This window comes from Nocardiopsis sp. MT53, from assembly GCF_019598965.1.
In the GTDB taxonomy this organism is placed as follows: Bacteria; Actinomycetota; Actinomycetes; order Streptosporangiales; family Streptosporangiaceae; genus Nocardiopsis; species Nocardiopsis changdeensis.
Genome location: NZ_CP080599.1, coordinates 2,233,563 through 2,289,951 on the forward strand (window position 1 = coordinate 2,233,563; position 56,389 = coordinate 2,289,951).

Annotated in this window: 51 protein-coding genes, 1 tRNA gene and 2 rRNA genes (2 of these 54 only partly in view); 35 read left to right on the forward strand and 19 right to left on the reverse strand. The window is 71.9% G+C overall.

Annotated elements, in window-relative coordinates; translation table 11 throughout:
- Nucleotides 1–190, reverse strand: partial view of a hypothetical protein gene (locus K1J57_RS09710; RefSeq protein WP_220564106.1) — the 5' end (the start) only. 464 nt of this gene lie to the left of the window's left edge; the window shows 190 of its 654 coding nt (coding positions 1–190); its start codon is at nucleotides 188–190; the stop codon falls past the left edge of the window.
- 2 nt (nucleotides 191–192) lie between these two features.
- The gene (locus K1J57_RS09715; protein WP_220564107.1) at nucleotides 193–726 is read right to left on the reverse strand and encodes a hypothetical protein; all 534 of its coding nucleotides are present in this window, start codon (nucleotides 724–726) and stop codon (nucleotides 193–195) included.
- Nucleotides 727–1,362: 636 nt separating this feature from the next.
- Here K1J57_RS09715 and K1J57_RS09720 point away from each other — a divergent pair.
- Together K1J57_RS09720 and K1J57_RS09725 are read left to right on the forward strand one after the other, a co-directional pair.
- Nucleotides 1,363–1,527: a hypothetical protein gene (locus K1J57_RS09720; protein ID WP_220564108.1), complete on the forward strand. Its 165-nt coding sequence runs from the start codon at nucleotides 1,363–1,365 to the stop codon at nucleotides 1,525–1,527.
- 130 nt (nucleotides 1,528–1,657) lie between these two features.
- Nucleotides 1,658–4,639, forward strand: a complete 2,982-nt coding sequence (locus tag K1J57_RS09725; protein ID WP_255646935.1) for a BTAD domain-containing putative transcriptional regulator — start codon at nucleotides 1,658–1,660, stop codon at nucleotides 4,637–4,639.
- Here K1J57_RS09725 and K1J57_RS09730 read toward each other — a convergent pair.
- Nucleotides 4,572–5,420 (reverse strand): oxygenase MpaB family protein, encoded by an 849-nt coding sequence (locus K1J57_RS09730; protein ID WP_220564109.1) that lies wholly within the window; start codon nucleotides 5,418–5,420, stop codon nucleotides 4,572–4,574. The two genes, K1J57_RS09725 and K1J57_RS09730, sit on opposite strands and share 68 nt — an antisense overlap.
- A gap of 72 nt (nucleotides 5,421–5,492) precedes the next feature.
- Between K1J57_RS09730 and K1J57_RS09735 the strand changes: the two genes are divergently transcribed.
- From K1J57_RS09735 to K1J57_RS09760, 6 genes are all read left to right on the forward strand, one after another.
- On the forward strand, nucleotides 5,493–6,008 hold the full coding sequence (locus K1J57_RS09735; RefSeq protein WP_220564110.1) for a hypothetical protein: 516 nt from the start codon (nucleotides 5,493–5,495) through the stop codon (nucleotides 6,006–6,008).
- Nucleotides 6,009–6,547: 539 nt separating this feature from the next.
- A complete protein-coding gene (locus tag K1J57_RS09740) occupies nucleotides 6,548–7,093 on the forward strand; it encodes a lytic polysaccharide monooxygenase auxiliary activity family 9 protein (protein ID WP_220565436.1) in 546 nt (181 codons plus the stop codon).
- Nucleotides 7,094–7,252: 159 nt separating this feature from the next.
- Complete coding sequence (locus K1J57_RS09745) at nucleotides 7,253–8,047, forward strand: ABC transporter ATP-binding protein (protein WP_220564111.1); 795 nt, start codon at nucleotides 7,253–7,255, stop codon at nucleotides 8,045–8,047.
- Nucleotides 8,047–8,778, forward strand: coding sequence for an ABC transporter permease (locus K1J57_RS09750; RefSeq protein WP_220564112.1), 732 nt, complete (start codon nucleotides 8,047–8,049; stop codon nucleotides 8,776–8,778). The genes K1J57_RS09745 and K1J57_RS09750 overlap by 1 nt, the downstream gene beginning before the upstream one ends.
- An 86-nt stretch (nucleotides 8,779–8,864) precedes the next feature.
- Nucleotides 8,865–9,212 (forward strand): ribosomal protein L7/L12, encoded by a 348-nt coding sequence (locus tag K1J57_RS09755; protein ID WP_220564113.1) that lies wholly within the window; start codon nucleotides 8,865–8,867, stop codon nucleotides 9,210–9,212.
- A gap of 1 nt (nucleotide 9,213) precedes the next feature.
- Entirely contained in the window at nucleotides 9,214–10,170 is a 957-nt protein-coding gene (locus K1J57_RS09760; RefSeq protein ID WP_220564114.1) for an Lrp/AsnC family transcriptional regulator, read from the forward strand.
- Nucleotides 10,171–10,247: 77 nt separating this feature from the next.
- Here K1J57_RS09760 and K1J57_RS09765 read toward each other — a convergent pair whose 3' ends face one another.
- Nucleotides 10,248–11,693, reverse strand: coding sequence for an amidase family protein (locus K1J57_RS09765; RefSeq protein WP_220564115.1), 1,446 nt, complete (start codon nucleotides 11,691–11,693; stop codon nucleotides 10,248–10,250).
- 241 nt (nucleotides 11,694–11,934) lie between these two features.
- Between K1J57_RS09765 and K1J57_RS09770 the strand changes: the two genes are divergently transcribed.
- From K1J57_RS09770 to K1J57_RS09780, 3 genes are read left to right on the forward strand one after another with little or no spacing between them, the layout of a single operon-like run.
- Nucleotides 11,935–12,723: a DUF5058 family protein gene (locus tag K1J57_RS09770; RefSeq protein WP_220564116.1), complete on the forward strand. Its 789-nt coding sequence runs from the start codon at nucleotides 11,935–11,937 to the stop codon at nucleotides 12,721–12,723.
- 28 nt (nucleotides 12,724–12,751) lie between these two features.
- Nucleotides 12,752–13,507 (forward strand): hypothetical protein, encoded by a 756-nt coding sequence (locus K1J57_RS09775; protein ID WP_220564117.1) that lies wholly within the window; start codon nucleotides 12,752–12,754, stop codon nucleotides 13,505–13,507.
- Entirely contained in the window at nucleotides 13,504–14,718 is a 1,215-nt protein-coding gene (locus tag K1J57_RS09780; protein WP_220564118.1) for an amidohydrolase, read from the forward strand. The genes K1J57_RS09775 and K1J57_RS09780 overlap by 4 nt, the downstream gene beginning before the upstream one ends.
- Before the next feature lie 104 nt (nucleotides 14,719–14,822).
- Here the strand turns inward: K1J57_RS09780 and K1J57_RS09785 are convergent, their stop codons facing one another.
- Complete coding sequence (locus K1J57_RS09785; protein ID WP_220564119.1) at nucleotides 14,823–15,302, reverse strand: hypothetical protein; 480 nt, start codon at nucleotides 15,300–15,302, stop codon at nucleotides 14,823–14,825.
- Between the two features lie 300 nt (nucleotides 15,303–15,602).
- Between K1J57_RS09785 and K1J57_RS09790 the strand changes: the two genes are divergently transcribed.
- Entirely contained in the window at nucleotides 15,603–15,809 is a 207-nt protein-coding gene (locus K1J57_RS09790) for a hypothetical protein (RefSeq protein ID WP_220564120.1), read from the forward strand.
- A gap of 83 nt (nucleotides 15,810–15,892) precedes the next feature.
- On the opposite strand, the gene K1J57_RS09795 is transcribed toward K1J57_RS09790, so the two are convergent.
- Nucleotides 15,893–15,966 (reverse strand) — tRNA-Pro (locus K1J57_RS09795).
- A 74-nt stretch (nucleotides 15,967–16,040) separates the two neighbouring features.
- Entirely contained in the window at nucleotides 16,041–16,970 is a 930-nt protein-coding gene (locus tag K1J57_RS09800; protein ID WP_220564121.1) for a metallophosphoesterase, read from the reverse strand.
- A gap of 159 nt (nucleotides 16,971–17,129) precedes the next feature.
- On the opposite strand from K1J57_RS09800, the gene K1J57_RS09805 reads away from it, so the two are divergent.
- A complete protein-coding gene (locus tag K1J57_RS09805) occupies nucleotides 17,130–17,585 on the forward strand; it encodes a GatB/YqeY domain-containing protein (protein WP_220564122.1) in 456 nt (151 codons plus the stop codon).
- 72 nt (nucleotides 17,586–17,657) lie between these two features.
- Here the strand turns inward: K1J57_RS09805 and K1J57_RS09810 are convergent, their stop codons facing one another.
- Complete coding sequence (locus K1J57_RS09810; protein WP_220564123.1) at nucleotides 17,658–20,042, reverse strand: penicillin-binding protein; 2,385 nt, start codon at nucleotides 20,040–20,042, stop codon at nucleotides 17,658–17,660.
- A 431-nt stretch (nucleotides 20,043–20,473) separates the two neighbouring features.
- On the opposite strand from K1J57_RS09810, the gene K1J57_RS09815 reads away from it, so the two are divergent.
- The gene (locus K1J57_RS09815) at nucleotides 20,474–20,833 is read left to right on the forward strand and encodes a WhiB family transcriptional regulator (RefSeq protein ID WP_220564124.1); all 360 of its coding nucleotides are present in this window, start codon (nucleotides 20,474–20,476) and stop codon (nucleotides 20,831–20,833) included.
- Nucleotides 20,834–21,091: 258 nt separating this feature from the next.
- Here the strand turns inward: K1J57_RS09815 and K1J57_RS09820 are convergent, their stop codons facing one another.
- Both K1J57_RS09820 and K1J57_RS09825 read right to left on the reverse strand, forming a co-directional pair.
- Complete coding sequence (locus K1J57_RS09820; protein WP_220564125.1) at nucleotides 21,092–22,222, reverse strand: ArsA family ATPase; 1,131 nt, start codon at nucleotides 22,220–22,222, stop codon at nucleotides 21,092–21,094.
- Complete coding sequence (locus K1J57_RS09825; RefSeq protein ID WP_220564126.1) at nucleotides 22,219–23,256, reverse strand: ArsA-related P-loop ATPase; 1,038 nt, start codon at nucleotides 23,254–23,256, stop codon at nucleotides 22,219–22,221. The genes K1J57_RS09820 and K1J57_RS09825 overlap by 4 nt, the downstream gene beginning before the upstream one ends.
- Nucleotides 23,257–23,370: 114 nt before the next feature.
- On the opposite strand from K1J57_RS09825, the gene K1J57_RS09830 reads away from it, so the two are divergent.
- Genes K1J57_RS09830 through K1J57_RS09845 form a run of 4 tightly spaced genes read left to right on the forward strand, consistent with a single transcriptional unit; the run spans nucleotide 23,371 to nucleotide 25,639 of the window.
- Nucleotides 23,371–23,544: a DUF4177 domain-containing protein gene (locus K1J57_RS09830; RefSeq protein WP_013156298.1), complete on the forward strand. Its 174-nt coding sequence runs from the start codon at nucleotides 23,371–23,373 to the stop codon at nucleotides 23,542–23,544.
- Between the two features lie 2 nt (nucleotides 23,545–23,546).
- Nucleotides 23,547–24,008, forward strand: coding sequence for a RidA family protein (locus tag K1J57_RS09835; RefSeq protein ID WP_220564127.1), 462 nt, complete (start codon nucleotides 23,547–23,549; stop codon nucleotides 24,006–24,008).
- A 14-nt stretch (nucleotides 24,009–24,022) separates the two neighbouring features.
- Nucleotides 24,023–24,826, forward strand: coding sequence for an NUDIX domain-containing protein (locus K1J57_RS09840; RefSeq protein ID WP_220564128.1), 804 nt, complete (start codon nucleotides 24,023–24,025; stop codon nucleotides 24,824–24,826).
- A 6-nt stretch (nucleotides 24,827–24,832) separates the two neighbouring features.
- Entirely contained in the window at nucleotides 24,833–25,639 is an 807-nt protein-coding gene (locus K1J57_RS09845) for an MBL fold metallo-hydrolase (RefSeq protein WP_220564129.1), read from the forward strand.
- A gap of 253 nt (nucleotides 25,640–25,892) precedes the next feature.
- Here K1J57_RS09845 and K1J57_RS09850 read toward each other — a convergent pair whose 3' ends face one another.
- A complete protein-coding gene (locus K1J57_RS09850) occupies nucleotides 25,893–26,567 on the reverse strand; it encodes a Crp/Fnr family transcriptional regulator (RefSeq protein ID WP_218619586.1) in 675 nt (224 codons plus the stop codon).
- Nucleotides 26,568–26,857: 290 nt separating this feature from the next.
- Here K1J57_RS09850 and nth point away from each other — a divergent pair, with 290 nt between their 5' ends.
- The 3 genes from nth to K1J57_RS09865 all read left to right on the forward strand — a co-directional run bounded on the left by nth (nucleotide 26,858) and on the right by K1J57_RS09865 (nucleotide 29,722).
- Nucleotides 26,858–27,601, forward strand: a complete 744-nt coding sequence (nth, locus tag K1J57_RS09855; RefSeq protein ID WP_220564130.1) for an endonuclease III — start codon at nucleotides 26,858–26,860, stop codon at nucleotides 27,599–27,601.
- Between the two features lie 234 nt (nucleotides 27,602–27,835).
- The gene (locus K1J57_RS09860; RefSeq protein ID WP_220564131.1) at nucleotides 27,836–28,489 is read left to right on the forward strand and encodes a CoA pyrophosphatase; all 654 of its coding nucleotides are present in this window, start codon (nucleotides 27,836–27,838) and stop codon (nucleotides 28,487–28,489) included.
- Between the two features lie 54 nt (nucleotides 28,490–28,543).
- Nucleotides 28,544–29,722: a MarP family serine protease gene (locus K1J57_RS09865; RefSeq protein WP_220564132.1), complete on the forward strand. Its 1,179-nt coding sequence runs from the start codon at nucleotides 28,544–28,546 to the stop codon at nucleotides 29,720–29,722.
- A gap of 78 nt (nucleotides 29,723–29,800) precedes the next feature.
- Here K1J57_RS09865 and K1J57_RS09870 read toward each other — a convergent pair whose 3' ends face one another.
- Nucleotides 29,801–30,343: an ATP-binding protein gene (locus K1J57_RS09870; protein WP_220564133.1), complete on the reverse strand. Its 543-nt coding sequence runs from the start codon at nucleotides 30,341–30,343 to the stop codon at nucleotides 29,801–29,803.
- Between the two features lie 13 nt (nucleotides 30,344–30,356).
- Nucleotides 30,357–30,704 (reverse strand): STAS domain-containing protein, encoded by a 348-nt coding sequence (locus tag K1J57_RS09875; protein WP_073381848.1) that lies wholly within the window; start codon nucleotides 30,702–30,704, stop codon nucleotides 30,357–30,359.
- Nucleotides 30,705–30,874: 170 nt separating this feature from the next.
- Between K1J57_RS09875 and K1J57_RS09880 the strand changes: the two genes are divergently transcribed.
- Nucleotides 30,875–33,142 carry a DEAD/DEAH box helicase gene (locus K1J57_RS09880; protein WP_220564134.1) on the forward strand — a complete coding sequence of 756 codons (2,268 nt, stop codon included), beginning with the start codon at nucleotides 30,875–30,877 and terminating at the stop codon, nucleotides 33,140–33,142.
- 5 nt (nucleotides 33,143–33,147) lie between these two features.
- Here the strand turns inward: K1J57_RS09880 and K1J57_RS09885 are convergent, their stop codons facing one another.
- A complete protein-coding gene (locus K1J57_RS09885) occupies nucleotides 33,148–33,663 on the reverse strand; it encodes a hypothetical protein (RefSeq protein ID WP_220564135.1) in 516 nt (171 codons plus the stop codon).
- A 219-nt stretch (nucleotides 33,664–33,882) separates the two neighbouring features.
- On the opposite strand from K1J57_RS09885, the gene K1J57_RS09890 reads away from it, so the two are divergent.
- From K1J57_RS09890 to K1J57_RS09910, 5 genes are all read left to right on the forward strand, one after another.
- Nucleotides 33,883–34,107, forward strand: a complete 225-nt coding sequence (locus tag K1J57_RS09890) for a DUF4244 domain-containing protein (RefSeq protein WP_255646939.1) — start codon at nucleotides 33,883–33,885, stop codon at nucleotides 34,105–34,107.
- Nucleotides 34,085–34,447 (forward strand): TadE family type IV pilus minor pilin, encoded by a 363-nt coding sequence (locus tag K1J57_RS09895; RefSeq protein ID WP_220564136.1) that lies wholly within the window; start codon nucleotides 34,085–34,087, stop codon nucleotides 34,445–34,447. The genes K1J57_RS09890 and K1J57_RS09895 overlap by 23 nt, the downstream gene beginning before the upstream one ends.
- Before the next feature lie 170 nt (nucleotides 34,448–34,617).
- Nucleotides 34,618–34,932 (forward strand): Rv3654c family TadE-like protein, encoded by a 315-nt coding sequence (locus K1J57_RS33425; RefSeq protein ID WP_255646940.1) that lies wholly within the window; start codon nucleotides 34,618–34,620, stop codon nucleotides 34,930–34,932.
- A complete protein-coding gene (locus K1J57_RS33965; protein WP_277615497.1) occupies nucleotides 34,929–35,555 on the forward strand; it encodes a hypothetical protein in 627 nt (208 codons plus the stop codon). The genes K1J57_RS33425 and K1J57_RS33965 overlap by 4 nt, the downstream gene beginning before the upstream one ends.
- Before the next feature lie 940 nt (nucleotides 35,556–36,495).
- Nucleotides 36,496–36,933, forward strand: coding sequence for a hypothetical protein (locus tag K1J57_RS09910; protein WP_220564138.1), 438 nt, complete (start codon nucleotides 36,496–36,498; stop codon nucleotides 36,931–36,933).
- 89 nt (nucleotides 36,934–37,022) lie between these two features.
- On the opposite strand, the gene K1J57_RS09915 is transcribed toward K1J57_RS09910, so the two are convergent.
- From K1J57_RS09915 to K1J57_RS09935, 5 genes are all read right to left on the reverse strand, one after another.
- Complete coding sequence (locus K1J57_RS09915) at nucleotides 37,023–37,676, reverse strand: type II secretion system F family protein (RefSeq protein ID WP_220565439.1); 654 nt, start codon at nucleotides 37,674–37,676, stop codon at nucleotides 37,023–37,025.
- A 469-nt stretch (nucleotides 37,677–38,145) separates the two neighbouring features.
- Nucleotides 38,146–38,835, reverse strand: a complete 690-nt coding sequence (locus K1J57_RS09920) for a type II secretion system F family protein (RefSeq protein ID WP_255646941.1) — start codon at nucleotides 38,833–38,835, stop codon at nucleotides 38,146–38,148.
- A gap of 168 nt (nucleotides 38,836–39,003) precedes the next feature.
- Nucleotides 39,004–40,146 carry a TadA family conjugal transfer-associated ATPase gene (locus tag K1J57_RS09925; protein WP_220565441.1) on the reverse strand — a complete coding sequence of 381 codons (1,143 nt, stop codon included), beginning with the start codon at nucleotides 40,144–40,146 and terminating at the stop codon, nucleotides 39,004–39,006.
- 104 nt (nucleotides 40,147–40,250) lie between these two features.
- On the reverse strand, nucleotides 40,251–41,339 hold the full coding sequence (gene ssd / locus K1J57_RS09930) for a septum site-determining protein Ssd (protein WP_220564139.1): 1,089 nt from the start codon (nucleotides 41,337–41,339) through the stop codon (nucleotides 40,251–40,253).
- A 978-nt stretch (nucleotides 41,340–42,317) separates the two neighbouring features.
- Nucleotides 42,318–43,142 carry an oxidoreductase gene (locus K1J57_RS09935; protein ID WP_220564140.1) on the reverse strand — a complete coding sequence of 275 codons (825 nt, stop codon included), beginning with the start codon at nucleotides 43,140–43,142 and terminating at the stop codon, nucleotides 42,318–42,320.
- 213 nt (nucleotides 43,143–43,355) lie between these two features.
- Here K1J57_RS09935 and acs point away from each other — a divergent pair, with 213 nt between their 5' ends.
- From acs to K1J57_RS09975, 8 genes are all read left to right on the forward strand, one after another.
- Nucleotides 43,356–45,326, forward strand: coding sequence for an acetate--CoA ligase (gene acs, locus K1J57_RS09940; RefSeq protein ID WP_220564141.1), 1,971 nt, complete (start codon nucleotides 43,356–43,358; stop codon nucleotides 45,324–45,326).
- A gap of 201 nt (nucleotides 45,327–45,527) precedes the next feature.
- Nucleotides 45,528–46,013, forward strand: a complete 486-nt coding sequence (locus K1J57_RS09945; RefSeq protein WP_220564142.1) for a phage holin family protein — start codon at nucleotides 45,528–45,530, stop codon at nucleotides 46,011–46,013.
- Nucleotides 46,014–46,023: 10 nt separating this feature from the next.
- Entirely contained in the window at nucleotides 46,024–46,929 is a 906-nt protein-coding gene (locus K1J57_RS09950; RefSeq protein ID WP_220564143.1) for an alpha/beta fold hydrolase, read from the forward strand.
- A gap of 8 nt (nucleotides 46,930–46,937) precedes the next feature.
- A complete protein-coding gene (locus tag K1J57_RS09955; protein WP_220564144.1) occupies nucleotides 46,938–47,432 on the forward strand; it encodes a DUF309 domain-containing protein in 495 nt (164 codons plus the stop codon).
- A 398-nt stretch (nucleotides 47,433–47,830) separates the two neighbouring features.
- On the forward strand, nucleotides 47,831–50,257 hold the full coding sequence (locus K1J57_RS09960) for a sodium-translocating pyrophosphatase (RefSeq protein WP_220564145.1): 2,427 nt from the start codon (nucleotides 47,831–47,833) through the stop codon (nucleotides 50,255–50,257).
- 167 nt (nucleotides 50,258–50,424) lie between these two features.
- The gene (locus K1J57_RS09965) at nucleotides 50,425–50,901 is read left to right on the forward strand and encodes a histidine phosphatase family protein (protein ID WP_220564146.1); all 477 of its coding nucleotides are present in this window, start codon (nucleotides 50,425–50,427) and stop codon (nucleotides 50,899–50,901) included.
- A gap of 622 nt (nucleotides 50,902–51,523) precedes the next feature.
- Nucleotides 51,524–53,055 (forward strand): 16S ribosomal RNA (locus K1J57_RS09970).
- Nucleotides 53,056–53,438: 383 nt separating this feature from the next.
- Nucleotides 53,439–56,389: ribosomal RNA gene (locus K1J57_RS09975) — 23S ribosomal RNA — on the forward strand; it runs 140 nt beyond the window's last position.
- Together the 16S and 23S rRNA genes form the textbook arrangement of a ribosomal RNA operon.

Genomic DNA, 56,389 nt, shown 5'->3' on the forward strand with positions numbered 1-56,389 from the left:
CGGACACCTCGGCCTCGAACGCGCGGCTGGACACCACCGACCCCTGTGCCCCCGCGGTCGCGACGGGTTCCACCAGCGCGTCGTTGGCGACGATGAAGCGCTGGACGAAGAAGATCGCGGCGATCAGGCCGAGGCACAGCACGAGGTTCAGGGCGCGGCGCCCGAAGCCGGGGCGGGACTGCGGGGACACGGTCAGCCCTCCCCGATCGGCAGGTCGACCGTTCCGACGCTGGAACCGGCGATCGGGGACCAGAAGAACCCGCCGCCGCCCGTCGTGACGAGCTTCTCCGCCTGGCGCACCGTGATCCGGACCGTGTCCACCTCGTCGGGGGAGACGCCGTCCGGCAGGGGCCAGCTGAGCAGGGCCTCCTCGCGCATGTGCGGCTGCAGCCGGGTGGTGACGCCCTGGGGATAGCGGGTCAGGGTCAGGTCGGGGTGCTTCACCCGGTGGTCGCCGGGGAACAGCCGCACGTCCATGGTCGAGCCGATGTCGAACATCGGCACCGGCAGGTCGGAGCCGTGCAGCTCCACGTCCACGAGGACCTGGACGACGGCGCCCTCCACCTCGTCGGAGGCCGGCGCCGCCTCGTGCGGGGTGATCTCGTACAGGACGTTGCGCAGCCGGGTGCCGGGCGGCTCCGGGGTGGGAGTGGCCGTTTCGAGTCCGCCGAACAGGTACAGGCCCAGCACGGCGACCGCCACGACGGCCGCCCCGACGGAGATCACCGCGGCACGCTGAACACGGTCGCCGGGGAGGAGGGGGTTGGGGCGACCGGGGGTTTCGTCCAGATGGGCGTGATGGGCCACGCGCCGCAGTGTAGGCGCAAACCCTCCTGACTCGCCGTAAACGGCCGGAAGAGGTCACACCGTCACCTGGGTCCACTCCCCGCGCGGGGGCGGCACCGGGTACCCCGCCCACTGAGCCCGAATCCCGCGGGGGAGGGGGGAACGGGGCCGTGAATGGCGATCGGATTCCTGTTTGCCCGGTGTCCGCCCGGGTATCGGAAAAGGCGAATGTGTCACCCCGGGTGCACGTCCATTCCACACTGCGTCGTTTCCCGAGCCCCCGGCTCCGGCCCCTTTCAGGGCTGTAAGTGGACTGAAAGCGGCCTGGAAGAGGATCTCTCTAGTGTCGAAGGCGTTCGGCACGACCGGTCGCCGCGAGAGGACGGCTCGCGAACCTCCCGACCGGATCGTCGTTCGTTGGACACATGCCACCCGTGGCGTTCCCTGAGGCGGAGTCCGCCACGGGTGGCCCGTCCGCCCCGAAGGGCGGTGAAGTCCGTGATGGTTCGCAGGCGACGTAGGGCCACCTTGCGGCTCTACACGAGTGCGGTGAGACGAGGAGTGCGAGTCCCCCAGATGCTGACTCTCGATGACCGCTTCGAGGAGATCGTGGCCGACGCGATGCCCGAGGCCAAGATGCAGCCCTACCGGGAGCCCGAGCCGGAGCCGGTGAAGCCGGTGCCCGCCGAACGCCCCGATGAGGGCGTGCCCGCCGAGGAGAAGCCCGCCGAGGAGAAGTAACAGCCCGGCGTAGCCAAAAGGTCACTCCGAGTATCTTTGACAGAGGGGGAGATACTCGGAGCTTTTGGCTTGCCCGGATTCCGCTTTTCCAGAATTCCGCTTGCTAGGGTTGCTCCTTGTGGAATTCGGTGTGCTCGGCCCCATCGCCGTCTGGTCCGACGGCCGACCGGTTGCGATCGGCGGACCACGCCAGCGCTGTGTGCTCGGCGCGCTCCTGGTGAACCTCGGCCGAGAGGTCACCGTGGACCGGCTCATCACCTACCTGTGGAGCGACGACCCGCCGCGCACCGCCCGTTCGGTCATCCAGGTCCAGGTCTCCCACCTGCGCAGATCGATTCCCGGAAGTATCTCCACCACGGCCGGCGGCTACATCTTCGACGCCGATCCCGACTCCGTCGACCTGTACCGCTTCCGGCGGCTGCGGGACGAGGCCGCCCGGGCGGCCCCCGAAGAAGCGCTGGAACTCCTCGACCGCGCCCTCTCCTGCTGGCGCGGCGTCCCCTTCTCCGGGGTCGGCTCCGAGGCACTGGAGCACACGGTGGTCGGCCCCCTCCGGGAGGAGCGCTGGTCGGCCGTCATCGCCTGGGCGACGTGCGCCCTGGGCCTGGGGCGGCACTCCGAGGTCGTCTCCCGCCTCACCCCGCTGGCCCGCGAGGAGCCGTTCCGGGAACGCCTACAGCACCTGCTCATCACGGCGCTCTGGCACGACAACGAGAAGGCCCGCGCCCTGGCCGCCTACGAGGACTTCCGGGTCCGGCTGGCCGACGAGCTCGGCGTCGACCCCGGCCCCGAACTGGCGGCCCTGCACGCGCGCATCCTCCGGGAGGACGCCGACCAGGGGCGCCGGACCGCAACGGAACCAACGGAATCCGAGACGGTCTACCGCGTCCGCAACGACCTGCCCCGGGACCTGCCGGACTTCACCGGCCGCGTGGACGTCCTGCGCAGCCTCGAAAAGATCTCCCTCGCGGACGAGGAGGGGGCCGAGGTCTGCGTCCTCACGGCCGCCGGCGGCGGGGGCAAGACCACCACGGCCGTGCATTTCGGTTACGAATCCGCCAAACGTTATCCCGACGGGCAGCTCTTCATCGACCTGTACGGGTACACGGCCGGCAAGGAGCCCCTGGACCCGTCTTCCGCGCTCGGGTCCCTCCTGCGCGCGGTGGGCGTCCCGCCCGAAACGATTCCCGAGTCCCTGGAAGAGCGGTCCGCCCTGTGGCGCGCCACCCTCATGGGGCGGCGGACCCTGCTCATCCTGGACAACGCGTCCAGCTACTCCCAGGTCAGCCCGCTGCTCCCGTCCTCCCCGGGCTCCCTGACCCTCATCACCTCCCGCAACGAGCTGTCCGGGCTCAGCGGCGCCCGGTTCCTCTCGCTGGGCATGTTCGACGAGCGGTCCGCCCTGGACCTCTTCTCCCGGGTCCTGGGGGAGGAGCGCGTCAGGGCCGAGGAGGACCGGGCCCGCGAGATCGTGCGCATCTGCGGCGGGCTCCCGCTGGCCCTGCGCGTGATCGCCGGCCGCATGCTCAGCCGCCCCCGCTGGACCTTCGGGCACGTGGCGCGGCGGCTCGGCGAGCAGAACCGCAAGTTCCGCGAACTGCAGGTGGACGGCCAGAGCGTCGAGACCGCCATCGACCTGTCGTACCAGAGCCTCAACGACGAGCAGCGGAGCGCCTTCCTGACCCTGGGCCTGATGATCGGCGACAGCATCGACCTGGCGGGCGGGGCGGCGCTGCTGGGCGTCTCGGTGGAGGAGGGCGACGACATCCTCCAGGAGCTCGTCGGCGTCTGCCTGCTCGACGAACCCCAGGGGGACGTGTACCGCATGCACGACCTCATAAGGGATTTCGCGCTGGACAGGGCCACCGCCGAGTTCGGCGCCGAACGTGTGGACCGCATCCGGGGCAGGCTGGCGGAGCACTACCTGCTGACCGCCCAGCACGCCGCCGACCTGCTGGGTCCCAGGGCCCTGCACGATGACGAGCGGTCCGACTCCGGGTACCGCACCGAACTCCTGCGGCGCGAGGACGCCGAGGAGTGGTTCGACCTGCACCGGGAGAACCTGGCCGACACCATCGACTACTTCGCCTCGCGGGACAACGGGGAGCACGCCTGGCGCATGGCCGAGTCGGTGTGGCGCTTCTACGCCCTGCACGGCCAGATGGGCCTGCTCGTCAGCTCCCAGGAGCGCGCGCTCCAGGTCAGCGACCGGCAGGGGAACCGGCGGGGGCGGGCCGTCACGCTCATCGGGCTGGGGATCGGCTACTACTTCGCGGGGCGGTTCGACGACGCCCTGCGCATGCTCACCGAGGCGAGGGACCTGCTGGCGGCGGTGGGGGACAGCCGGGGCAGCATCCGGGCCCTGGCGAACCTGGGGATGGTCTACGAGCGGGTCGGAAGGCTCCGGGACTCGGCCGAGGCCATCAGCGGAGTGCTCGACCACGCGGTCGCCCTGGGGGACCGGCGCCTGGAGTCCCTCCAGTGGAGCAACCTCGCCGTGGTCCGCCAGGCGCTCGGGCAGTACGAGGAGGCCCTGCACTGCGCGGCGCGGTCGATGGAGACGGTCCCCGAGGAGGACGTGGGAGCGTCGGCAGCCCTGGTCAAGCGGGTCATGGGGGAGGCCAAGGTCGGCCTGGGGGACATCGAGGGGGCGCTGCGCGACCTCGATGAGGCACTGGAGCTGTCCCAGCGGCTGCGGTTGGTCGGCAGCCGGATCTACGTCCACAACTCCCTCGGCATCGCCTACCGGGCCGCGGGGTGTCCGGAGGAGGCCGTCGAGGCCCACCGGGCGGCGCTGGCCCTGGCCGAGGAGTCCGGGGACCGCAGCGGCGACGCCGAGATCCTCACCGACCTGGGGATCACCCACGCCGAGGCTGGCCACCACGAGGAGGCCGCGGTCGCCCTGGAGAAGGCGCACGCCATCGCCCTGGAGCGCGACGAGCGCTACACCGTCGCCCGTGCCTGCCTGGCCCTGGGCACCCTGCCCGCGCCCACGGTGACCGCCGACCGGGCCGAGGGGCTGCTGCGCACGGCGGCGGAGATCCTCACCGAGGTGGGGTCGCCCGACGCCGAGCGCGCCCGCGCGGCCCTGGCCGACCGCTTCGGCGGCTGAACCGGGCCGGGCCGTCCGACCGGCGCATCGACCACAGGCACACGGTGGCGGGCAGTACCCGCACCGGCCGGGGCACGCGGGGGTAGACGGCCCGCGTGACGGCGAGGATCCCGTCGAACAGCCGCTGCCGCCCCGGCGACCAGGGCAGGCCGAACCCGTCGCGCAGCCGTTCCGGCAGGAGCCCGGCGGTGAGCAACCGCTGGAGGGGCATCAGCGCCCGCAGCACCGGCTGACGGGGCCGGAACAGGCGGCGGGTGATGTCGCGGGCCTCGTCTCCCACCTCGAGCCGGGCCGACGCCTCCTCCCAGTAGGCGTCGAACGCCTCGGGGGTCTTCGGCCAGGCCTCGGCCGGCAGGCCCAGGGCGGTGCCGAACACCGACGCCTCCCGCATGAAGAGCGCGTACTCCTCGTCGTCGCGGAACCCGCCGAACACCATCGTGTACACGCGGGCGGCGTTGTGGCAGAGCGTCGCCGCCACCCACAGCAGGAGGTCGTCGTCCAGGGCGCGGTAGCCGGGGCCGGTGATCTTCTTGTGCATCGCCCGGACGACGGCGTGCAGGCGTTCGCGCTCCTCGGCGGTGCCGTACACGGTCCCGTAGACGTAGGCGAGCGTGCCGAAGAGCCGGGAGAAGGGGCGGTGCTCGAAGTCGCTGTGGTGGTACACCCCGTGGGCGACGCTGGGGTGGGCGATCTGGAGCAGCACGGCGTACCCGGCCCCGCCCAGGAGGCAGGACTCCGCGGTGATCCGCCGGAGCGGCGATTCATCGGACGATCGGCCCATGTCCAGGATCGTAGAAGACGAAAGGCCTTCTCCAGAAGGGACACGCGCCCTACCTTCTCTCTCATGCGAGACATGCGTGACGACGACACCGCCCTCCTGCGGCTGCTGGGCGAGGACGGGCTCGCCCGGGTCGACGCCGCCATCCGGGAGCGCGGCCTCCTCGCGGGGGTCGCCGCCGTCCGGGAGGCCTTGCGCTCCCGGGGCGGTCTGAGCCTGTACGACGCGCGGGACATGGTCCTCGAAAGGTTCGGGGAACTCGGAGTCGACCCCTGTCCGCCCACGCCCCCGCTCGACGTGGAGGAGATGGCATCCAGGGCCGAGGGGCACCCCTCCCGGCCCCGAGAGGTCGCGGCCGTCTGGGACGGGGACGACTTCGGGTGGTACCTGGTCCTGGAGGCGCACTGCGAGGACGGGACGACCCTGGACCTGGGGTGGATCCGGCGCGGCGGCGACCTGAGGGTCCTCAACGGCAGGGTCCCGCCCTGGCCGGAGGCAGTGGAGGCGCGCGAGGCCGGTACGGCCCTCGCCGCCCGGCTCGGGGTGCCGTTCCGGTTCGACCATCCGGACACCCCGGACTTCTCGGACTGATGCCGGAGCCGGTCCGGTCGGACCGGCTCCGGGGGCGGTTCCGGTGTCGGTCCCGGGGGCGGCCGGGTTCCCGTGAGAGGGGCTTCAAGGGACGGGTAAGGGAAAACTATCCCTTTGGTGAGGTCCAGTGGTCGGAGCCCCATCGGCCCGGATTGGTCTACACCTCTCTCCGGCCGGACCGCCCGCGCGCCGCCGCCCCCATCGCCCCTGCTCTCACTCCACGTGCCCGTCCGGTCGCCACCCGTACCAGTGGCCGGAGAGCGCGCAGTGGTCCGGAACGCGGTCCGGTCCCACCCTCCCCTCCCGTGTCACCAGGCCCCTTGCACTCTTCGTCACAGCCTGCCTACGGTCTTCCGCAACGGGCGGGAACCCCCGGTGCACAGGGGTTTCCGGGACGACGCCGTCCGGTGCCCGGGGCCCATCCGAACCCCGAGCGCCCAGCCCGGCCCTGGACCGGCAACGGTCCGGGTCATCCCGCTACGCGTCCCCCGGTGTGCCCCCACACCATCGGGACCTTGACCCACACAGAAGGGCCCCGCATGCAGATCCGCAGGAACGACAGCCCCCGCAAGCAGCGTTCGCTCCGCGCCGCGACGGCGCTCGCCGCCGCCACCACCCTCTTCTTCGGCCTCATGCCCATGGGCACGGCCAACGCGCACGGCTACATCTCCAACCCGCCGAGCCGCCAGGCGCAGTGCGCCGCCGGAATCGTCGAGTGCGGTTCCATCCAGTGGGAGCCGCAGAGCGTCGAGGGCCCCAAGGGCCTGACCAGCTGTTCCGGCGGCAACGCCCGCTTCTCCGAGCTGGACGACGACAGCCGGGGCTGGCAGCGGACCGACGTCGGCCGCACCCAGTCCTTCACCTGGACCATCACGGCCAACCACCGCACCTCCACCTGGGAGTACTTCATCGGCGGCCAGCGGATCGCCGTCTTCGACGACGGCGGCGCGCAGCCGCCCTCGACCTTCTCCCACACCCTGGACCTGTCCGGCTACAGCGGCCCGCAGAAGATCCTCGCGGTGTGGAACGTCTACGACACGGCCAACGCCTTCTACGCCTGCATCGACGTCAACGTCCGCAGCTGACCCCCGCCGCACCCCCCGTGCGGCCCCCGGCCCGGCCCCGCACCCGGGCCGGGGGCCGCGGCGGTGCCGGGACCGCCGACCGGTGTACCGATCCGCATCCGGGGCCGTGACCTGGCCCGGCGCGTTGATCCGGCGGTGAAAGCGGCCTACCGTCCGAACATGGACACCGATGCGGTCAAGGTGGCCGGGCTGACCGTCCGCCGCGGCGGACAGGACGTGCTCACCGGACTCGACCTGAGCGTTCCGGCGGGCGAGGTGGTCGGCCTGCTCGGACCCAGCGGCAGCGGCAAGACCACGCTCATGCGCGCGATCGCCGGCGTGCAGCGGATCTCCGCCGGCACCGTCACGGTGCTCGGCCACCCGGCCGGAGCGGCCCCGCTGCGCACCCTGATCGGCTACGCGGCCCAGACGCCCTCGGTCTACGCCGACCTCACCGTCCGGGAGAACCTCTCCTACTTCGCCTCCGTCCTGCGGGCGCCCCGGACCGATCCGGACCGGGTCATGGCGGAGGTCGGGCTCGCCGACCTGGCCCGCCGCCCGGCGGGCGACCTGTCCGGCGGCCAGCACGCCCGCGTCAGCCTGGGGGTCGCCCTGCTGGGGAGGCCGCGGCTGCTGGTCCTGGACGAGCCGACCGTGGGACTGGACCCGGTGCTGCGCGAAGAGCTGTGGTCGCTCTTCCACGGACTCCGCGACCGCGGCACCACCCTGCTGGTCTCCAGCCACGTGATGGAGGAGGCCGGGCGCTGCGATCGGCTCGTGCTGATGCGCGAGGGCCGCCTGGTCACCGAGGAGACACCCGCGCGGCTGCGTGCGCGCACCGGTGTGCAGGACCTGGAACAGGCCTTCCTCCGGATCGTCCGCGAACCCGAACCGGGGCACGGCCGCCACGAGCGCCCGGCGCCCGGGACCCGCGGGAACCCGGCGCCCGGCACCCCCGGCGGGGGTGAGGGCTGATGCGCCCCGCCCTCACCGGAGCCACCGCGCTGCGCATCCTGCGCCAGCTCCGCCACGACCCGCGCACGGTCGCCCTGCTGCTGCTCGTCCCGTCGCTGCTGCTGGTGCTGCTGCGCTTCGTCTTCGACGACGAGGCGTTCTTCGCCCGGCTGGCCCCGCAGCTGGTGGCGATCTTCCCGTTCGTCGTGCTGTTCCTGATCACTTCGATCGCGACCCTGCGCGAGCGCCGCAGCGGCACCCTGGAACGGCTCATGACCCTGCCGGTGGGCCGGTTCGACCTGCTCCTCGGGTACGCCCTGGCGTTCGGCCTGGTCGCCGTCGCCCAGGTGGCCGTGGTGATCGCGGTGGCGCTGTGGCTGGGCATGGAGACCGAGGGGTCGCTGTGGACGCTCGGCGCGATCTCCCTGGCCGACGCGCTGCTGGGGATCGCGCTGGGGCTGTTCGCCAGCGCGTTCGCCCACAGCGAGTTCCAGGTGGTGCAGTTCATGCCGGCGTTCGTCATGCCGCAGGTCCTGCTGTGCGGGCTGTTCGCCCCGCGCGAGGACATGGCCGACGCCCTGTACCTGGTCTCCGCGGTGATGCCCCTGTCCTACGCGGTGGACGCCATCACCGAGGCGGTGGAGCGGCCCGAGGTGACCGGAGACCTGCTCGTGGACACCGGGATCGTCCTGGGCTCCGCCGTGCTGGCGCTGCTCCTGGGGGCGGCCACCCTGCGCCGCCGGACACCCTAGGAGCAGGGCGTCCCTGGTGGCGGGGCTACACTGCGGCGGAACGGAACGCTTCCCCCACCCCCGCACCAAGAAGGGCGAAACGGAACATGGGCTTCTTCGACGGCCTGCGCCGGCCCCCGGCGCCGACCCGGCCGCTGGACCGGGACACCGTGGACCGGGTGCTCGTCCTCGTCCGCGACCGGCGCAAGATCGAGGCCATCAAGCTCGTGCGCGAGCGCACCGGCATGGGACTGGCCGACGCCAAGTACACGGTGGAGGCGCTGGAGGAGGGGCGCCGCGTCCCTGTCGAGCCGACACCCGGCCGCAGCCTCGCCGACCGGGTCCGCGAACTGCTCGGACAGGACCGCGTCGCCGATGCCGTCGTCCTGGTCTCCCGCGAGACCGGCATGACCGAGACCGAGGCCGCGCGGTTCATCGACAGCCTCGGCCGATGAGATGAACCGCAGGCTGGACGGGCTGGAGCAGCGCATCGCCGCCGCGCTGCAGATCGACGGCCGCGCCTCCTGGCGCCGGATCGCCACCGTGCTCGCCGAGCCCGAGCGCACCGTCGCCCGGCGCGGCAACCAGCTGCTGGCCTCCGGGGACGTCACCGTCGCCGGGATACTCCCCCAATCGGCGTCCACCCTGCTGCGGGTCCGCTGCGCGCCCGGCACCGCGCGCATGACCACCGAGTCCCTGGCCCAGCGCGCCGACTGCACCTTCGCCTACATGACCACCGGCGGCACCGACTGCGTCGCCGAGCTGATGTTCGACGCGGAGCGGCTCCCGCAGGTGCTCGGCACGGAGATCCCGGCCACCGTGGGCCTGCGGGCCGCGGTGAGCTACCCGGTGCTGCGGTACTTCCGCACCATCCGCGGCTGGCGCTTCGGGCCGTTGACGACCGCCCAGTCCGACGCCCTGGCCCGCGAGTACTCCGCGGACCGCGGCGGATTCCCGGACCAGGGCGAGCTCACCGCGCAGGACCTCCAGATCGCCGGGGTGCTGGCGGAGAACGGGCGGGCCGGGTTCGAGGAGATCGCCCGGCGCACCGGCGTCTCCGAGAGCACGGCGAGCCGCCGCACCGACTGGCTGCTGCGCCGCGGCCACATCCACCTGCGCGCCCTCGTGGAGCCCGCGCTGGTCGGGCTGCCGGTGGAGGCCATGCTGTGGATCCGCTCCGCGCCCCACCGGGTGGACGGCATCGGCCGGGAGCTGGCCGGGGCGCGGGAGGTGCGCTACGCCGCCGCGCTGGCCGGGGACCACCAGATCGTGGCCAACGTGACGGTGCCCGACACCGCGGCGCTCTACCGGTTCGTCACCGACACGCCCTGGGCCGAGCAGGTCGACGCAGTGGAGACCACCCTGCTGCTGCACGCCCGCAAACGCGGCGGCCGGATGCTGTCCGCGGGCTGACCCGGCCGCCCGTCCCCCGCGGCCCGCCCGGCGCGCCACCCGGACGGGCCGGGATCCGGACGGGCCCCCGCGGCCCGCTACGCGGTCGCCACCGGCCGCAGCCGCTGGCCTGCGCCGATGTCCGGCCTGCGGTCCACGCACCGCGTCCGGTCCTCGAACGCCTTGGCGTAGCGGAGCAGCTCCACGTCCCGGTAGTGGTCCACCGCCATCTGGAAGCCCACCGGGAGCCCGCCCGGAGTGAACCCGGCCGGCATCGCCAGCACCGGCAGGCCGGTCGCGGACAGCAGGCAGGCCGACCGCATCCAGTCCAGGTAGGTCGTGGACTCCACGCCGTTGATCCGCTCCGGGTACCGCAGCCGCGCGTCGAACGGCAGCACCTGCGCCGCAGGGGAGAGGAAGAGGTCGTAGCGCTGGTAGAACCGCCGGACCGCGGCGGCCAGCCGGGTCCGCGCCGCGGCCGCGTCGATGATCCGCTGCGCGCTCAGCCCCCACCCCGCCTCCACGTTCCAGACCACCTCCGGCTTGACCAGGTCGCGGTGGGCGCGGACCAGCGGGCCCAGCGCGGAGGCGAAGTCCAGGGCCCGGGTGGTGTGGAACACCTCGTCGGCTCCGGCGAGGTCCGGGGCGGCCTCCTCCACCACCGCCCCCGCGTCCTCGAACACGCGCAGCCGCTCGGTCAGCACCGCCAGGACCTCCGGCTCCACCGGCACGCCCATCCCCAGGTCCGGGCTCCACCCGATCCGCACCCCGCGCAGGTCGCCGACCAGCGGGCCCGCGAAATCGGCCCCGGTCAGCGGCGCCGGGGGCAGCACCCGCTCCGACGGGCCGGCGACCGCGGACATGAACAGGGCGATGTCGGACACCTCGCGGGCCATCGGCCCGGTGCGGGCCAGCCACGCGTGGTCGTTGTCGGCGGCGGGCGCCGGGACCACCCCGTAGGAGGGGCGGAAACCGACCACGTTGCAGAAGGACGCCGGGATGCGCAGAGACCCGCCCATGTCCGAGCCCTCCCCCAGCGGCTGGATCCCGGCGGCGATCGCCGCGGCCACCCCGCCCGAGGAGCCGCCCGCGCTGCGCGAGGGGTCGTACGGGTTGGTGGTGGTGCCGAAGACCTCGTTGAACGTGTGCGACCCGGCGCCGAACTCCGGAACGTTGCTCTTGCCGGTGGCGATGACCCCCGCCCCGCGCAGCCGGGAGACGAGCAGGTCGTCCTCCTCCGGCACGTGGTCCGCCAGCACCGGGGAGCCGTTGGTACTGCGCATCCCCGCCACCGCGTGCGTGTCCTTGTGGGTCATCGGCAGGCCGTGCAGGGGCGGCAGGTCCGCCCCCGAGACGGTGAGCCGGTCGGCCGCGTCGGCCGCCTCCAGGGCCCGCTCCGGGTCCACGGTGACCACGGCGTTGACGGCCGGGTCCACCTCCGCGATCCGCTCCAGGTGCGCGGTGACGGCCTCCCGCGCGGAGACCTCGCGCCGGCGGATCGCACCGACCAGCTCCGCCGCCGACATCCGCTCAATCCCGTCCATGGGTCCTCCGAATTCCTCCACCGCTCCGGGCCGTCAGCGGCCCCGGACTCGACGCGCCCAGTTTCCGCGGTGGCGGCGCGCGCCGGAACGGTGCGGGGTGATGTGTCGCACTTTGCGGGAAACGGCCACGTCCGTGGCGATTTCCCGCATCCCTTGCCACTCCGGAGACCACTGCCCGAGGGTTGGCGCAATCGGGGCGCAGAACGCACCCCGCCCACCTCGGGAAGGAGCGTCCTCAGGTATGGCACCCCCTGTCCCCACGGTCGCCGCCACCGCGCTCACCTCCGCGGCCGAAACCGTCCCGGCGCCCGCCGCCGCGGCGGCGGACGGCATCGCGGCGGTGTCCGGGACCCCGGTCCTGTGGCTGTGCGCGCTCGGCGTCTTCGCCGTCATCTTCGTCCAGACCTTCATCTACATGCGGGCCGCCCGGGTCGCCGGACCCGACGTCGGCATGAGCCGGGACGAGCTCCGGAACGCCTACCGCGCCGGGGCCGTGGCCTCCATCGGCCCCTCGCTCGCCGTCGTCCTGGTGGCCGTCGCCCTGCTCGCCCTCTTCGGCGCGCCCGCCGTCCTCGTCCGCATCGGACTGATCGGCTCGGCGAGCACCGAGGTCGCCTCGGCCGGCGTCGCCGCGGGCACGGTCGGCGCCACCCTGGGCGGCGACGGCTACACCCCCTCCGTCTTCGCCCTGGCCTTCGTGGCCATGAGCCTGTCCGGCGGCATGTGGATGCTCGCCACCCTGGTCCTGACCCCCCTGCTCAAGCGCGGCGGCAAGAAGCTGGACGCGGTGAACCCGGCCGTCATGGCGGTCGTCCCCGCCGCCGCACTGCTCGGCGCCTTCGCCATGCTGACCGTCACCGAACTGCCCAAGTCCGGGATCCACGCGGCCACCGCGCTCACCTCCGCCGCCGTGATGGCCGGATGCCTCGTCCTGGCCCGCGCCCTCAAGGCGGCCTGGCTCAAGGAATGGGCGCTCGGGTTCGCCGTCATCACGGCCCTGGCCGTCGCCTACCTGGCCCACACGGCGTGAACCCCCGCAAGCGAGTGGAGAAGACGACATGACCGCGGACGACACCGGCGCCACCGCCATGGCGGCGTTCGAGAACACCACCTCACGGTGGGGGCGGGCGACCATGGTCGCCGGGCTGGCACTCTCCCTGGCCGGGCCCCTCTACCTGGCGTTCTTCGCCGACCTGGGACTGGACGCCGCCCGGATCTGGGTCGCGTTCCTCGCCGTCGCCGCCACCTTCGGCGTGTTCTGGGTGCTGGAACCGCTGACCTACTACCCCATCCTGGGCCCGGCGGCCATGTACCAGGCGTTCATGATCGGCAACATCTCCAACAAGCTGCTGCCCGCCGCGGTCGTCGCCCAGGCCAGCGTCGACGCCCGGCCGGGCACCCGGCGCGGCGACCTGACCGCGGTGATGGCCATCTGCGGGGCGGCCACCGTGCACCTGACCTCACTGCTGGTCGGCGTCGGGCTGCTGGGCACCTGGCTGATCTCCGTGCTGCCCGCCGGGCTGATCGAGGTCGCCCGGCTGTACATCCTGCCCGCCGTCATGGGCGGGGTGCTGGTGCAGTGCATCGTCACCATGCGCCGGTACCGCACCACCGCCATCGCCGTGGCCGCGGCGCTGGCCGTACAGTTCGCCCTGCTCCCCCTCGCACCGGGGCTGGCCCTGTTCTCCACCGCCCTGTGCGTGGCGGTGACGATGGTCCTGGCCTGGTTCCTGCGCGACCGCCGTATCGTGCACGGGACCGCCGCCGACAACGCCCCCGAACCCGCCCCGACCCCAGAGGAAGGCCGCCGATGACCGCCGAGACCGCCCCCGCCGTCACCGACCCCGAGCGCATGCACCGGATCTACCGGCACCTGCACACCCACCCCGAGCTGTCCATGCAGGAGCACGCCACCGCCGACTTCATCGCGGCCGAGCTCGACGACCTCGGCATCGAGAACTTCCGCTGCGGCGGCACCGGGGTGGTGGGCGTCGTCCGCAACGGCGAGGGGCCCGTCGTCGCGTTCCGCGCCGACACCGACGGGCTGCCCATCGCCGAGGACACCGGACTGGAGTACGCCAGCACCGCCACCGGCACCCTGGAGGACGGCACCGAGGTGCCCGTCATGCACGGCTGCGGGCACGACACCCACGTCACGTCCCTGCTCACCGCCGCCCGCGAACTGCTCGGCCGCGCCGGCGAGTGGTCCGGGACCCTGGTGCTCGTGTTCCAGCCGGGGGAGGAGACGGCCGCGGGCGCCCGGGCCATGGTCGACGACGGCCTGTGGGACCGCGCCCCGCGCCCCGAGGTCGTCCTGGGCCAGCACGTCATGCCCTCGCGCGCCGGAAGCGTCACCATCTCCCACGGCACCGCGATGGCCATGGCCGACGCGCTGCGCGTGACCCTGTACGGCAGGCAGTCCCACGGTTCGCAGCCGCAGTCCTCGATCGACCCCATCGTGCTCGGCGCGCACGTGATCGCCCGCCTCCAGACCATCGTGTCCCGCGAGCTGGACCCGCGCTCCCCGGCGGTCATCACCTCCGGCACCTTCCACGCGGGACTGAAGGAGAACATCATCCCGGACCGGGCGGTGCTCACCCTCAACATCCGCTCCTTCGAGGAGGACGTGCGCGAGCAGGTGCTCGCCGCGGTCCGCCGGATCATCGCCGCCGAGGCCGCCGCCTCCAACGCCCCCGAGCCGCTGGTGGAGGAGATCTACACCTTCCCGCGCTGCTACAACGACCCCGGCGCCGCCGCCCGCGTCGAGGCGGCGCTGCGCGCCGAGCTCGGCGAGGACAACGTGTCCGTCGGCGAACCGGTGATGGGCAGCGAGGACTTCGGGCACCTGGCCGACTCCATCGGCGTGCCCGCGGTCTACTGGATGTTCGGCGGCTTCGACCCCGACGCGGGCGAGCCCCCGGTCAACCACTCCCCGTTCTTCGGCCCGCTCATGGAGCCCACCCTCACCACCGGCACCCGCGCCGCCGTCGCCGGCATCCTCGCCTACCTCGGCACCAAACCCTGACGGACCCCGCGAACGCCGAGAGGCCGGTCCCGAAGGACCGGCCTCTCACTCCGCCGGGGTGGAACCCACCAGCTCTCAGGAGTTCCAGCGGCGCCGGCCCTCCGCTAGGGGCGTCGGCGCAGGTGGGCGCCGCTCGACGGGAGGAACATCGCCACCATCGCCGCCGGCACCGCGGCGATGTGGAGCCCGCGCACCGTGTAGTAGGCCAGGTCGGCCGCATCGGCCGCGGCCAGTGCCGCCCCGGCGTCGCCGCCGTCGGCGAACCAGCCGACCAGCGGCACCACCAGGGTCGCTAGGCCGATGCAGCCGAGCAGCACGGCGAGCGCGATCCGGGCCCACCCGCGGCCCCGGTACAGGTGGAGCACCAGCAGCGCCGCACCCCCGTAGACCACCGTGCGCAGCGCGATGTTCGCGGCCAAGCCGGGCCCGAACCCCTCCGCGGCGATCACGCCCGAGGCCCCGATGACCGATTCCACCACCCCGGCGCCGATCGCGACCAGCCACAGGAGGCAGGCTGCCCGCAGCGCCGGAGGCAGCGTCTCCGGTCCAAAGGTGCGCGCAACGCCCTGTGTCGTCGTGTCCATGCCGGCTCCCTGAAACGTTCCGTCGTCGGTGGAACGAGTCTGGGCCACCGCGCGGCCCCGGTCAGGGGTGGCGGGACGCCGGTCCTCCGGTGGTACGGGCACCCCCGCTCCGGGGGGCCGTCCACCCGGGCGCACCGGGAGTCCGTGCCGACGCAGCACCTCCGACCACCGCGCCGACCGGTCCCGCCACATCGTGCCCGGAACCGCCTCGAACGGATCGGCTCCGCCCCGCACGCCGGTGTTACCGTGAACCGAACGTGCTCCACCCCCCTTCGTTCCGGAGCACGGAAGGGAAGCGTCATGGCAGACCCGACCAGCACCGCCGGTGACCGATCCGCCCCCGGAGAGCCGGAGCACGAGGGCGTCGAGGTGCTCGTGCACGGCTTGACCCCGACGTGGAGCGGCCACGATTTGGAAGCGTCGGCCGTCAGCGACGACGAACAGATCGGCACCTTCCAGCGCAACCAGCTCTTCGAGGCGATGGGGGACACCCCCGAGACCGCCTGAGGTCCCGGAGCCCCCTGGGCGCCGGGCACGCGGACCCCGCGAACGCAGAGAGGCCGGTCCCGAAGGACCGGCCTCTCGCTCTGTCGGGGTGGCGGGATTTGAACCCACGACCTCTTCGTCCCGAACGAAGCGCGCTGCCAAGCTGCGCTACACCCCGAAGCAACGAGCCCAAGTCTAGCGGACGTCGGGAGTGCTCGGGTAATCGATTACGGGACTGTGGCCCAGGCCTCCTCAGGCCCCTTCCGGGCCCGCCACGAGGTCCAGCAGCGACGCCTCCGGGCGGCAGCAGAACCGCACCGGCGCGTACGGCGACGTGCCCAGCCCGCCCGAGACGTGCAGCCACGCCCCCGCGTACTCGTGCAGCCCCCACGCCCGCCGCCGGTCGATGCCGCAGTTGGTGACCAGCGTCCCGTAGAACGGCAGGCACAGCTGGCCGCCGTGGGTGTGTCCGGCCAGCATCAGCTGGTAGCCGTCGGCCGCGAACCGGTCCAGGTTGGCGGGCTCGGGCGAGTGCAGCACGCCCAGCCGCAGGTCCGCAGTCGGGTCGGCCGGGCCGGCGATGTCGTCGTAGCGGTCCAGCTTGATGTGCGAGTCGTGCACGCCGCCCAGCGCCACCTCCAGGCCGCCCGCCTTGAGGGCACCCTTGCGGTTGTTCAGGTCCAGCCAGCCCGACGCGGACATCGCCGCGCCCAGCTCGCGCCAGGGCAGGTCCGGCACCCGGCGCTTGTTGTAGTCGGTCTTGCTGGTCCGCCACAGGTAGCGGGCCGGGTTCTTCAGCTGGGGGGAGAACAGGTCGTTGGACCCGTACACGAACGCGCCCGGCCGGTCCAGCAGCGGTCCCAGGGCTTCGATGAACGGCTCCACCGCGTCCGGGTGCGCCAGCGAGTCCCCGGTGTTGACCACCAGGTCGGGCTCGTAGCGCTCCAGGCCGCGGATCCAGTCGATGAGCATCCTGCGGCCCGGCGTCAGGTGCGCGTCGGACAGGTGCAGGACGCGCAGGCGCGGGCTGCCCGGGGGCAGCAGGGGCAGCTCGTAACGGCGCAGCCGGAACCAGTTGCGCTCGATGACCGAGGCGTAGGTCAGCCCGGCGACCCCGAGGGCTCCCGTGACCGCGACCGCCCGGCCGGTGTTGCGCAGGAGTCGTCGCTTGTCGATGCCCATGCGGCCTTCTTCCTCGTCGGGCTCGGATGAGGGGCGGCGGGTGCGTCGTCCGGGACGGAGAGGCCGCGGAACGACGTTCCGGCACCCACGACGATGGTCTCACGCCGTCCGGGCACAAAACGTTGGTGGGCCGACGGGGGACCGCCGTAGGATCGGCCCATGTCCGAACTCAAAGACCGCCTGAAGAACGACCTGACCACCGCCATCAAGGCGCGTGACAAGGTGCGCACCGGCACCCTCCGCATGGTCCTGGCCGCGATCTCCACCGAGGAGGCCGCCGGCTCCAGCCAGCGCGCCCTGGGTGACGACGAGGTCGTCAAGCTGCTGACCCGCGAGGCCAAGAAGCGCCGCGAGGCCGCCGAGGCGTTCGAGAAGGGCGGCCGCCCCGAGCAGGCCGAGGCCGAGCGGGCGGAGAGCGAGGTCATCTCGGACTACCTGCCCAAGCAGCTCACCGACGAGGAGCTGTCCGATCTGGTCGCCGCCGCCGTCGAGGAGGCCGGCGCGCAGACCCCCAGGGACATGGGCAAGGTCATGAAGGTCCTCAACCCCAGGATCGCCGGGCGGGCCGAGGGCTCGCGGGTGGCGGCCGAGGTCAAGCGGCGCCTGGCCGGCTGACCCCCGGCAGGGGTCCCCGGAACGCCCGAGGGGGCCGCGGCGTGCGCCGCGGCCCCCTCGCCGTACGTCCCGCTAGTCGCGGGTGGTGGTCGGCGTGTGCGCCGGCCGGACCCGGAACCAGCCGTCGTCGTCCTCGCCGGTGCCCGCGCCCGCGGTCCCGCCGCCCCGGCTCAGGAACACGTTGACCGTGGCCCCCTCCGGCAGGCGTGTGCCGGGGTCGGGGTTGACCGCGGCCACCGCGCCCTCCGGCTCAGGGGAGTTCAGGCGGGTTCCGGACACGTTCGCCGTGTACCCGGCCTCCTCCAGGGCCGCCACCGCGTCCGCCTCGGTCAGCCCGACCACGTCGGGCACACCGCCGTCGTCGGACGCCGGACTGGGGTCGTCGTCGGGCTCGGAGGGCGCCCTGGGCACCGACGTGGAGCCGAACCTGCCCGGTGCCGAGGGCAGCTGCTCGACCTCCAGGCCCTCGTGGGCCGCCCGGAAGCTCTCCTGCCAGATCCGCCCCGAGATCGTCGCCCCGTAGACCACCGAGAAGTAGCGGTCGCCGATGGTGACGTTGCGCAGCGGGTACTGCTGGGGGCCGCGCGGGTCGGCGACGAACACCGCGGACGCCATCTGCGGCGTGAACCCGGCGAACCAGGCCGCCGCGGAGCCGTCCGTGGTGCCGGTCTTGCCGGCCGCCGGCCGCCCGATGCCCAGGGAGCTGGCGGTGCCGCCGTTGAAGGTCTGCGACAGCAGGTAGGCGACGCCGTCGGCGACCTCCTCCTCCAGGACCCGCTCGCACTCCGGCTCGATCTCGATCGTGGAGCCGGCCTGCTTGTCCTCGATCATGGTGATGGCCTGCGGCTCGCAGTACATGCCGCCCGAGGCGAACGTCGCGTAGGCGTTGGCGACCCGCAGCGGGGACACCTCCTCGCTGCCCAGCGTGAAGCTGCTGTTGGCCAGCGAGTTCTCGTTCTCGGTGAACAGGGTGCCGTCGGCCCGTTGCAGGCCCAGCTTCTCGGCCATCTTCATGACGTCGCAGATGCCGACCCTGGCCTGGAGCTGCGCGAAGTAGGTGTTGGACGACGCCTTGGTGCCCGACACCATGTTGTGCGTGGTGCCCGCGGCCGTGTCACCGGCGTTGCTCGGCGTCCACGTGGCCAGGGTCCCGCCGTTGCAGCTGCGCTGCCCGGACACGGACACGCTGGTCGGCGAGTTGAACGCGGTGCTGAACGGCAGGCCCTCCTCCAGCGCCGCGGCCAGGGTGATCGCCTTGAACGTCGACCCGGCCTGGAAGCCGGTGCTGCCGCCCCGGTCGGAGTCGGTGGCGAAGTTGATGGAGGTCTCGCCGAGCTTGCTCTCGTCGGGGCCGTAGTTGCGGCCCTGCGCCATGCCGAGGATCTGGCCGCTGCCCGGTTCGATGATCACCTGGGCGGACACCTTGCGGGACTCGTTCTCGCGCGGCACCCACTCGTCGACGGCGGTCTGCGAGGCCTCCTGGACCTGCGGCCGCAGCGTGGTGTGGATCTCCAGGCCCGCGGTGCGCAGCCAGCGCGCCCGCTCGGTCTCGTTGGGGCCGAACCGCTCGTCCTTCTCGATCTCCTGGACCACGTAGTCGCAGAAGAACGGCTCGTCGCTGGGGACGCACCCGTTGGGCGGGGTGTCCAGGTCCACCTCCAGAGGCTCCTTCTTGGCCTCCTCGGCCTCGGCCTCGGTGATGGCTCCGGAGGCGACCATGCGGTCGAGGACGACGTTGCGGCGCTCGACGGTCTGCTCGGGGAAGAACCGGGGGTTGTAGAGGTAGGGGTAGCGGACCAGGCCGGCGATGGTCGCCGCCTGGTGCAGCTCCAGCTCGCTGGCGGGGATGTTGAAGTAGTGCTGGGCCGCCGACTCGACGCCGTAGGCGCCGTCGCTGAAGTAGGCGATGTTGAGGTAGCCCTCGAGGATCTCGTCCTTGGTCATCCGCTTCTCCAGCGCCACGGCGTACCGCAGCTCCCGGATCTTGCGGGCGATCGACTCCTCGCGGGCGGCGTCCAGCTCCTCCTGGGAGGTGGCGGCCTCGATCTGGACGTTCTTGACGTACTGCTGGGTGATCGACGAGGCGCCCTGGGTGTTGCCGCCCAGGGTGCGCACGGCGGCGCGCAGCGTGCCCGCGACGTCCAGGCCGCCGTGCTCGTAGAAGCGGGCGTCCTCGATGGCGAGGATGGCGTCGATCATGACCGGGGACACGTCCTCGAGGGGGACGAGCTCCCGGTTCTGATCGAAGATCTCGGCGATGACACCGCCCTCGGCGTCATAGATGGTGGAGCGCTGCGGGGGAGGCGGCGTCTCCAGGTTGCTCGGCATGTCGAGGAACCCGGCGGCGATGTTGCGGGCGGTGATGCCCACACCGCCGACGGCGGGCAGCGCCAGCGCGGCGACCAGAAGGCCCGCGATCGCGCTGACGACGACAAGTTGGCTGATTCTCTGAAGCAATGTCCCCTGACCCACCCCATCAGACTAAGTGACCACATGAGCGCGAAGAGGTGCGCTGTGGAACGGATGGTGCTCGGACGTACCGAAACGCCCACGGCACCGCGCGGGCCCTGCCCCCAGACCATCTTTTCACGTGCTATCGCAGCCCCTGTGCCCTTCGGTTCGGCCGTACAGGGGTTCCGGGTCGTCGCGGCCGGAAGGGCTCGCACCGGTCGCGCAATGGCCCGAGCGGGCCATATTCGGTGAGATGGAATGTGGGTCGAGTGGGTTCTGTCGCGACGGCCCCGAAGTCCGTAACTTTCTGCACAGCGGGGCGGGCCTTCGTCCGTCCCACTCGTCAGCCGGAGCCTACCCGTTCCCGGCACCCGCTCGGAGCACACGGATACCCGGGCTCCCCGCGGTCACGGCCCACCCACGGGGGTGCAGCGCACATGTGGATTCACCAGTGGACGACCCGGGCACGCTGCCGCCGGGTCGACCCCGACGCACTGTTCGTCCAGGGCGCGGCCCAGAACCGCGCCAAACTCATCTGCCGGGACTGTCCCGTGCGCACCGAATGCCTGGTGGACGCGCTGGACAACCGGGTGGAGTTCGGGGTGTGGGGAGGGATGACCGAGCGCGAGCGCCGGGCGCTGCTGCGCAAGCACCCGCAGGTCACCGACTGGGCCCCGGTTCTGGAGGAGGTGGCCTGCCGGGAGGGTGAGCGCGAGGGCGAGGAGGACCTCGTCCGCGACCTGGTCCGCTTCGCCGACGCCGCGGTGGCCGCGGCCACCGACGCCGACCGCTCCTGACCGCCGGCCGTTCGGGCCGTGTTCTCCGAATCCTCGCCCTTCTTCGGTCCGCCCGTCGCCCGCCACCGCCCTCAGCGGAAGGCCGCGGCCACGGGCCCTCCCCGAGCACCGGCTCCCGCGGGACTCCCGGAGCCCTGACCAGGCGCCTCGCGAACCCCCCACGGCCCGGGAGGGCACTCGAAGCGGGCACCGACCATCGGGACCGCCGTCATTCCCCGGTCCCCGGCCCCCGGCCCCCGGAGCCTCCCCCCCCGGCCGTCACGCGCCGCGGGCCAGGGCCTCCCCGATCCCGCGCAGCCCGTCCAGGTCGTGCACGTCCTCCGGCAGGGCCGGCACCTCCGCCACCGGCACCCCCGGGTGGTCGGCCGCGGTCCGCTCCCGCAGCCCCCGCTCCCGCCGGTGGGTGCGCACCAGCTCAGCGTGCAGCCGCAGCGCCGCCGACGCCCCCGGGTGCGTCCCCGCCGCCTCCAGGGACTCCGCGGCCGCCGTTGCCGCCTCCGCGTCCAGCCGCGCGCCCGCCCCCTCCGGCAACGGGTGCGTCCGGTTGACCACCAGCCCCGCCAGCGGCATCGCGTCGGTGGCCAGCCGCCGCATGAAGTACGACGCCTCGCGCAGCGCGTCCGGCTCTGGCGCCGCCACCACCACGAACGCCGTCCCCGGCGCCTGCAACAGCCGGTAGGTGCGCTCCGCGCGCTCCTGGAACCCGCCGAACACCGTGTCGAACGCCGCCACGAACGCCCGCAGGTCGTTCAGCAGCTGCGCCCCCAGGACCTTGCCCAGCACCGAGGTGACCAGCCCCATGCCGGCGCCCAGCAGCCTGAACGCCCCGCTGGGCGCGGGCGCGCTCAGGAACTTCACCAGCCGACCGTCCAGGAACCTCCCGAGTCGTTTCGGCGCGTCCAGGAAGTCCAGCGCGGACCGGCTGGGCGGGGTGTCCACCACGATGAGGTCCCACTCCCCGGACTGGCGCAGCTGCCCCAGCTTCTCCATCGCCATGTACTCCTGCGTGCCGGAGAAGCTCGTGGAGAGGGTCCGGTAGAAGGGGTTGGCCAGGATCTGGCGGGCCCGCTCGGGGTCGGCGTGCTCCTCGACGACCTCGTCGAAGGTCCGCTTCATGTCGAGCATCATCGCGTGCATGCTCCCGGGGGTCCCCTCCGGCAGCGGAACCGGGCTCGGGGTGTTGTCCAGCGTCTCCAGCCCCATCGACTGGGCCAGCCGCCGGGCCGGGTCCACGGTGATCACCACGGCGTGCCTGCCGCGCTCGGCGGCCCGCAACCCCAGGGCGGCGGCGGTCGTGGTCTTGCCGACCCCGCCCGCCCCGCAGCACACCACGATCCGGGTCGCCGGGTCGTCCAGCAGAGCGTCCACGTCCAGGCGTCCGGCGCTCACCGGCGCACCCCCTGTCCGGCCATGCGGCGGGCCAGCCCGTCCAGCGCCGCCCGGTCCGCCCCGCCCTCCAGCAGGGGCAGTTCCAGCAGCGGCGCTCCGGCGTCCGCCAGCTCCCCGCGCACCCGCTGCTCCAGCAGCACCCGCCGGGCGTGGGCGCCCACCTCGCCGGCCAGCGACTCCGCCAGCTCGCCGGGATCGTCCAGTCCGGCGGCCTTGAGCCCGGCGGCCAGCTCCTCCGGGTCGACCTCCCCGGCGGCCGCGGCGGCCAGGAGGTCCTGCGGCAGCAGCGGCGGGCGCACCATGTTCACCACGACCATGCCCACGTCCAGGCCGAGCGCTGCGACCTCGGCGATGCCGTCCCGGGTCTCCTGGGCGGGCATCTCCTCCAGCAGCGACACGAAGTGCACCCGCGTCCGGCCGGAGCGGATCACCTCCATCACCTTGTCGGCGTGGTTGCGGATCGGGCCCATCCGGGCCAGCCCGGCCACCTCGGAGTTGACGTTGAGGAACCGGCCGATGCGCCCGGTGGGCGGGGCGTCCATGACCACCGCGTCGTAGTGGAAGGGCCCCTCCGCGCGCCGCCGGCCGCCCTCCCGGCGGCGCACCGCCTCGGTGGCCTTGCCGGTGAGCAGCACGTCCCGCAGGCCCGGGGCGATGGTGGTGGCGAAGTCGACGGCGCCCAGCCTGGTGAGGGCCTGTCCGGCCCGGCGCATGCCGTAGAACAGCTCCAGGTACTCCATGAGCGCCGACTCGGCGTCCGCGGCCAGCGCGAACACCCGGCCGCCGCCGGGCACCGCCTCGATCTCGCGCTCCTCGTACGGCAGCGGCGGGATCCCGAACAGCGAGGCGATGCCCTGCCGCCCCTCGACCTCCACCAGCAGCACCCGCCCGCCGTCGGCCGCCAGGGCCCGGGCCAGCGCCGCCGCGACCGTCGTCTTGCCGGTGCCCCCCTTGCCGGTGACGATGTGCAGCCGGGCGCCCGCGCACGCCCGTGCGGGGTCGGGGTACCGGCCTCGGTCCTCTCGCTCGCTCACTCCACGGAGTCTATGCGGGCGTCCTCGCCGCACGCGGTGGGCCGCCCGGGTGAGTAATGTGGCGGCGTCGACGTGCCCGGACCCGCCGGGCGCACCGCACAGGGGGTAGTCACCTTGAGCAAGTGGGAGTACCAGACGGTGGCGCTGCTGTCGCACGCCACCAAGCAGATCCTCGACAACTGGGGTGCCGACGGCTGGGAGCTGGTCTCCGTCGTCCCCGCGCCGCTGCCCGAGGGCACCGACCCGCGCAACCAGCAGTACGTCGCCTACATGAAGCGGGAACTCTAGAGATGGCCACCCCCGAAGCCCGGATCGCCGAGCTCGGTCTGACCCTGCCGGAGGTGGCGGCCCCGGTCGCCTCCTACGTCCCGGCGGTCCGCAGCGGCTCCCACGTGTACGTGTCGGGCCAGCTGCCGTTCGTGGAGGGCCGGCTGCCCGCCACCGGCAAGGTCGGCGCCGAGGTCTCCCCGGAGACCGCCAAGGAGCTGGCGGCGGTGTGCGCGCTCAACGCGATCGCGGCCGTGCGCGCCGAGATCGGGGAGCTGTCCGACGTCGTGCGCATCGTCAAGGTGGGCGGGTTCGTGGCCAGCGCCCCGGACTTCACCGGGCACCCCGGGGTGATCAACGGGGCCAGCGACCTGCTCGCCGCGGTGTTCGGCGACGCGGGCGTGCACGCCCGGGCGGCGGTCGGTGTCGCGGCCCTGCCGCTGGACTCGCCGGTCGAGGTTGACATGATCGTCGAGGTCGTCTGAGCGAGGGGGAGCCGATGTCGAGCGGTTCGGGCCGGAGCGGGGCCGTGGTGCCCCGTCCGGCGGCCACGGTGGTGCTGCTGCGCCCGGCGGGCGCGGGCATGGAGGTCCTGCTCATGCGCAGGGTCCGCTCCATGGGGTTCGCGCCCGGCGCCTACGTCTTCCCCGGAGGCGGGGTGGACGTGCGCGACGAGGCCGGAGACCTGCCCTGGACCGGACCGTCGCCGCAGGAGTGGGCGGACGTGCTCGGCGTCGACGTCCCGCGCGCCAGGGCCCTGGTCTGCGCCGCGGTCCGCGAGACCTTCGAGGAGACCGGGGTGCTCCTGGCCGGGGAGCTCGGGAGCGACGACCTCGTCCTGGACACGACGTCGCCGGAGTGGGAGCGGGACCGGCTGGGGCTGATCGACCGCTCCCGCTCCTTCACCGAGGTGCTGTCCCGCCGCGGCCTGGTGTTGCGCTCGGAGTGGCTGCACGCCTGGTCGCGGTGGATCACCCCGGCGGCGGAGAAGCGCCGCTTCGACACGTGGTTCTTCGCCGCGGAGCTGCCGCGCGGTCAGGTCTCCCGGGACGTCGGCGGCGAGGCCGACCTGACCCGGTGGATCGACCCGGCGCTGGTGGCGGGGGAGTGGGAGCAGGGGCGGATGCCGATGCTCCCGCCGACCCTGGTCACCTGCGGACAGGTGGCCGAGTGCGGCACCCTGGACGGGGTGAAGCGCGCGAAACGGGATATCGTCCCCATTGAGCCCGAAGTGCGCGTGGTCGACGGTCGGCTCCGTGTCTTCGTCCCCGACGGGATCGACTACCCCCTTCCCAGTGAGTGAGGTGCGATGAGGATCGACGGTTCCGGCACGTTGCGCGCCGGCTGTGTCCTGTGCCCCAACCCCGGTCCGATGACCCTGGAGGGGACCAACACCTGGATCCTGCGCGAACCCGGCTCCCGCGGGGTCGTGGTGGTCGACCCGGGCCCGCACGACGAGCGGCACCTGGAGCGGGTCGCGCGCACGGTGCAGGAACAGGGCGCCCAGGTGCTCATGGCGGTCCTCACCCACCGGCACCCCGACCATTCGGAGGGCGCGCGCTACTTCTCCGAGCTGACCGGCGCCCCCGTGCACGCGGTCGACCCCGAGATGCGGGTGGGCGGCCGCGGGCTGGCCGACGGCGAACTGCTGGAGGCCGACGGGCTGCGCCTGCGGGTGCTGGCCACCCCCGGGCACACCGACGACTCCGTCTGCCTGTACCTGGAGGCGGACGGGGCGATCCTCACCGGCGACACGGTCCTGGGGCACGGCACCACCGTCATCGACGGCGACGACGGCCTGGGCCCCTACATGGAGTCGCTGTACCGGCTGCGCGACCTGGTCCGCGAGAACCAGGTGCGCACCCTGCTGCCCGGCCACGGGCCGATCCTCACCACCCCGGCCGCGGTGCTGGACTCCTACATCGACCACCGCGAGTCCCGGCTCGCCCAGGTGCTGGACGCCGTGAACTCGGGCGCCGTGCGGGTGGAGGAGATCGTCGACCGGGTCTACCCGGACATCACCGAGCAGATCCGCTTCGCGGCGATGTCGTCGGTCCGCGCCCAGCTGCGCTACCTGTCCCTCAACGGCGGCCTCCCCGACGGCGTCGAGGTCTGACCGGGCTCCGCCCGGCCCCGGCCGCGCGCCCTCCCGGGCGCTTCGCGCCCCGCCGTGCCGCGCCTTCGGCGCGGCCTTCCGCCGCGCTCCCCACCGGACCCCTCGGCCGGGCTTCCCGTGCCGCCCCCTCGCACCGGACCCGGAAACGGCGACGGGCTCCGGTCCGCGCGATTCCCGGGAGGGGATTCGACGCGGGCCGGAGCCCGCCGTGGCCCCCGCATCGCGGGGCCGGGCACAGCCGGTGCGGCCGCTCCTAGCGGGCGCGGCGGCGCATGCGCTCGACGTCCAGCAGGACCACGGCCTTGGCCTCGATCCGCAGCCAGCCGCGCAGGGCGAACTCGGCGAGGGCCTTGTTGACCGTCTCGCGGGAGGCGCCGACCAGCTGGGCCAGCTCCTCCTGGGTGAGGTCGTGGTGGACGTGCAGGCCGTCGTCGCCCTCCTTGCCGAACTTCTCGGCGAGCTCGAGCAGGGCCTTGGCGACCCGGCCGGGGACGTCGGTGAAGACCAGGTCGGCCATCACGTCGTTGGTCCGGCGCAGGCGCTCGGCCAGCGACTTGAGCAGCTGGAGCGAGACCTGCGGGCGGCTGGAGAGGAACGGGCGCAGGTCGTCGTGGCCCAGGCCGGCCAGGACGGAGTCGGTCACCGCGACGGCGCTCGCGGTGCGCGGGCGCGGGTCGAACAGCGACAGCTCACCGAACATCTCGCCGGGGCCGAGCACCCCGAGCAGGTTCTCGCGGCCGTCCACGGCCGTGCGGGTCAGCTTCACCTTCCCGTTGAGGATGACGTACAGGCGGTCGCCCTCGTCGCCCTCGTTGAACAGGGTCTGGCCCCGCCCGAGACGCACCTCGTTGACCGAGGAGCGCAGCGCGGCGGTGTCCTCCTCGTCCAGGGTCTCGAACAAGGGGGCCTTGCGCAGCACCTCGTTGATGTCGTCCACCACGTCCTCCTAAAACCTGACCGCCAACAGTGTGACGTATATCGCACCCGGGTGTGAAACCGGGTCGTTACCGCGGCTTGTCCGCCGGGAGACCACGCGCCCACGATTGGCCGGCGTCAGCCCCTGCGATCTTAGTCGTGATCGGCTTGTAGCAGGGATGTCCGCGCCGTGCCAGCGGGACATTGGTTACATAATCCCGACGTCCGACCCCCGCCCCGGAGGGCGGGTGCCCGATCGGCGTTTCCGAGCGGATCCTCCCCACGGCCCCCTACCCTGTGACGATGCCCCGTGACACACCGAACGCGAGCGACCCCGCGCCCACCCCCACGGGTGAGAGCCGCCTCGCGCTGGTCCGCCGAGCCCGCAGGATGTACCGGGAGCTCTCCGAGCTCTATCCGGACGCCCACGCGGAGCTGAACTTCACGACCCCGTTGGAGCTGCTGGTCGCCACGATCCTGTCCGCGCAGTGCACGGACAAGCGGGTCAACCAGGTCACCCCGACCCTGTTCGCGCGCTACCCCGACGCCGAGGCCTACGCCTCCGCGGACCGGGACGAGCTTGAGGGGATCATCCGACCTCTCGGCTTCTTCCGCGCCAAGGCGAACAGCCTCATGGGCCTGGGGCAGTCCTTGTGCGAACACCACGGAGGCGAGGTCCCGGGGAACCTCGCCGACCTGGTCAAACTACCCGGTGTAGGGCGGAAAACCGCAAACGTACTGCTCGGTAACGCCTTCGGTGTGCCCGGAATCACGGTGGACACCCACTTCGGGCGCCTCGTCCGGAGATTCGGGTGGACCGACGAGGAGGACCCGGTCAAGGTCGAGCACGCCGTCGGGGAGCTGTTCCCGCGCAAGGACTGGACGATGCTCTCCCACCGCGTCGTCTGGCACGGCCGCCGCGTCTGCCACGCCCGCAGGCCCGCCTGCGGGGCGTGCGTGGTGGCCCGGTGGTGCCCCTCCTTCGGCGAGGGCCCCACCGACCCGGAGACCGCGGCCAAGCTGCTGCGCATGCGCTCCTTCGCCTGACCGGAGGGCCCGCGGCCCGGGGCGCCCGCGGGGCGGGCCCCGCCCGGGGCCGCGTTCGCCTGTCAGGAGGGGGTGCCGTGCTTTGTAGTCTGATGGTGTGAGCGTTGACACCGCCAGAGTCCTCCTGTCGGGGTCCCATCACGTGACGACCCAGGGGAGGGACGGGCCGGAGCGGTGCCGACGGCCCGCGGCGCCCCGCCGAACCCGCCCCCTCTCCGAAGGCAGGTGCCGACCATGAACCCGATGCCGTCCTGGCTCGCCTCACTCGCCGACGCCGCGTCCGGTATGACCGTGCCCCCGCAGATGCGGCCGCCGCGCGACGGCGGCCGCGAGTCCGCGGTCCTCATCCTCTTCGGCGAGGGCTCCCAGGGCCCCGACGTGCTGCTCATCCAGCGCAACGCCGGACTGCGCAGGCACGCCGGCCAGCCCGCCTTCCCCGGCGGCCGGATCGAGCCCACCGACCCCTCCCCCGAGGCCGCGGCCCTGCGCGAGGCCGCCGAGGAGACCGGCCTGGTGCCCGGCGGCGTTGACGTCGTCGGCCGCCTCCCCGAGCTCTACCTCAGCTACAGCGACTTCCGGGTCGCCCCGGTCCTGGGCTGGTGGCGCGAGCCCTGCGAGGTGCGCCCCACCGACCTGGGCGAGGTCGCCTCCGTCTCCCGGGTCCCCGTCGCCGACCTCGCCGAGCCCGGCAACCGCGTCATGGTGCGCTACGGGGACGGCACCCGCTGGGGCCCCGGCTTCCGGGTGGACGGCATGCTCGTCTGGGGGTTCACCGGTGCCATCGTCGACCGCCTGCTCGTTCTGGGCGGCTGGGAACTTCCCTGGCGCAGGGAGGGTCTCACCGATGTGTTCGAGGCGACGCCGCACGGACTGCGCCCCGTCGGCTGAGGCCCGACCCGCTCACCTCGCTCCCGTGGGTAGCGCACACCTTTGGAGGGCAATGTGCTCGACGTGATCCTGATCGTCCTGTTGCTGCTTTTCGCGGTGACCGGGTACCGACAGGGTTTCATCGTCGGTGTCTTCAGCTTCGCGGGATTCATCGGCGGCGGCGTGCTCGCGGCGCTGACCTGCCCGGAGTACATCCAGCGGTGGGTGGAGGACCCCGGCCGGCAGGCGCTGGTGGCCATCGCCGTGGTGTTCCTGTCCGCCGCCCTGGGCCAGTTCCTGCTCTCCTACCTGGGCACGATGGTGCGCAACAAGGTGACCTGGGACTCGGCGCGGGTCGTCGACGCGATGGGCGGGGCCGTCGTCAGCGGCCTGTCGGTGCTGCTGGTGGCGTGGTTCATCGGCAGCACGGTCGCCAACTCGGCGCTGCCGTTCGTCGCCGACCAGGTGCGCGGCTCCCGCATCCTCCAGTCCGTCGACACGCTCATGCCGGAGTCGGCGCACAGCGGCTTCTCGACGTTCCGCCGGGTGGTCGACCAGAGCGCCTTCCCCCAGGTCTTCAGCGGGCTGGGGACGGGGGAGCTGGCCGAGGTCGATCCGCCCGACCCCGACGTGCTCACCACGCCCGAGCTCATCGATGCCAGCCGCAGCGTCGTCAAGGTGCTGGGCACCGCCCCGTCCTGCCAGCGGCGGGTCGAGGGCACCGGGTTCGTGTACTCCGACGGCCGGGTCATGACCAACGCCCACGTGGTCGCCGGGGTCACCGACGACCTGCGGGTGGTCACCCGCGAGGGGTACCAGCTGGAGGCCACCCTGGTGCTCTTCGACGCCCAGCAGGACCTGGCCGTGCTGCACGTGCCCGAGCTGGACCTGACGCCGCTGGAGTTCACCGCCGACGCGCCCCAGGGCGGTGACGCCGTCGTGGCCGGGTTCCCGCGCAACAGCGGGTTCACGGCGGTCCCGGCCCGGGTGCGGGCCCGCCAGACCGCGCAGGGCCCCGACTTCTACCACTCCCAGCAGGTGAGCCGGGAGATCTACCAGGTGCGCGCCGTGGTGCGTCCGGGCAACTCCGGGGGCCCGCTGCTGGCCCCCGACGGCACGGTCTACGGGGTGGTGTTCGCCGCCGCCACCAACGAGCCCGAGACGGGGTACGTCCTCACCTACGACGAGGTCGCCGCCAACGCGGAGAGGGGTTTGACCGCCACCGCCGAGGTGTCGTCCCAGACCTGCGACTGACCCGCCCGGGGGCGTGCCCCGAACGAACGAGGGCGCCCCCCGTCGGGGGGCGCCCTCGCCGCAACCGTGCCCGGAACCCTAGTTGGACCTCGGGTCCGGGGTGATCGGCCAGCTCATGCGCACGATGGTGCCGTGCTCACCGGGGTCGATCTTCACCTCGTCGGCCAGACCGGTGATGACCGCCAGACCCAGTCCCGGGGAGAACCCCGAGATCCCGCCGGGAGGGGTGTCCTCCCCGTCGAGGAAGAGTCCGTCGAGAAGGGGCTCGGTGTGGTCGGCCGGTTCCGGGACCTCCGTGGCCGGGGCCCGGTCGGAGACGACCACCTCGAAGCGTCGGGTCGCGCTCCCGTTGGCGCGCAGGATACGGCTCGCGGTGTCGGCACGGGGGTCCGACGCCGGATCAGGCCCGCCGTCGTCGATCAGCTGGAGCAGGATCGGCTGCGTCGGGCAGTGCAGCTTGTGCGCCGCCACCGCCCGGGAGCACGCCTCACCGACCGCCAGCCGGATCTCGTCGATGGTGGAGGCGGGGATGCCCGCCCGCCGGGCCACGGTCGCGGCCATGAGCCGGGCCGTGCGCACGTGGGCCGGAAGCGCACTGATCGTGAGCGTGATGGTCGCCATCGCTCGCTCTGTACTACTTCGCCGAACGCTTGTCGATGGCTTCCTGAACCGTGTTGTGGATACCGAACACCTTGGTCAGGCCGGTGATCCGGAAGATCTTGAGGATGCGCTCCTGCGTGCACACCAGGTCCAGGGTGCCGTCGTGCGCGCGCACGCGCTTGAGGCCGCCCACGAGCACGCCCAGACCCGTCGAGTCCAGGAACTCCACCTTCTCCATGTTGACCACGAGGTGGAAGTTGCCCTTGTTGACCAGATCGATCAGCAGCTCACGGAGCCGGGGTGCGGTATAGACGTCGATCTCACCCTCAACGACGACGATCTCGGTGTCGCCCTCGGTGTAATGATCAAGCTTCAAGTCCACTAGTCCTCCAGCGCCGATGATCTCTGCCGGGCGTTACCCCACCAGCACGCATTCAACCACGGGTGGCGTGCCGGTCCTCCCGTGATGCACGGAAAAACGGTGACACCGCGCGACCGTTCCCCCGGATGACACACTGAAACCAATGTCCGCCCAGTGAGGAGGGGTCCCGGATGACGCGACCGGAGTCCGTGCTTCCCGGTGTGTGGCGTGACGATACCCGGTACCCGCAGGTGACCCACGTCGAGCACGTGGCGCGGCACGACGGGGTGAGCGGGCGGTGGCCGGAATGGACCCCGGCCCTCCTGGTCGAACGCCTGGCCGACCGGGGGATCACGGAGCCGTGGTCCCACCAGGTGGCCGCCGCCGACCTCGCCCGCTCGGGCCGTGATGTGATCATAGCCACGGGTACCGCCTCGGGAAAGTCACTTGGCTTCCTTATGCCCGCGGTGGAGGCGGTTGACGCGGGCGGAACCGTTCTCTATCTCTCACCGACCAAAGCGCTGTCCCGGGACCAGCTCCGCGCCATCGAGGACCTGCGGCTGCCCGGCCTGCGGGCGGCCGTCTACGACGGCGACACCCCGCCCGAGGAGCGCGCCTGGGTGAGGGAGCACGGCAATTACGTGCTCACCAATCCGGACATGCTCCACCACGGCATGCTGCCCCGGCACGAGGCATGGCGGCGCTTCCTCCGGCGGTTGCGCTACGTGATCGTGGACGAGGCGCACCTGTACCGCGGGGTGTTCGGCTCGCACGTCGCCCAGATCCTGCGCCGGCTCCGGCGGGTGTGCGCCCGGCACCGGTCCGAGCCGGTGTTCGTGCTCGCCTCGGCCACCTCGGGGAGCCCCGGGGAGAGCGCCGGCCGGCTCACCGGGATCCCGGTCACCGCCGTCACCGAGGACGGGTCGCCGCGGCCGGGGATGTCGGTGGCGCTGGTGGAGCCGGAGTTCACCGACCTGACCGGCGAGCACGGCGCCCCGGTGCGCCGGACCGCGCCCTCCCACGCCGCCGAACTGCTCGCCGAGCTGGTCAGGGAGGGTGTGCGCACGCTCGTGTTCGTGCGCTCCCGGCAGGGCGCCGAGCTGGTGGCGCTCACCGCCCAACGCCTGCTGGAGCCCGACCTGGCCCGCCGGGTGGCCGCCTACCGCGGCGGCTTCCTGCCCGCCGAGCGCAGGCGGCTGGAGGAGGCGCTGCGGACCGGGGAGATCCTCGGGCTGGCCAGTACCAACGCCCTGGAGCTGGGGGTGGACATCACCGGCCTCGACGCGGTGATCATCGCCGGGTGGCCCGGCACCCGGGCCTCCCTGTGGCAGCAGGCGGGGCGGGCCGGGCGCGGGGACGACGCGGCACTGGCCGTGTTCGTGGCCCGGGACGACCCCCTGGACACCTACCTGGTGCACCACCCGGAGGCGATTTTCGGTCAGTCCGTAGAGACCGCCGTACTGGATCCGGAAAACCCGCACATCCTCGGTCCGCACCTGTGCGCGGCCGCCCAGGAGTTCCCGATCACGGAGGACGACTTCTCCCTCTTCGGACCCACCACCCGGGAGCGGCTCGACGAACTCGTTCACCGGAAATTCCTCAGGAAGCGGCCGAGGGGGTGGTTCTGGGCGAGCAATGAAAGGGCAAGTGACCTGGCCGATATCCGGGGTTCCGGGGGTTCGCCCGTGCAGATCGTCGACACCTCGACGGGCGGGCTGCTCGGGGAGATCGACGAGGCGGCCGCCCACGGCACCGTCCACCCCGGGGCGGTGTACCTCCACCAGGGCGACACCTACCTGGTCGGGGAGCTGGACCTCGACGAGGGGGTCGCCCTCGTGCGGCCGGCCGAACCGCCGTACAGCACGTGGGCGCGCGACACCACGGACATCACGGTTCAGTCGGTCATCCGTGAGGAGCGGTGGGACAGCGGAGTGGTGTTGCGCTTCGGCGAGGTGGAGGTGGTCCGGCAGGTGGTCGGCTACCTCAAGCGGGACGTGCGCACCGGCGCGGTCCTGGGCGAGCAGTCGCTGGACCTGCCCGAACGCACCCTGCGCACCCGCGCCGTGTGGTGGACGCTGCCCCCCGAGGCCGAGGAGCGCCTGCGCAAGGAGGAGGTCGGCCTGCTCGGCGCCGCGCACGCCGCCGAGCACGCGGTGATCGGCATGCTGCCGCTGCTGGCCACCTGCGACCGCTGGGACATCGGCGGGGTGTCCACGGCCACCGGCCGGGTGGAGGTGTTCGTCTACGACGGCCACGAGGGCGGCGCCGGGTTCGCCGAACGCGGCTACGCGGCGGCCCGGGAGTGGCTCACCGCGACCCGGGCGGCCATCGCCGACTGCGCGTGCGAGGAGGGGTGCCCGTCCTGCATCCAGTCGCCCAAGTGCGGCAACGGCAACGAACCGCTGAGCAAGTCCGGCGCCCTGCGCATGCTGGACGAGGTGCTGGGCGCCGCGGGCTGAGGCGTTCAGAGGCCCGGGAGCAGTCGGGGGCGCGCGTCGAGGCGGGGCGCGCGCCCGGGCGGGGCCGGGGAAGCCGGGAAGGGGGCGTCGCCCACGGCGGCGTACAGCAGGAGCGGGAGCTCGGCGTCGTCGTGGACGAGGGCCAGCGCCGCCCAGCGGCCGGTCTCCGGGGGATTCCACACCCGTAGGTCGCAGACCGCCGTGTAGAGGTGGCCGAGCGCGGACGGCAGCTCCACGCCGTCGAGCGCGGCGTCCGCGTAGGGGGCCGGGTCGACGAGCCCGGGGGTGCCCCAGCGCTCGGTGAGGGCGGCCTCGACCTCCGCGAGGTCGGCCTCGATCGCCGCCTGGGCGGCCTCGACGGTCCCGGGCGAGGGGTCGTCCCAGAAGTCCCGGCTCATGGCCAGGAGCGCCAGGTGGAAGTCGGCGCCGCCGGAGGGCTGGGGCCGCCCGGGGGAGTAGGGGCGGGCCAGGTCCGCGTCGATCAGGCTCAGGCGGGCACGGACGTCGGCGGGGGTGTTCACACGGGTTCTCCGGGCGTCGGGTTCTCCCGGCGGGCTTTTCCCGTCCGGGGGCGGCGGCCGCGGGGCCCGGCGGCCACGGCGCCATCATCGCGCGTGGGCGGCGGGCGGGTCGGAGAAAGTTATCCACAGGCTGGGGAAAGCCCTTCCGTCGCCTCCCCGGGCCGCCCACCCTGGAAACCGGGGTGACATCCCTGTCACCCCTCCTACCAGGGAGGTTCCGTGTTCTCTTCGGCATGCCTTGCCGCCGTCACCCGCTGTCCGCTGCCCCTCACGCGGCGGCACCCGGCCGCGGACGCCGACCGCGGCATCACGACGACCGAGTACGCCCTGTGCATCCTCACGGCTGCGGCCTTCGCCGGGGTCATGTACGCGATCGCCAAGAGCCAGGCCGTCAACGACGCCTTCACCGGGATCGTCGTCAATGCGCTCAACAACGGCTTCTGACCGGGGGGCCGTCACCGTCGAGTTCGCCCTCACCCTGCCGGCCCTCCTCCTCGTCCTGGCGCTGGCCGTCGGCGCGGTCACCGCCGCCGACGCCCGGCTCGCCTGTGCCGACGCCGCACGCGTGGGCGCCCGGTCCCTGGCCCGCGGCGAGAGCGAGGCACAGGCCCGGGAGCTGGCCCGCGCCGCCGCCCCGGACGGCGCCCGGGTCGGCCTGGGCCGGGACGGCGGGACGGCGCGGGTCACCGTCACCGCCCGGGTCCGGTTCGACCGCGTCCACCTCCACACGGTGGAGGTGAGCGGCACCGCCGCCGTCCTCCTCGAACCAGGGGTCCCACCATGACCCCGGGCCCTCGGACCCACGTCCGGGCCGGACCCGGGCCCCGGCCCGGGGGCGTTCGGGGCCCGGCCGACCGGGCCCGTTCCGGCCCGCGGAGCACGGCCGGGTCCCGTCCCGGAACCGGACGCGACCCCGCTCCCGACACCGGGGCGGCCGCCGTCCACTGGGTGGCCATGGCGGTCCTGCTGTGGACGGTCGCCCTGGCCGCCGTCCTGGCGGCGACCGCCCGGTTCGACCGGGACCGCGCCGGTACGGCGGCGGACCTGGCCGCCCTCGCGGCGGCCTCCGTCGCCGTCCACGGGCGGGACACCGCCTGCGAGCGGGCCCGCCTCACCGCCGAGGCCAACGGGGCCTCCCTCGACACCTGCGAGATCACCGGCCACACCGCCGAGGTGGTGGTCGCCGTCCCCTCTGTTCTCGACCTGTCCGTCAGCGCGGGCTCACGTGCCGGGCCGGTCCACGGAGCCCTTCCGGAGGAAGCACCATGACCCTGCCCGCCCTGATGTGCGCCCTGCTACTCAGCGCCGCCCCCGACGCCGCCCCACCGTCCCCCTGCCCGCCGCCCACGGAACTGCGCGCCCACCCGCCGGTGCACGCCGTGCCCTGTACCCGCCCGTGGACGGAACCCCCGGAGTGCGTGCCGCTCCGGCTGCCCCTGTCGGCGGTGTCCGGCTCCCTCCGGCCACCGGAGAAGAGCACGGCGCCGGTGGCGGACGCGGAGCCGACGGCCCCGCCACCGGCGCGTCCGGTCTCCGGCGACGGCGGCCCTGTCCGGGCGGTCTCCAGCGGGGAGGCCCCGGCGGCGGAGCCGACCTCCGTGCCGGCGGTGCTCCCGAGCGGCGGCCCGAGCCCGACCGCGGAGCCGAGCGAGGCGGAGTGGAGCGGCGGCCCGGACGCCGAGGCCGGCGCCGTCCAGGTGGTGCACCACGTCTCCACCACCCCGGCCCCGGCCGACACCGTCGCCCGGGTCGTCGGCAACACCTCCACCGTGCTCCTGGCCCTGCTCGCGGTGACGTCGCTCGCCCTGCGCCTCACCGTGGGCTGGCCCCGCTTCCCGGAGCCCTACCTGGGGCGCCGCCGAGCGGGAGGAGACCGCGACACCCCCTGGTAACCCCCCGCACCCCCACCGAAAGCCCCGCCCCGGCCCCGGCCCTCCGCCCGGGCCCTCGTCCCGGCCCGCCGCTGGACGGGCTCGGGTGCCACCTGGCCCAACCTCGTTCTCGTGCTCATTCCGGCCGCCGCCGGGTGGGCGCGAGCGCCACCCGTGTCCGCGCCGCCGTAGGTAACGCCCCTATGCCTGTGGGGTGCACCCCGTGACACGGTGACGGAGGTATATGCGGGTGCCGAGCGGGCCGTCCTCATACCGGCCGCCGCCAGGCGGGTGTCACCCGCCCCCGGACCCGCCCTTGCCCGGGAGGGCGGCCGAGCGTGCGCGGACACCGCCCGGCCCGTCCTCTTCCTCATCCCGGCCGCCGCTAGGCGGCTGCCATCCACGCCCGGGTCGGCCTTCGTCCAGGAGGGCGGCGAGCATGCGCGGGTGCCGCCCGGGCCCGCTCCCGGGCCGATGAGGTGACACCCGTGCCCGCCGCCGGGTGGGTGCGGGCGCCACCCGTGTCCGCGCGCCGCCGCGGGTAGCGCCCTTATGCCTGTGGGGTGCCCGCCGTGACACGGTGACGGAGGTATGCGCAGGTGCCGCCCGGGCCGTCTTCATCCCGGCCCTCCGCCGGGTGGGGGCGCGGGTATCACCCGCGCCCGGGGCCATCCTCGTCCGGGACAGCCGCCGGGTGGGGGCGCGGGGGCACCATCGGCCTGGGGCGTGGCCGCTCGGGTGGGGCGTGGGTACCGTCGCGGCTGTTGTGGGGTGGGCGGGCAGGCGAGGTTCCTGGGCGGGGCGGCCTCCGGGGCTGCGGGCGGATGGATGAGTGGGAGCCGTCGCCGGGGGCGGTGCTTCGGGCCGTCGTGCCCTGGTGGGTGGGCTTCGGGCGCCCTCCTTCGTCCCGGTAGGCGCAGGTCGGCCACGGCGGGGCCGTAACGGTCGTACCCTCCGATGTATGGGACACCGACACCCGAGCAAACTCAAGAACACCGAGGTAGGCCATGCCCGGGCGCGGTGGCTGCTGCGGGCGGAGTTGGCGGGGTGCGCCGAGTGCCGGGCCGAGGGCGACAGGGAGGCCCTGGCGGACCTCGACCAGGAGGGCGTGTTCGACTCCCTGATCAGCGGGTTCGTGCTCGCCCGGGTCCAGCAGTGGCGGGCTCCGGGCCGACCTCCCCGCTACCCGGCCACGGTGTACCGCCTGGCCCCGGTGGATGAGCGCGACTTCTGGCGCGCGCCCACCCAGCACTGCATGCGCCTGTGCACGGTCGAGGGACCGCGCGGCACGCGGGTGAACACTCTGCCTGCCCTCAAGGAGCTGCGGCTGATGCCCATGCGGGACCGCTCCCTGGTGCTGGACGACATCATCGACGGCCTGAGCGAGGACGAGGCCTGACCCGCCGCCTCCCGGCAGCCTGACGCCGATCCCCTGTCCCGCACCACGCCCCGGTGTCGGCGCCCCCCGCTCCGGCGGCTCGGCCGGGATCACCCGCCCAGCGCGCGCGACAGCAGGTCCACCACCATCGGGACCACCCCCACCAGGAGGAAGGACGGCAGGAAGCACAGCGCCAGCGGCATCACCACGAGCACCCCCAGGCGTTCGACCCGCGCCGACGCCAGGGAGCGCAGCTCCCTGTGCAGGTCCGCCACGTGCCGGTCGAGCAGGTCGGCCACCGGCGCCCCGGTGTCGGCGGCGCGGGCCAGATCGCGCCCGGCCGCCACCAGCGGCTCGGGCAGCACCCCGGCCGACTCCGACCAGGCGGAGGCCGGATCCGCCCCCAGGCGCAGCCGGTCGGCCACCGACGCCAACTCCCTCCCGAGCCTGCCGGGGGCGGCCCGCGCCACGGCCGCGAGGCAGGACACCAGCGGCGCCCCGGCCCGCATCCCGGCGGCGATGAGCCCGATCACCACGGGGACGTCGCCGGTGAGCGGGATCCGGTCGTCCCGGGTTCTCCCCCGAGCGCGCACCCACCACCCGATCCCGCAGGCCGCGACGACGGCCGCGCCGAGCGGCCCGAACAGGGCGCCGGCCACCGCCGCCGTACCCGCCGCGGCCGTGGTCATGACCAACAGGCGACCGGGCAGGCGCGGCTTCGCCTCCGTTGGTGGCCGCAGCCACATCCTGGGTCCGCCGCCCATCGCGATCCACACCCCTACGGCCCCGCACACCACGGCGATGACGGTGAACACGGTCCCCCTCACTTTTCCATCCCCAGGCACCCGTTGGTCATGGGTATCCGGAGCCTGTCCGGCGGACGCCCTCGACCGGGCCGGTCCGGCGCGTGCGCCCGGCGGGCGGGATCCGCATCGGACCGCCCCCTCATAGCGTTCGCTGCGGGTCCTCCCGCGTGCGGCCACCGTGGAGGGCGGCCGCGTTTCGACGAACCGGCACGGCTAGTCCCCCTGGTCTACTGCGGGCCCTCCCGTGCGCGGTCACCGCGGAGGGCAGCCGCGCTCTGACGAACCGGCACGGCTAGTCCCCCGGTCTACTGCCGGCCCTCCCATGTGTGGTCACCGCGGTGGGCGGCCGCGTTCCGATGAGCCGGGCATGCCTAGTCCCCCTGGTCTACTGCCGGCCCTTCCGCGCGCGGTCACCGCGGAGGGCCACCTAGTCCCCCCGGTCCACGGCGGCGCGCACCAGCCGCGAGATCCACCACAGCCCGGCGAGGTTCAGCAGCACACCGAGCACCAGGCAGAGCAGCCCCAGCGGGGTCGTGAACAGGAACACCAGCGGCGAACCCCCCAGTCCGGCCGACAGCAGCAGCCCCACCACGGGGAGCAGGCCCAGCACGATCGCCGTGGTCCTCGGGCCGCCGGTGCGCGCCGAGATCTCGGCCCTCACCTCCTCCTGCGCGGTGAGCTCGTCGGCGAGCGCATCCACGACATCGGCCAGCCCGGCACCGGTGTCCGAGGCCACCTCCCAGCACACGGCCAGGTAGGCGAGGGCCCGCAGGTCCGGATCCGCCTCGGCGGCCCGGACCGGGGCCCGGGTGCCGAACCCGTCGCCCACCGCCCGGGCCACCTCCGGCCCGGCCTCGGCGAGCGCCGCCCCCAGCGCGTCCTCGGGGGGCCTGCCGGACCGCAGCTCGGCGGCCAGCACCCGGCACAGGGTGATCACCCCGCGCCGTTTCTCCCGGCCCGGCGCCGTCCTCCGTCGCAGCGCCGACGCCCGCACGCGTTCCAGCACCCCCACCGGCCCCGGACCGCGCGGCACCTGCCATCCGATCCGCCCCGTCCCGGCGTCGACCAGCACCCCCAACAGCACCAGCCCCACCGCGCACACCCACACCCCGACCACGCCACGCCCCCCGAACGTCCCTCGTCCCCGCCCCGCACACCCGTGTTCTCCGAAGACCCCGCGTACTTCGGCCGTTCCATGGCGCCCAGGCCCCGGACCGGCCGGTCCGGCGTGCCGCCCCCGGGCACCGCCGCCACGGCTCCCTCGCGGTGCCTCCCGCGCCGGTGCTCATCTGCGCCAGCCGTCGCCGACACGGGCGGTGAGGACGCCGACTCCCGGGTGCTCGCGCTGGGCCCCACCCGCGGCGAACGACACCGCGGGCACCGTGCGCACCAGCCCCTGACGGTCGTGGTCCAGCACCCGGACCTCGGCCAGCCGCCGGACCCCGGCCTCCCGCACCAGGTGCACCACCAGCACCCCGGTGGCCGCCAACTGGCTGTGCACCGCCTCCCGGCCGAGCCCGGCCGCACAGCCCAGGGCCTCCACCCGGGCCGGCACGTCCCCCGCGCCGTTGGCGTGGAGCGTCCCCGCACCGCCCTCGTGGCCGGTGTTGAGCGCGCCCAGCAGGGACACGATCTCCGGCCCCCGCGCCTCGCCCACCACCAACCGGTCCGGGCGCATCCGGAGAGCCTGACGGACCAGCACCTCCAGGGTGACCTCGCCGCTGCCCTCGATGTTGGCGGGACGGGTCTGCAGGCGCACTACGTGCGGATGGTCGGGGCGCAGCTCGGGGGAGTCCTCGGCCAGCACGATCCGCTCGCCCGGGTCCACCAGGGACAGCAGCGTCGAGAGCAAGGTGGTCTTCCCCGTCCCCGTGCCACCGCTCACCAGGAAGGCCGCCCGCGAGTCCACCACCGCCCGCAGCAGCGCCGCCCCGCGCCGGGTGAGCGTCCCGCAGTCCACCAGCCGGTCCAGGGTGAACACCCGGCAGGGCGGCATCCGCAGCGACAGGCACGCCCCGGTGGGGGAGACGGGCGGCAGCACCGCGTGCAGCCGCGCCCCGTTGGGAAGGCGCGCGTCCACATAGGGCACCGCCGCGTCCAGCCGCCGCCCGGCCTGGGCGGCGAGCCGCTGGGCCAGCCGCCGCACCGCCTCCGCCGACTCGAACCGCACCTCCACCCGGCGCAGTCCGCCGCCGTCGTCCACCCACACCTCGTCCGGCCCGTTGACCAGGATGTCCGTGACCCCGCCTGAGGTCATCAGCTCCTCCAGCGGCCCGGCCCCGGCCAGGTCCGCGGCCAGCCGCCGGGTCAGCGACAGCACCTCGGCGTCGCCCAGCACCCCGCCCTCCGCCCGCAGCGCTGCCGCCACGTTGCCGGGGCTGACCACCACCCCCGAGGCCACCAGCCGGTTGCGCACCGCCTCCACCAGGTCGGGCCCGGCGGAGCCGCTGGTGCGCCGGGGCGGCGGCCCGTCGCGGAGGAGGGTGGAGCCGGTCACCGACGGCCGCCGCAGCGCCCGCTCGGTCAGCGCGCTCACCGCGGCACCCCCGTCAGTTCGGCGACGAGCCGGTCGGCGAACCCGGCCAGCGGCGAACGCGGGTGGTCCGCGGGCCGCCGCCCGGCGGCCAGCGCCCGCTCCAGGCCCGGCTCCGGCGGCAGGTCCGCTCCCAGTGCCAGCCCCATCCCCCGGGCCACCACGTCGGCGGTCAGCCCGCCCGAGGCCCCGCGCACCACGGCGCGCACCTCCCGGGACTCCGCCCGCAGCCGCGGCACCATCGCCGACGCCGACACCACGGCGGCCACCTGCGCGGGCACGACCAGCAGCACCAGGTCCGAGCGGTTGAGGAAGGCCGTGACCGCGGCCCCGAACGACCGCGGGAGGTCGACGACCACCAGGTCGCACCCCTGCCGGGCCGACTCCAGCATCGACCGGGCGGCGGCAGCGGGCAGCGGGCCCCGACGCGCGTCCGGCCCGTGCACCCAGGTGAGCACCGAGATCCCGGCCGGTCCGGGCAGCCGCGCCGCCACGTCCGACCAGCGCAACCGGCCGCGCCGGTCCGTCAGGTCGTCCCAGCCGAGCCTGCCGTCCACCGGGTCGCGCTCGCAGCCGAGCAGGATGTCGGGACCGCAGCCCAGCGGGTCGGCGTCCAGCAGCGCGGTGCCGTGCCCGCCCCGCGCCCCGGCCAGCGCCAGGGCGACGGCGAGCAGGCTCGCCCCGGCCCCGCCGCGCCCGCCCATCACGGCCACGGTCGGCGCCCGCCTCCCGGGCTGTCCGCTCGCGGAGATCAGGCCGGTCAGCAGCATCTCGTCCCGGGGCAGCAGCATGGTGCCGCCCGCCCCGCCCGCACCGTTGGGCCCGCCGTGCCCGGGACCCGTCCCGGGCCCCGCGTCCGGGCCGCCGCGGGCCACCACGACGAACCGGGCGTGCGGCGGCCGCTCGCCCGAACGCAGCTCCGGGTACAGGTCGGCGCCCAGCACCACCAGCGGCGAGCGCGGCCACGACAGCAGCGCGCGGTCGACGGTGTCGGCGGTGTTGACCCGGACCGAGGCGGCGGCCGACAGCCGCAGCAGGTCGTCGAGCAGTCCGGTGTCGGCGGTGGCGATGAGGGGAACGGCGTCCATGGGGCCTCCGGGCAGGGGGAGGGGCACCCTTCGACCATCGCCGATCCCGGGGGTCGGCGAAAGCCGGACCGTCGATCTGTGGATAACCCGTCCGGGGCGGGGCCGTGGGCCGCACCGCCCGGCGGGGCGCCGGTCAGGGCCGGGACGCGGCCTCCGAAGACCTGCGGGCGGGATGCGCACACGGGGGCGGATGCACATCCCACCCGGCAGGCTCGGCGAACGGGCCTCGTGCGATGTCCCGCGTCAGGGGGGCGCGCGGGTGGATCGCCCTCTCGACCCTGGGGGGAGGGCCGGGCCCGCCCTTCGGAAGGGTCGACGAGGGGAGGGGAGCCCCCGGACCACCGAAAAGCGCGTCGGGACATGCGTTCCGCCCGGATCCGGCCCCACCGGGCCGCACACGAAATGCGCGCACGCCACGGCTTTTGCCGAAGTGGTGTGAACCGGTTCCCGTCGGAACGACGGAACCGACGCTACCACGTGACACTGCGTATCGGTTCGGGAATCCAGGATGAAAAGTTGGACCAACCACCTTTTCGAAGCCCGGGGACCGGCGTAGAAAGAAAGGGATCGGTGGCGTAGACCCACCCCGACAGGTGAACCGGGAACCCACGCACCAGCAGGCCTCGTAGGGCCCGCCTCGACCGAGACGCTCGATGAAGCGCCTGGTCAGGACAGACGAATGGATGCTTGTTAACCCGGTGCAGCCGGTCGGAGACGGCGCCTCGCGGATTCTCCGCGGGGCGCCGTTCGCCGTGTTCGGTGAGAGGCCGGGGCAATCCCGAAACATTGGGTAACGGACAAGCGTGACCGAACCGATATCGTTCGTGCCTCTACCCGTTGGTAAATGGACGAGTAACAAGCGGGGTTTCCGTTCACGGACCGCTCCGCGCGGCCCCGAGCCGCCGCTCGCCGGGCCGTCCCGTCCCGCCCCGCCGCAACCCGGCCCGGGCCCGGCCCGGACCGCGACACGCCCGGACCTCAGCCGCGCTTGAGCGCCTCGCAGGTCGCCAGCGAGTCCTGCGCCCCGGCCCGCACCGCCCGGCAGCAGTACACGACCCACTCGGCCACGCCCTCGGCGGTCCCGGACATGTACCCGCGCAGCGCGGGCGCGTACTCCTCCGACAGCGTCCGGTGGCCCAGCTCGGACGGCACCAGCGACTTGGGGTCCAGCCCCCGCTCGATCAGCGTCAGCCGCTCCGCGGCCCGCGCCACGATCCCGTCGCCCCACCCGAACGGGCGGATCGCCATCAGCTCGCCGTGCACCAGGGCCGACGTCACCAGCGCGGGCACCGAGGTGCGCGCGCCCAGCAGCGCGTACAGGCCCTCCAGCCGGGCGAGCGCGGCCTCGGGGGCGAGCGCCTCGCCCAGCTCCAGCGGGTCCTCGACCCGCTCGCCGGCCATGCGCGGCCGCCCCAGGGCGTCGGCGGACACCGCGTCCGCGGCGGCGAGCGTGTGCAGCCGGGCCAGCACCTGCCGCGGCGCCTTGGGCCAGGTCTCCACCAGGGTCCCCAGCTCGCCGCCCACCCGCAGGGCGCCCTTGATCCGGGTGTCGTACACGTGCCCGGCGCGGATCTCGTCCATCGAGACCTCGGCGCCCTCCAGCGCGGCGGACGCGCACGCCCCGCGCAGCGAGGACTCCATGGACACGTCGCTGCTCCGCCGGCGCAGGATCCGGTGACCCAGCAGCCGGTCCACCAGGGTCCGGGTCTCCTCCACGGCCTCGGCCACACCGGGCAGTGCGGCGATCCTGGCCAGCGGGTCGGTCTGGGCGGCAGAAGTCGTTTCGCTCACGGGAACCAACATACGCGCCGGTAACACCGGCCACCGCGTGCCCTCCGCCGGTCGCCCGTCCCCCCGCTCCCGCGCCGTCGACCGTTCGTCGCCCGGCGGCGACCGCTCACCGGCCGTTCGTCGCGCGCCGGGTCGCCCCCGGCGCTGGAACCGACCCTGCCTGTTCCACAGGTCCAGACCACATGATTAATTTGGTGTGAACCAGCCTACGTAAGGAGAATCACAGTGGCCGACAGCACTCCCCCGAGCCAGGAGACACTGTCCAACCTTCTCCATGAAACACGCAGCTTCCCCCCGCCGGCCGATCTGGCCGCGAACGCCAACGTCAAGGCCGACGCCTACGACGAGGCGGCCGGGGACCGGCTCGGTTTCTGGGAGGAGCAGGCCCGCAGGCTCCAGTGGGACCGGCCCTGGGACACCGTCCTGGACTGGCAGCCGCCCTTCGCCAAGTGGTTCGTCAACGGCAGGCTCAACGCCTCCGTCAACTGCGTGGACCGCCACGTGGCCAACGGCCTGGGCGAGCGCGTCGCCTACTACTGGGAGGGCGAGCCGGGCGACACCCGCACCATCACCTACGCCGAGCTGAAGGACATGGTCTCCCAGGCCGCCAACGCCCTCACCGAGCTGGGCGTCACGCGGGGCGACCGGGTCGCCATCTACATGCCGATGATCCCCGAGACGATCGTCGCCATGCTGGCCTGCGCCCGCATCGGCGCCGTCCACATGGTGGTCTTCGGCGGCTTCTCCGTCGACGCCCTGGGCCAGCGCCTGGACGACAGCCAGGCCAAGCTCGTCATCACCGCCGACGGCGGCTACCGGCGCGGCAAGCCCAGCGCGCTCAAGCCCGCCGTGGACGCCGCGGTGGCCGACCGCCCGGCCGTCGAGAAGGTCCTCGTCGTCCGCCGCACCGGCCAGGACGTCGAGTGGACCGACCGCGACGTGTGGTGGCACGACCTCGTCGACTCCCAGAGCACCGAGCACACCCCCGAGGCCCACGACGCCGAGAACCCGCTGTACATCATGTACACCAGCGGCACCACGGCCAAGCCCAAGGGCATCCTGCACACCACCGGCGGCTACCTCACCCAGGCGTCCTACACCCACTGGGCGGTCTTCGACCTCAAGCCCGAGACCGACGTCTACTGGTGCGCCGCCGACATCGGCTGGGTCACCGGCCACTCCTACATCGTCTACGGCCCGCTCTCCAACGCCGCGACGACCGTCCTCTACGAGGGCACCCCGGACACCCCGCACCGCGGCCGGTTCTGGGAGATCATCGAGAAGTACAAGGTCACCATCGCCTACATGGCCCCGACGGCGATCCGCACCTTCATGAAGTGGGGCGACGACATCCCCGCCGGGTTCGACCTGTCGAGCCTGCGCGTCATCGGCTCGGTGGGCGAGCCCATCAACCCCGAGGCCTACGTCTGGTACCGCAAGCACATCGGCGGCGACCGGACCCCGGTCGTGGACACCTGGTGGCAGACCGAGACCGGCGCCATCATGGTGAGCCCGCTGCCGGGCGTCACCTCGGGCAAGCCGGGCGCGGCCATGCGCGCCCTGCCGGGCATCGTCGCCGACGTCGTGGACGAGAACGGCAACTCGGTCCCCGACGGCGAGGGCGGCTTCATCGTGATCCGCGAGCCCTGGCCGTCCATGCTCCGCGGCATCTGGGGCGACCCGGAGCGCTACAAGGACACCTACTGGTCGCGCTTCGAGGGCCTGTACTTCCCGGGCGACGGGGCCAAGAAGGACGAGGACGGCGACCTGTGGCTGCTCGGCCGCGTCGACGACGTCATGCTCGTCTCCGGCCACAACATCTCCACCACCGAGGTCGAGTCCGCCCTGGTCTCGCACCCGAGCGTGGCGGAGGCCGCCGTCGTCGGCGCCACGGACAAGGTCACCGGCCAGGCCATCGTCGGCTTCGTGATCCTGCGCAGCGGCGCCGAGGAGGTCTCCGAGGAGACGGTCAAGGCCCTGCGCGACCACGTCGGCGCCTCCCTCGGGCCGATCGCCAAGCCCGCCCGCCTGCTGGCCGTGCCCGAGCTGCCCAAGACCCGCTCGGGCAAGATCATGCGCCGCCTGCTGCGCGACATCGCGGAGAACCGCGAGGTCGGTGACACCTCCACGCTCACCGACTCCTCGATCATGGAGGTCATCGCCAAGCAGCTGCCCTCCGTCAAGCAGGGCGACTGACACGCGCACCCGCGTGCGGGGCGCCCCGGGCCGCGGGCCCGGGGCGCCCCCGTCGTTTCCGCGTCCGGGCACGGACGCTCACCCGCGTGACGAAGGCGGAGCCCCGTGTTGTGCGTGCCGTGAGGGACACCGGTGGCGGCCCATGTGCGAGGATGCGGAGGATCGTCCGCGTGTTCTGACCGACAGAAGGGAAACCCCGCGATGGTGGACAAGCCGGGAACCGGCGGGCCGGGTGCCGTCGGAGACACCGACCGCTCCGTCGGTGAACTCGTCTCGGACGTCACCGGGAACTTCTCCCGTCTGGTGCGCCTCGAGCTGGAGCTCGCCAAGGCCGAGGCCAAGCTCGAGGCGGCGAAGGCCGGCAAGGGCATCGCGGGGTTCGCGGTGTTCGCCGTCCTCATGCACATCTTCGTCATCCTCCTCTCGGTGACCATCGCCTTCGTCCTGTACGAGGTGGCGGGCCTGCCGGGGTGGGCCTCCTTCGCCATCGTGACCGGCTTCTACCTGCTCGTCGCGATCGTGTTCGCCCTCTTCGGCCTGGTCAGCTTCCGCCGGATGCGCGGCCTGGAGCGGACCCGCCTGACCACCTCCCGCCTGGGCGCCATCCTGCGCCGCGAGATCACCCCGCCGGGCTCGGAGGTCGCCGCCGCCGGCAGGGCCGGGGCCACGGCCACCACCGGAAACTAGACGACCCACCGTGCTGGACGATTCGGCCGCCTACGTCGAGGGCCCCTGGGCCCACCGGAACGTCGGGGCCGCGGGCGCCCGCTTCCACGCCGCCGAGCTGGGGGAGGGGCCGCTGGTGCTGTTCCTGCACGGCTTCCCCCAGTTCTGGTGGGCGTGGCGGCACCAGCTCACCGCCGTCGCGGAGGCGGGCTACCGGGCGGTCGCCGTCGACCTGCGGGGGTACGGCGGCAGCGACAAGACACCCCGCGGGTACGACCTGGTGACCCTCGCCCAGGACGCCGCCGGCCTGGTCCGGGCCCTGGGCGCGCGCCGGGCGGTCGTGGTCGGCCACGGCGTCGGCGGCATGGTCGGCTGGACCATGACCGCCTACCACCCGGGCACCGTGCGCGCCCTGGCGGCGGTCGCGTCCCCGCACCCGGGCCGGGCGGCCCGTCTGATGCTCTCCGCGGGTCCGGGCGCCCGCCACATGCTCCGCGCCCAGCTGCCGATCCTGCCCGAGCACCGGCTCCTCGCCGACGGTTGCGCCCGGGTCGGCGACCTGCTGCGGGAGTGGTCCGCCCCGGGCTGGCCCGACGCCGAGGCCGAGAAGATGTACCGGATCGCGTTCTCCATCCCCAAGGTGTCCCACTGCTCCCTGGAGTACCACCGCTGGATCGCCCGCTCCCGGCTGCGCCCGGACGGCCTGCGCTACCACGCGCGGATGCGGACGCCGGTGCGCGTCCCGGTGCTCCAGGTCCACGGCTCCCTCGACCCCGTCTGCCCGCCGGAGACGGCCCGCGCCTCGGAGCGCTCGGTGGCGGGGGCCTACCGTTGGAGGGGGATCCCCGGCGCCGGGCACTTCCCCCACGAGGAGCGCCCGGACGCCGTCTCGGACGAGCTCACCCGGTGGCTCGACTCCCTCCCCGGCGACGACTGAGGAAGAAGGTGGACACGGTGAACGCGGACCGCGACCGCGCCCCGGACGGGCGCGCGCAGAACCAGCGACCCCGCGACCGCTACGGCCGGCCGATGCCGCACGGCAGCGCGGGCGAGGTGGAGCGGGTGCCCGACGACGCCGAATTCTCGGCGGAGGAAGGGCTGGAAACGGCCCAGGACCTCCTCGACCGGGGGTACGCTTTCACCGCCCACGAAGTCCTCGAGGCCGTCTGGAAGTCCTCCCCCGAGTCCGAACGCGAACTGTGGCGCGGACTGGCGCAGACGGCCGTGGGCGTCACCCACGCCCAGCGCGGCAACCTCACGGGCGCCGCCCGCCTGCTGCGCCGCGGCGCCGACCGGGTGGAGCCGTACGGCCCGGACGCGCCGCACGGTGTGGACACCGCGGCGGTGGCGGCCTTCGCCCGCTCCCTCGCCGACGACCTCGAAGCGGGCCGCGCCCGCCCGGGCGACGGGGTGGACCCGTCCCGGATGCGTTTGCGCTGAGGCCCCTGGGGCGGCTTCCCGTTTCATTCCCTTATGGGAACTTTAACGTTAACACCGCATTAAGTCATTATGCAAGAAGAATATCGCCGATAAATCCATTTATCCGTTTTTCGAGATCACCGATGGATCACATCTTTGATCGTTCTCGAAAAAACCCCTAATCCGCTCTCTTCTTTTTTCTTCGGGCTGCGTAGGATTTCCGGATCACCGCCCGTGAGCACGTGGCGCGGGCAGTGGGCACCAAACCGAAGGTGGCACCGCTTCGACCCCGGACCACGTGCCGTCGGGCCAGTTCAAGGCTCCTTCCGGACGGCGGTACGGGCACGGTTCCGCGCGGGATTCCCCGCGCTTCGCGTGCGCGGGGGAGAAAAGGTCGTGCCCGTCGCAAGGAGGACGGATTGTCTGGGCTCAACCTCGCCGCGCCAAGCGGCACGGCCCTAGAACTGCAAGGCATCGACTTCACACTCGTCATCATCGTCATGGCGGTCGCGCTCCTCGCGCTCGCCGTCGCGGGGATGCTGGTACGTGAAGTCCTCGCCGCCGGACAGGGCACCGAGCGAATGCGCAACATCGCCGTCGCGGTCCAGGAAGGAGCGGGTGCGTACCTCCGACGGCAGTTCCGCACCCTCGCGGTCTTCGTCGTCGTCATCCCCCTGCTGCTGCTCCTGCTCCCCGCCGACTCGTGGGCCATCTCCATCGGCCGGTCCGTCTTCTTCGCCCTCGGCGCCCTCCTCTCCGCCGCCACCGGCTTCATCGGCATGTGGCTCGCGGTCAGGGGCAACGTCCGCGTCGCGGCGGCCGCCCGCGGCGGCACCGCCGCCGACAGCCGCACCGCCATGCGGATCGCCTTCCGCACCGGCGGCGTCGCCGGCATGATCACCGTCGGCCTGGGCCTGCTCGGCGCGGCCGTCGTCGTCCTGCTGTACCGGGGCGACGCCCCGATCGTCCTGGAGGGCTTCGGCTTCGGCGCCGCGCTCCTGGCCATGTTCATGCGCGTCGGCGGCGGCATCTTCACCAAGGCCGCCGACGTCGGCGCCGACCTCGTGGGCAAGGTCGAACAGGGCATCCCCGAGGACGACCCCCGCAACGCCGCCACCATCGCCGACAACGTCGGCGACAACGTGGGCGACTGCGCGGGCATGGCCGCCGACCTGTTCGAGTCCTACGCCGTCGTCCTCGTCGCCTCCCTCATCCTGGGCCGCGTCGCGTTCGGCGTCGAGGGCCTCGTCTTCCCCCTGCTGGTCCCGATGATCGGTGTCCTCACCGCCATCATCGGCATCTTCATCGTCGCGCCCTCCGCGCGCGACAAGACGGCGATGTCCGCGATCAACCGCGGTTTCTTCATCTCCGCCGGGATCTCCGCCCTGCTCGTCGTCGCCGCCTCCTTCTGGTACCTGCCCGGCAGCTTCCAGGAGCTGTCCGGCGTGAGCCAGAGCGTCCTCGACGAGATCGCCGAAGCGGGCTACGCCGACGCCGACCCGCGCGTCATCGCGATCACCGCGGTCCTCATCGGCCTCGTCCTCGCGGCCGCCATCCAGCTCCTCACCGGCTACTTCACCGAGACCGACCGGCGGCCGGTCCGCGAGATCGGCGAGAGCTCCGAGACGGGCGCCGCCACCGTCATCCTGTCCGGCATCTCCGTCGGCCTGGAGTCGGCGGTCTACTCCGCCCTGCTCATCGCGGGCGCGGTGTACGCGGCGTTCCTCCTGGGCGGCGGGTCCATCACCCTCAGCCTGTTCGCCGTCGCCCTCGCCGGGACCGGCCTGCTCACCACCGTCGGCATCATCGTCGCGATGGACACCTTCGGCCCCGTCTCCGACAACGCTCAGGGCATCGCGGAGATGTCCGGCGACGTCGAGGGCAAGGGCGCCGAGATCCTCACGAGCCTGGACGCCGTCGGCAACACCACGAAGGCCATCACCAAGGGCATCGCGATCGCCACCGCGGTCCTGGCCGCCACCGCCCTGTTCGGAGCGTTCCGCACCTCCGTCCAGGAGCAGCTCGGCGGTGACGAGGTCTTCTCGCTGTCCCTGGACAGCCCGGACGTCCTCGTCGGCGTCATCATCGGCGCCAGCGTGGTGTTCTTCTTCTCCGGCCTCGCCGTCATGGCGGTCGGCCGCGCCGCCGGCCGCGTCGTCCTGGAGGTGCGCGAGCAGTTCCGCACCCGCCCGGGGATCATGGACGGCACCGAGAAGCCCGAGTACGCGCGCGTCGTCGACATCTGCACCCGCGACTCCCTGCGCGAGCTCATCACCCCCGGCCTGCTCGCCGTGCTGGCCCCGATCGCGGTCGGCTTCGCCTTCGGCTACGCCCCGCTGGGCGCGTTCCTCGGCGGCGCCATCGCCGCGGGCGTCCTCATGGCGGTGTTCCTCGCCAACTCCGGCGGCGCCTGGGACAACGCGAAGAAGCTCGTCGAGGACGGCCACCACGGCGGCAAGGGCTCGGAGGCCCACGCCGCCACGGTCATCGGAGACACCGTCGGCGACCCGTTCAAGGACACTGCGGGCCCGGCCATCAACCCGCTCCTGAAGGTGATGAACCTGGTCGCGCTGATCGTCGCGCCCAGCGTCGTCATCTTCCAGGACAACACCGTCCTGCGGGTCGGCGTCACCGTCGTGGCGGTCGCCATCCTCGTCGGCGCGGTCCTGTGGTCCAAGAAGCGCGGCTCGGGCACCGAGACCGAGCCGGCCGAGCTCGGCCACGGCGCGCCCGAGAGCGGCGACGACGATGAGACCCCCTCCGCCGGCTCCCCGGCCGTCGGGGGCGGCGGCATCACCGACGAGGCCGCCGGGACCGGCGGCAGGGAAGAGGCCCGCACCAACTAGACACGCATGACGAGGGGCCGCCGGGAGCACCCGGCGGCCCCTCCTACTCTGGAGCGAAGAACGTACTCAGGGGGGCTCATGTCGGGAATGAAGGGTCTGTTCGTCATCGTGGGGGTGATGGTGGGGTTCATGGTCCTGCTCTCCATCGTCGCGACGGTGATCGCGTCATGACCGACCGGACACTGCTCCTGCTCCGCCACGCCAAGGCGGAGGCGGGCTACGGGGTCATCGACTACGACCGCGCCCTCACCGACCGCGGCCACGACCAGGCCCGCCGGGTGGGCCGCCTCCTCGCCGAGGCGGGGCACACCCCGGACCACGTCATCTGCTCCGCCGCCAAGCGGACCCGCCAGACCCTCGAAGGCGTCCTGGAGACCCTCGGCGCCGCGCCGGAGGTCGACTACTCGGAGTCGGCCTACACCGCCGGCGTCGACTCCCTGGTCGAGCTGATCACCTATGTCGACCCCGCGGTGCGCACCCTCCTGGTGGTGGGCCACAACCCGACCATCGCCCAGCTGGCGGCGACGTTCGTGGGCAACGAGGCCCTGGTGTCGTACTCGCCGGCCACCGTCTCCGCGGTGGACATGGAGGTCGAGTGGCTTTACACGGCCCCGGGCACGGGGTCCGGACGCATCCTCGGCTGAACCCCCTCCGTCCCGCCGCACCACCGGCGAAGGCCTCCGGGCGGGTGGAGGCCAGGGGTTCGATGAATGTGACCCAGGACACGCCGACGAACGTTTGCTTCGCCCGCGGCCGAGGGGTAGTGTTCTCCGAGTCGCCTCCGACGGGTCCAAGACCCGAAGGGGCACGACCGAGCGAGCCGAACGCGAAAGCGGGCGGGCCGGTCGATCTTCTTCTCTCCGAAATTCAGCGGTCCGAAGCAGTGCTGCGGACATGTAAACTCGGAGAGTGCTCCCAAAGGAAACAGCGGGAGCGAGACCTTCATTTGATTCAGAAGGACCCGGAAAACGCCGATTTGGCGGGGAACGGGAACACTGATAAAGTGAAGACACAACAAAGCGGAAACGCAGACGCCTTCCACGGAAGAGCACAGAGGCCAACGGTCTCGGGCTTGTACGGGAAGGGCGGTTGCTTCTTGAGAACTCAACAGCGCGTGTTCGATTTTTACAGCCAAGTTTGTTTTGGCCCCGTCACACGAGAATCGGTGAGATTCGAGTGTGCGAGGTTCCTTTGATTGAGCCAGACATGGTTCGGTCAGGATTTCTTCTAGGTTTCCGGCCCCCTTGCGGGGTTCGGTGCAAGACCTTTATGGAGAGTTTGATCCTGGCTCAGGACGAACGCTGGCGGCGTGCTTAACACATGCAAGTCGAGCGGTAAGGCCCTTCGGGGTACACGAGCGGCGAACGGGTGAGTAACACGTGAGCAACCTGCCCCTGACTCCGGGATAAGCGGTGGAAACGCCGTCTAATACCGGATACGACCCTCCTCCGCATGGTGGGGGGTGGAAAGTTTTTCGGTCGGGGATGGGCTCGCGGCCTATCAGCTTGTTGGTGGGGTAACGGCCTACCAAGGCGATTACGGGTAGCCGGCCTGAGAGGGCGACCGGCCACACTGGGACTGAGACACGGCCCAGACTCCTGCGGGAGGCAGCAGTGGGGAATATTGCGCAATGGGCGAAAGCCTGACGCAGCGACGCCGCGTGGGGGATGACGGCCTTCGGGTTGTAAACCTCTTTTACCACTCACGCAGGCCCCACGTTTTCGTGGGGTTGACGGTAGGTGGGGAATAAGGACCGGCTAACTACGTGCCAGCAGCCGCGGTAATACGTAGGGTCCGAGCGTTGTCCGGAATTATTGGGCGTAAAGAGCTCGTAGGCGGCGTGTCGCGTCTGCTGTGAAAGACCGGGGCTTAACCCCGGTTCTGCAGTGGATACGGGCATGCTAGAGGTAGGTAGGGGAGACTGGAATTCCTGGTGTAGCGGTGAAATGCGCAGATATCAGGAGGAACACCGGTGGCGAAGGCGGGTCTCTGGGCCTTACCTGACGCTGAGGAGCGAAAGCATGGGGAGCGAACAGGATTAGATACCCTGGTAGTCCATGCCGTAAACGTTGGGCGCTAGGTGTGGGGACTTTCCACGGTTTCCGCGCCGTAGCTAACGCATTAAGCGCCCCGCCTGGGGAGTACGGCCGCAAGGCTAAAACTCAAAGGAATTGACGGGGGCCCGCACAAGCGGCGGAGCATGTTGCTTAATTCGACGCAACGCGAAGAACCTTACCAAGGTTTGACATCACCCGTGGACCTGTAGAGATACAGGGTCATTTGGTTGGCGGGTGACAGGTGGTGCATGGCTGTCGTCAGCTCGTGTCGTGAGATGTTGGGTTAAGTCCCGCAACGAGCGCAACCCTTGTTCCATGTTGCCAGCACGTAGTGGTGGGGACTCATGGGAGACTGCCGGGGTCAACTCGGAGGAAGGTGGGGACGACGTCAAGTCATCATGCCCCTTATGTCTTGGGCTGCAAACATGCTACAATGGCCGGTACAATGGGCGTGCGATACCGTGAGGTGGAGCGAATCCCTAAAAGCCGGTCTCAGTTCGGATTGGGGTCTGCAACTCGACCCCATGAAGGTGGAGTCGCTAGTAATCGCGGATCAGCAACGCCGCGGTGAATACGTTCCCGGGCCTTGTACACACCGCCCGTCACGTCATGAAAGTCGGCAACACCCGAAACTTGTGGCCTAACCCTTCGGGGAGGGAGTGAGTGAAGGTGGGGCTGGCGATTGGGACGAAGTCGTAACAAGGTAGCCGTACCGGAAGGTGCGGCTGGATCACCTCCTTTCTAAGGAGTCTTTCAAGGCCAACACTTTTCCGATGGTTGGCCGGACTCGAAAGTGGACCCGATGCTCCTGGCCCTGGTGGCCGGTGAGAGGTCGGGATGGCTGTAGAACTCATATCGAACTTCCTCCTGGGGGTCCTAGAAGCCTCGGGGGGCGCGCTGTTGGGTGTCTGAGGAAGCAACCCTCGCCTTGGTCCGGTTTCGGGCCGGCGGGTCGGTTGGTTCCCGCGGACCGCCTCTGAGAACTCTCAGAGTCCGCCCTTTTTCTCCTGGTCGGTGGCCTTTCGGGTCCTGGTCGGGGGGTGGGTAGGGCCGAGTGGTGTTGGGGTATGCGGTTGGTGTTTTGATTTGTGAATAGTGTGCGCGAGCATCTTGTTATCTGTAGTGGCCAAGTGATAGTGGCATACGGTGGATGCCTTGGCACCAGGCGCCGATGAAGGACGTGGGAGGCCGCGATAGGCCACGGGGAGCTGTCAACCGAGCTGTGATCCGTGGGTGTCCGAATGGGGGAACCCAGCCCGAGTTGTGTCGGGTTGCCGCCGCCTGAATGTATAGGGCGGTTGGTGGTGACGCGGGGAAGTGAAACATCTCAGTACCCGTAGGAAGAGTAAACAACAGTGATTCTCCTAGTAGTGGTGAGCGAACGGGGAAGAGGCTAAACCGTGCGCGTGTGATAGACGGCAGTCGTTGCGTGTGCGGGGTTGTGGGGCGTGTCTGTTCGGGTCTGCCGGCCCGGAGCGTTGATGGTTCTTCTAGCTGAATCCGTTGGGAAGCGGTACCGGAGTGGGTGAGAGTCCCGTAGGTGAAGGAAGAGTCTAGGCGTTGACGCTGTCCCCGAGTAGCGCGGAGCCCGAGGAATTCCGTGTGAATCTGGCAGGACCACCTGCTAAGCCAAAATACGTCCTGGTGACCGATAGTGCACTAGTACCGTGAGGGAAAGGTGAAAAGTGCCCCGGTGAGGGGTCGTGAAATAGTACCTGAAACCGTGTGCTGTCAAGCCGTCAGAGCATCCTTTCGGGGTTGTGATGGCGTGCCTTTTGAAGAATGAGCCTGCGAGTCATGGTGTGTGGCGAGGTTAACCCGGGTGGGGTAGCCGTAGGGAAACCGAGTCTGAATAGGGCGTTTGAGTCGCATGCTGTGGACCCGAAGCGGAGTGATCTACCCATGTCCAGGGTGAAGCGGGGGTAAGACCTCGTGGAGGCCCGAACCCACCAGGGTTGAAAACCTGGGGGATGAGGTGTGGGTAGGGGTGAAAGGCCAATCAAACTCCGTGATAGCTGGTTCTCCCCGAAATGCATTTAGGTGCAGCGTTGCGTGTTTCTTGCCGGAGGTAGAGCTACTGTTTGGCTGATGGGCCCGACAAGGTTACTGACGTCAGACAAACTCCGAATGCCGGTGAAGTGAAGCGTGGCAGTGAGACTGCGGGGGATAAGCTTCGTAGTCGAGAGGGAAACAGCCCAGATCATCAGCTAAGGCCCCTAAGCGTGTGCTAAGTGGGAAAGGTTGTGGAGTTGCTGAGACAACCAGGAGGTTGGCTTAGAAGCAGCCATCCTTTAAAGAGTGCGTAATAGCTCACTGGTCAAGTGGTTCTGCGCCGATAATGTAGCGGGGCTTAAGCACACCGCCGAAGCTGTGAAGCCTGAGACTTGTTCTCGGGTTGGTAGGGGAGCGTCGTGCGTTCGGTGAAGCCGCCGAGTGATCGTGTGGTGGAGGGCGTGCGAGTGAGAATGCAGGCATGAGTAGCGAAAGCAACGTGAGAAACGTTGCCGCCGATTGACTAAGGGTTCCTGGGGCAGGTTAATCCGCCCAGGGTGAGTCTGGACCTAAGGCGAGGCCGACAGGCGTAGTCGATGGATAACGGGTTGATATTCCCGTACCCGTGCACGAGCGCCCAGTATCGAATCAGGTGATGCTAACCACGCTGGCCGGCTTTCTGTCCTTCGGGACGGGTTGCTGTGCTGGTCTGGGATCCGAGCTTGTAGTAGGTAAGTGATGGGGTGACGCAGGAGGGTAGCTCTACCCGGCGGTGGTTGTCCGGGGGTAAGCGTGTAGGCCGGGGGGTTGGCAAATCCGCCCCCCATGAAGGTTGAGACGTGATGCGGAGCCGTTTTTGGCGAAGTGAGTGATCCCATGCTGTCGAGAAAAGCCTCTAGCGAGTTCGTGAGCGGCCAGTACCCTAAACCGACGCAGGTGGTCAGGTAGAGAATACCGAGGCGTTCGGGTGAACCATGGTTAAGGAACTCGGCAAATTGTCCCCGTAACTTTGGGAGAAGGGGAGCCCTGTCTGGTGAGAGCCCTTGCGGCTGGAGCTGGGTGGGGTCGCAGATAGCGGGGGGAAGCGACTGTTTATTAAAAACACAGGTCCGTGCGAAGTCGTAAGACGCTGTATACGGACTGACGCCTGCCCGGTGCTGGAACGTTAAGAGGACCGGTTAACGGGGTTCGCCCTGTGAAGCTGGGAATCCAAGCGCCAGTAAACGGCGGTGGTAACTATAACCATCCTAAGGTAGCGAAATTCCTTGTCGGGTAAGTTCCGACCTGCACGAATGGCGTAACGACTTCCCCACTGTCTCAACCATGGGCCCGGTGAAATTGCACTACGAGTAAAGATGCTCGTTTCGCGCAGCAGGACGGAAAGACCCCGGGACCTTCACTATAGCTTGACATTGGTGTTTGGGATGGTTTGTGTAGGATAGGTGGGAGCCGGTGAAACTGCCACGCTAGTGGTGGTGGAGGCGTTGGTGAAATACCACTCTGACTGTTTCGGGCATCTAACCTTGGGCCGTGATCCGGTTCGGGGACAGTGTCTGGTGGGTAGTTTAACTGGGGCGGTTGCCTCCCAAAGAGTAACGGAGGCGCCCAAAGGTTCCCTCAGCCTGGTTGGTAATCAGGTGTTGAGTGTAAGTGCACAAGGGAGCTTGACTGTGAGACGGACGTGTCGAGCAGGAGCGAAAGCTGGGACTAGTGATCCGGCACCGGCGTGTGGAAGCGGTGTCGCTCAACGGCTAAAAGGTACCCCGGGGATAACAGGCTGATCTTCCCCAAGAGTCCATATCGACGGGATGGTTTGGCACCTCGATGTCGGCTCGTCGCATCCTGGGGCTGGAGTTGGTCCCAAGGGTTGGGCTGTTCGCCCATTAAAGCGGCACGCGAGCTGGGTTTAGAACGTCGTGAGACAGTTCGGTCCCTATCCGCTGTGCGCGTTGGAGACTTGAGAAGGGCTGTCCCTAGTACGAGAGGACCGGGACGGACGAACCTCTGGTGTGCCAGTTGTCCTGCCAAGGGCATGGCTGGTTGGCTACGTTCGGGAGGGATAACCGCTGAAAGCATCTAAGCG

Bases quoted from the DNA above. Each gene is read 5' to 3' on its own strand.
- K1J57_RS09720 (WP_220564108.1), top strand. From the start codon at position 1,363: ATGCTGACTCTCGATGACCGCTTCGAGGAGATCGTGGCCGACGCGATG.
- K1J57_RS09775 (WP_220564117.1), top strand. From the start codon at position 12,752: ATGACCGCGGACGACACCGGCGCCACCGCCATGGCGGCGTTCGAGAAC.
- K1J57_RS09870 (WP_220564133.1), bottom strand. From the start codon at position 30,343: ATGGCGACCATCACGCTCACGATCAGTGCGCTTCCGGCCCACGTGCGC.
- K1J57_RS09935 (WP_220564140.1), bottom strand. From the start codon at position 43,142: ATGTTGGTTCCCGTGAGCGAAACGACTTCTGCCGCCCAGACCGACCCG.
- K1J57_RS33425 (WP_255646940.1), top strand. From the start codon at position 34,618: ATGGCGGTCCTGCTGTGGACGGTCGCCCTGGCCGCCGTCCTGGCGGCG.
- K1J57_RS09800 (WP_220564121.1), bottom strand. From the start codon at position 16,970: ATGGGCATCGACAAGCGACGACTCCTGCGCAACACCGGCCGGGCGGTC.
- K1J57_RS09745 (WP_220564111.1), top strand. From the start codon at position 7,253: ATGGACACCGATGCGGTCAAGGTGGCCGGGCTGACCGTCCGCCGCGGC.
- K1J57_RS09965 (WP_220564146.1), top strand. From the start codon at position 50,425: ATGACCGACCGGACACTGCTCCTGCTCCGCCACGCCAAGGCGGAGGCG.
- K1J57_RS09735 (WP_220564110.1), top strand. From the start codon at position 5,493: ATGCGTGACGACGACACCGCCCTCCTGCGGCTGCTGGGCGAGGACGGG.
- ssd (WP_220564139.1), bottom strand. From the start codon at position 41,339: ATGGACGCCGTTCCCCTCATCGCCACCGCCGACACCGGACTGCTCGAC.
- K1J57_RS09805 (WP_220564122.1), top strand. From the start codon at position 17,130: ATGTCCGAACTCAAAGACCGCCTGAAGAACGACCTGACCACCGCCATC.
- K1J57_RS09915 (WP_220565439.1), bottom strand. From the start codon at position 37,676: ATGGGCGGCGGACCCAGGATGTGGCTGCGGCCACCAACGGAGGCGAAG.
- K1J57_RS09880 (WP_220564134.1), top strand. From the start codon at position 30,875: ATGACGCGACCGGAGTCCGTGCTTCCCGGTGTGTGGCGTGACGATACC.
- K1J57_RS09755 (WP_220564113.1), top strand. From the start codon at position 8,865: ATGGGCTTCTTCGACGGCCTGCGCCGGCCCCCGGCGCCGACCCGGCCG.
- K1J57_RS09860 (WP_220564131.1), top strand. From the start codon at position 27,836: ATGAACCCGATGCCGTCCTGGCTCGCCTCACTCGCCGACGCCGCGTCC.
- K1J57_RS09765 (WP_220564115.1), bottom strand. From the start codon at position 11,693: ATGGACGGGATTGAGCGGATGTCGGCGGCGGAGCTGGTCGGTGCGATC.
- K1J57_RS09740 (WP_220565436.1), top strand. From the start codon at position 6,548: ATGCAGATCCGCAGGAACGACAGCCCCCGCAAGCAGCGTTCGCTCCGC.
- K1J57_RS09780 (WP_220564118.1), top strand. From the start codon at position 13,504: ATGACCGCCGAGACCGCCCCCGCCGTCACCGACCCCGAGCGCATGCAC.
- K1J57_RS09815 (WP_220564124.1), top strand. From the start codon at position 20,474: ATGTGGATTCACCAGTGGACGACCCGGGCACGCTGCCGCCGGGTCGAC.
- K1J57_RS09840 (WP_220564128.1), top strand. From the start codon at position 24,023: ATGTCGAGCGGTTCGGGCCGGAGCGGGGCCGTGGTGCCCCGTCCGGCG.
- K1J57_RS33965 (WP_277615497.1), top strand. From the start codon at position 34,929: ATGACCCTGCCCGCCCTGATGTGCGCCCTGCTACTCAGCGCCGCCCCC.
- K1J57_RS09945 (WP_220564142.1), top strand. From the start codon at position 45,528: ATGGTGGACAAGCCGGGAACCGGCGGGCCGGGTGCCGTCGGAGACACC.
- K1J57_RS09730 (WP_220564109.1), bottom strand. From the start codon at position 5,420: ATGGGCCGATCGTCCGATGAATCGCCGCTCCGGCGGATCACCGCGGAG.
- nth (WP_220564130.1), top strand. From the start codon at position 26,858: ATGCCCCGTGACACACCGAACGCGAGCGACCCCGCGCCCACCCCCACG.
- K1J57_RS09770 (WP_220564116.1), top strand. From the start codon at position 11,935: ATGGCACCCCCTGTCCCCACGGTCGCCGCCACCGCGCTCACCTCCGCG.
- K1J57_RS09835 (WP_220564127.1), top strand. From the start codon at position 23,547: ATGGCCACCCCCGAAGCCCGGATCGCCGAGCTCGGTCTGACCCTGCCG.
- K1J57_RS09760 (WP_220564114.1), top strand. From the start codon at position 9,214: ATGAACCGCAGGCTGGACGGGCTGGAGCAGCGCATCGCCGCCGCGCTG.
- K1J57_RS09845 (WP_220564129.1), top strand. From the start codon at position 24,833: ATGAGGATCGACGGTTCCGGCACGTTGCGCGCCGGCTGTGTCCTGTGC.
- K1J57_RS09750 (WP_220564112.1), top strand. From the start codon at position 8,047: ATGCGCCCCGCCCTCACCGGAGCCACCGCGCTGCGCATCCTGCGCCAG.
- K1J57_RS09895 (WP_220564136.1), top strand. From the start codon at position 34,085: ATGCGCTCAACAACGGCTTCTGACCGGGGGGCCGTCACCGTCGAGTTC.
- K1J57_RS09790 (WP_220564120.1), top strand. From the start codon at position 15,603: ATGGCAGACCCGACCAGCACCGCCGGTGACCGATCCGCCCCCGGAGAG.
- K1J57_RS09910 (WP_220564138.1), top strand. From the start codon at position 36,496: ATGGGACACCGACACCCGAGCAAACTCAAGAACACCGAGGTAGGCCAT.
- K1J57_RS09785 (WP_220564119.1), bottom strand. From the start codon at position 15,302: ATGGACACGACGACACAGGGCGTTGCGCGCACCTTTGGACCGGAGACG.